Source organism: Streptomyces sp. NPDC051133 (assembly GCF_040682635.1).
In the GTDB taxonomy this organism is placed as follows: domain Bacteria; phylum Actinomycetota; class Actinomycetes; order Streptomycetales; family Streptomycetaceae; genus Streptomyces.
This window is the reverse complement of sequence record NZ_JBFBBK010000016.1, coordinates 113,291-168,998: the sequence shown is the minus strand read 5'-3', so window position 1 is coordinate 168,998 and position 55,708 is coordinate 113,291. Positions and strand designations below refer to the sequence as shown.

54 protein-coding genes and 1 riboswitch (2 of these 55 cut by a window edge) are annotated in these 55,708 nt (G+C 71.5%); of the genes, 15 read left to right on the top strand and 39 right to left on the bottom strand.

Annotated elements, in window-relative coordinates:
• On the bottom strand, window positions 1-650 hold the start of the coding sequence (locus tag AB0N17_RS18760) for an EAL domain-containing protein (RefSeq protein WP_366012453.1). Its footprint begins 2,368 nt before the window's first position; only the first 650 of its 3,018 coding nucleotides appear in the window; its start codon is at window positions 648-650; its stop codon lies off the left edge, out of view.
• A 383-nt stretch (window positions 651-1,033) separates the two neighbouring features.
• Entirely contained in the window at window positions 1,034-1,996 is a 963-nt protein-coding gene (locus AB0N17_RS18755) for a 2-hydroxyacid dehydrogenase (RefSeq protein ID WP_366012452.1), read from the bottom strand.
• 75 nt (window positions 1,997-2,071) lie between these two features.
• Here AB0N17_RS18755 and AB0N17_RS18750 point away from each other — a divergent pair, with 75 nt between their 5' ends.
• Complete coding sequence (locus AB0N17_RS18750; RefSeq protein ID WP_366012451.1) at window positions 2,072-3,070, top strand: aldo/keto reductase; 999 nt, start codon at window positions 2,072-2,074, stop codon at window positions 3,068-3,070.
• Between the two features lie 217 nt (window positions 3,071-3,287).
• Entirely contained in the window at window positions 3,288-4,457 is a 1,170-nt protein-coding gene (locus tag AB0N17_RS18745; RefSeq protein WP_366012450.1) for a PQQ-dependent sugar dehydrogenase, read from the top strand.
• Window positions 4,458-4,470: 13 nt separating this feature from the next.
• Here AB0N17_RS18745 and AB0N17_RS18740 read toward each other — a convergent pair whose 3' ends face one another.
• From AB0N17_RS18740 to AB0N17_RS18680, 13 genes are all read right to left on the bottom strand, one after another.
• Window positions 4,471-4,665, bottom strand: a complete 195-nt coding sequence (locus tag AB0N17_RS18740; protein WP_366012449.1) for a DUF6191 domain-containing protein — start codon at window positions 4,663-4,665, stop codon at window positions 4,471-4,473.
• Between the two features lie 47 nt (window positions 4,666-4,712).
• Window positions 4,713-7,754: an AAA family ATPase gene (locus AB0N17_RS18735; protein WP_366012448.1), complete on the bottom strand. Its 3,042-nt coding sequence runs from the start codon at window positions 7,752-7,754 to the stop codon at window positions 4,713-4,715.
• A gap of 209 nt (window positions 7,755-7,963) precedes the next feature.
• Window positions 7,964-8,155 carry a hypothetical protein gene (locus tag AB0N17_RS18730; RefSeq protein ID WP_366012447.1) on the bottom strand — a complete coding sequence of 64 codons (192 nt, stop codon included), beginning with the start codon at window positions 8,153-8,155 and terminating at the stop codon, window positions 7,964-7,966.
• Between the two features lie 195 nt (window positions 8,156-8,350).
• On the bottom strand, window positions 8,351-8,950 hold the full coding sequence (locus AB0N17_RS18725) for a hypothetical protein (RefSeq protein WP_366012446.1): 600 nt from the start codon (window positions 8,948-8,950) through the stop codon (window positions 8,351-8,353).
• Window positions 8,951-8,985: 35 nt separating this feature from the next.
• Window positions 8,986-9,561, bottom strand: coding sequence for a GNAT family protein (locus tag AB0N17_RS18720; RefSeq protein WP_366012445.1), 576 nt, complete (start codon window positions 9,559-9,561; stop codon window positions 8,986-8,988).
• A complete protein-coding gene (locus AB0N17_RS18715; protein WP_366012444.1) occupies window positions 9,539-11,770 on the bottom strand; it encodes an MMPL family transporter in 2,232 nt (743 codons plus the stop codon). The genes AB0N17_RS18720 and AB0N17_RS18715 overlap by 23 nt, the downstream gene beginning before the upstream one ends.
• A gap of 203 nt (window positions 11,771-11,973) precedes the next feature.
• Window positions 11,974-12,375, bottom strand: coding sequence for a hypothetical protein (locus tag AB0N17_RS18710; protein WP_366012443.1), 402 nt, complete (start codon window positions 12,373-12,375; stop codon window positions 11,974-11,976).
• 86 nt (window positions 12,376-12,461) lie between these two features.
• The gene (gene gatB, locus AB0N17_RS18705) at window positions 12,462-13,976 is read right to left on the bottom strand and encodes an Asp-tRNA(Asn)/Glu-tRNA(Gln) amidotransferase subunit GatB (RefSeq protein ID WP_366012442.1); all 1,515 of its coding nucleotides are present in this window, start codon (window positions 13,974-13,976) and stop codon (window positions 12,462-12,464) included.
• A gap of 16 nt (window positions 13,977-13,992) precedes the next feature.
• Window positions 13,993-14,232, bottom strand: a complete 240-nt coding sequence (locus tag AB0N17_RS18700) for a hypothetical protein (RefSeq protein WP_103782893.1) — start codon at window positions 14,230-14,232, stop codon at window positions 13,993-13,995.
• Window positions 14,229-15,728 (bottom strand): Asp-tRNA(Asn)/Glu-tRNA(Gln) amidotransferase subunit GatA, encoded by a 1,500-nt coding sequence (gatA, locus tag AB0N17_RS18695; protein ID WP_366012441.1) that lies wholly within the window; start codon window positions 15,726-15,728, stop codon window positions 14,229-14,231. Before gatA ends, AB0N17_RS18700 begins: the two co-directional genes overlap by 4 nt.
• Window positions 15,729-15,733: 5 nt before the next feature.
• Entirely contained in the window at window positions 15,734-16,030 is a 297-nt protein-coding gene (gatC, locus tag AB0N17_RS18690) for an Asp-tRNA(Asn)/Glu-tRNA(Gln) amidotransferase subunit GatC (protein ID WP_366012439.1), read from the bottom strand.
• 160 nt (window positions 16,031-16,190) lie between these two features.
• A complete protein-coding gene (locus tag AB0N17_RS18685) occupies window positions 16,191-16,685 on the bottom strand; it encodes a cupin domain-containing protein (RefSeq protein ID WP_366012438.1) in 495 nt (164 codons plus the stop codon).
• Window positions 16,686-16,711: 26 nt separating this feature from the next.
• A complete protein-coding gene (locus AB0N17_RS18680; protein ID WP_366012437.1) occupies window positions 16,712-17,083 on the bottom strand; it encodes a DUF4267 domain-containing protein in 372 nt (123 codons plus the stop codon).
• A gap of 88 nt (window positions 17,084-17,171) precedes the next feature.
• On the opposite strand from AB0N17_RS18680, the gene AB0N17_RS18675 reads away from it, so the two are divergent.
• A complete protein-coding gene (locus AB0N17_RS18675; protein ID WP_366012436.1) occupies window positions 17,172-17,750 on the top strand; it encodes a TetR/AcrR family transcriptional regulator in 579 nt (192 codons plus the stop codon).
• Window positions 17,751-17,809: 59 nt separating this feature from the next.
• Here AB0N17_RS18675 and AB0N17_RS18670 read toward each other — a convergent pair whose 3' ends face one another.
• The 5 genes from AB0N17_RS18670 to AB0N17_RS18650 form a co-directional block, all read right to left on the bottom strand.
• Window positions 17,810-20,050: a bifunctional diguanylate cyclase/phosphodiesterase gene (locus tag AB0N17_RS18670; protein ID WP_366012435.1), complete on the bottom strand. Its 2,241-nt coding sequence runs from the start codon at window positions 20,048-20,050 to the stop codon at window positions 17,810-17,812.
• Window positions 20,051-20,309: 259 nt separating this feature from the next.
• Window positions 20,310-22,505: an NAD-dependent DNA ligase LigA gene (gene ligA / locus AB0N17_RS18665; RefSeq protein WP_366012434.1), complete on the bottom strand. Its 2,196-nt coding sequence runs from the start codon at window positions 22,503-22,505 to the stop codon at window positions 20,310-20,312.
• A gap of 15 nt (window positions 22,506-22,520) precedes the next feature.
• Entirely contained in the window at window positions 22,521-23,522 is a 1,002-nt protein-coding gene (locus AB0N17_RS18660; protein ID WP_366012433.1) for a methionine synthase, read from the bottom strand.
• A 42-nt stretch (window positions 23,523-23,564) separates the two neighbouring features.
• Window positions 23,565-24,263: an SDR family oxidoreductase gene (locus tag AB0N17_RS18655; protein ID WP_366012432.1), complete on the bottom strand. Its 699-nt coding sequence runs from the start codon at window positions 24,261-24,263 to the stop codon at window positions 23,565-23,567.
• A 7-nt stretch (window positions 24,264-24,270) separates the two neighbouring features.
• On the bottom strand, window positions 24,271-24,810 hold the full coding sequence (locus tag AB0N17_RS18650; protein WP_366012430.1) for a TIGR00730 family Rossman fold protein: 540 nt from the start codon (window positions 24,808-24,810) through the stop codon (window positions 24,271-24,273).
• Window positions 24,811-24,875: 65 nt separating this feature from the next.
• On the opposite strand from AB0N17_RS18650, the gene AB0N17_RS18645 reads away from it, so the two are divergent.
• Entirely contained in the window at window positions 24,876-25,199 is a 324-nt protein-coding gene (locus AB0N17_RS18645; protein WP_366012429.1) for a DUF427 domain-containing protein, read from the top strand.
• A 37-nt stretch (window positions 25,200-25,236) separates the two neighbouring features.
• A complete protein-coding gene (locus AB0N17_RS18640) occupies window positions 25,237-26,022 on the top strand; it encodes an alpha/beta hydrolase (protein ID WP_366012428.1) in 786 nt (261 codons plus the stop codon).
• A 52-nt stretch (window positions 26,023-26,074) separates the two neighbouring features.
• Here the strand turns inward: AB0N17_RS18640 and mnmA are convergent, their stop codons facing one another.
• A complete protein-coding gene (gene mnmA / locus AB0N17_RS18635; RefSeq protein WP_366012427.1) occupies window positions 26,075-27,199 on the bottom strand; it encodes a tRNA 2-thiouridine(34) synthase MnmA in 1,125 nt (374 codons plus the stop codon).
• Between the two features lie 60 nt (window positions 27,200-27,259).
• Here mnmA and AB0N17_RS18630 point away from each other — a divergent pair, with 60 nt between their 5' ends.
• Window positions 27,260-27,922 (top strand): N-acetylmuramoyl-L-alanine amidase, encoded by a 663-nt coding sequence (locus AB0N17_RS18630; protein ID WP_366012426.1) that lies wholly within the window; start codon window positions 27,260-27,262, stop codon window positions 27,920-27,922.
• Between the two features lie 304 nt (window positions 27,923-28,226).
• Here AB0N17_RS18630 and AB0N17_RS18625 read toward each other — a convergent pair whose 3' ends face one another.
• The 3 genes from AB0N17_RS18625 to AB0N17_RS18615 form a co-directional block, all read right to left on the bottom strand.
• Window positions 28,227-29,396, bottom strand: coding sequence for a cysteine desulfurase family protein (locus AB0N17_RS18625; protein WP_366012425.1), 1,170 nt, complete (start codon window positions 29,394-29,396; stop codon window positions 28,227-28,229).
• Between the two features lie 105 nt (window positions 29,397-29,501).
• Entirely contained in the window at window positions 29,502-29,780 is a 279-nt protein-coding gene (locus tag AB0N17_RS18620) for a DUF4190 domain-containing protein (RefSeq protein ID WP_366012424.1), read from the bottom strand.
• A gap of 32 nt (window positions 29,781-29,812) precedes the next feature.
• Complete coding sequence (locus AB0N17_RS18615) at window positions 29,813-29,980, bottom strand: hypothetical protein (protein WP_366012423.1); 168 nt, start codon at window positions 29,978-29,980, stop codon at window positions 29,813-29,815.
• 157 nt (window positions 29,981-30,137) lie between these two features.
• Here AB0N17_RS18615 and AB0N17_RS18610 point away from each other — a divergent pair, with 157 nt between their 5' ends.
• Entirely contained in the window at window positions 30,138-30,764 is a 627-nt protein-coding gene (locus AB0N17_RS18610) for a TetR family transcriptional regulator (protein ID WP_366012422.1), read from the top strand.
• A 311-nt stretch (window positions 30,765-31,075) separates the two neighbouring features.
• Here AB0N17_RS18610 and AB0N17_RS18605 read toward each other — a convergent pair whose 3' ends face one another.
• Window positions 31,076-32,077 carry a YafY family protein gene (locus AB0N17_RS18605; protein WP_366012421.1) on the bottom strand — a complete coding sequence of 334 codons (1,002 nt, stop codon included), beginning with the start codon at window positions 32,075-32,077 and terminating at the stop codon, window positions 31,076-31,078.
• A 208-nt stretch (window positions 32,078-32,285) separates the two neighbouring features.
• Between AB0N17_RS18605 and AB0N17_RS18600 the strand changes: the two genes are divergently transcribed.
• On the top strand, window positions 32,286-32,879 hold the full coding sequence (locus AB0N17_RS18600) for a TIGR03086 family metal-binding protein (protein ID WP_366012419.1): 594 nt from the start codon (window positions 32,286-32,288) through the stop codon (window positions 32,877-32,879).
• On the opposite strand, the gene AB0N17_RS18595 is transcribed toward AB0N17_RS18600, so the two are convergent.
• The gene (locus AB0N17_RS18595) at window positions 32,866-33,726 is read right to left on the bottom strand and encodes a thioesterase family protein (RefSeq protein ID WP_366012418.1); all 861 of its coding nucleotides are present in this window, start codon (window positions 33,724-33,726) and stop codon (window positions 32,866-32,868) included. The genes AB0N17_RS18600 and AB0N17_RS18595 overlap by 14 nt on opposite strands.
• A 149-nt stretch (window positions 33,727-33,875) precedes the next feature.
• Here AB0N17_RS18595 and AB0N17_RS18590 point away from each other — a divergent pair, with 149 nt between their 5' ends.
• The gene (locus AB0N17_RS18590; RefSeq protein WP_366012417.1) at window positions 33,876-35,165 is read left to right on the top strand and encodes an alpha/beta hydrolase-fold protein; all 1,290 of its coding nucleotides are present in this window, start codon (window positions 33,876-33,878) and stop codon (window positions 35,163-35,165) included.
• Here AB0N17_RS18590 and AB0N17_RS18585 read toward each other — a convergent pair.
• The 10 genes from AB0N17_RS18585 to AB0N17_RS18540 form a co-directional block, all read right to left on the bottom strand.
• Window positions 35,074-35,733 carry a trimeric intracellular cation channel family protein gene (locus AB0N17_RS18585; RefSeq protein WP_366012416.1) on the bottom strand — a complete coding sequence of 220 codons (660 nt, stop codon included), beginning with the start codon at window positions 35,731-35,733 and terminating at the stop codon, window positions 35,074-35,076. The genes AB0N17_RS18590 and AB0N17_RS18585 overlap by 92 nt on opposite strands.
• A gap of 47 nt (window positions 35,734-35,780) precedes the next feature.
• Complete coding sequence (locus AB0N17_RS18580; RefSeq protein ID WP_366012414.1) at window positions 35,781-37,172, bottom strand: M1 family metallopeptidase; 1,392 nt, start codon at window positions 37,170-37,172, stop codon at window positions 35,781-35,783.
• Window positions 37,173-37,271: 99 nt separating this feature from the next.
• Window positions 37,272-38,720, bottom strand: a complete 1,449-nt coding sequence (locus AB0N17_RS18575; protein ID WP_366012412.1) for a dipeptide ABC transporter ATP-binding protein — start codon at window positions 38,718-38,720, stop codon at window positions 37,272-37,274.
• A 23-nt stretch (window positions 38,721-38,743) separates the two neighbouring features.
• On the bottom strand, window positions 38,744-39,841 hold the full coding sequence (locus AB0N17_RS18570; RefSeq protein ID WP_366012411.1) for an ABC transporter ATP-binding protein: 1,098 nt from the start codon (window positions 39,839-39,841) through the stop codon (window positions 38,744-38,746).
• Window positions 39,838-40,836: an ABC transporter permease gene (locus tag AB0N17_RS18565; RefSeq protein ID WP_366012410.1), complete on the bottom strand. Its 999-nt coding sequence runs from the start codon at window positions 40,834-40,836 to the stop codon at window positions 39,838-39,840. Before AB0N17_RS18565 ends, AB0N17_RS18570 begins: the two co-directional genes overlap by 4 nt.
• Window positions 40,837-40,946: 110 nt before the next feature.
• Entirely contained in the window at window positions 40,947-42,737 is a 1,791-nt protein-coding gene (locus tag AB0N17_RS18560) for an ABC transporter substrate-binding protein (protein WP_366012409.1), read from the bottom strand.
• Between the two features lie 70 nt (window positions 42,738-42,807).
• Complete coding sequence (locus AB0N17_RS18555) at window positions 42,808-43,815, bottom strand: ABC transporter permease (protein ID WP_366012408.1); 1,008 nt, start codon at window positions 43,813-43,815, stop codon at window positions 42,808-42,810.
• A gap of 264 nt (window positions 43,816-44,079) precedes the next feature.
• A complete protein-coding gene (locus AB0N17_RS18550; RefSeq protein WP_366012407.1) occupies window positions 44,080-44,892 on the bottom strand; it encodes an enhanced serine sensitivity protein SseB C-terminal domain-containing protein in 813 nt (270 codons plus the stop codon).
• A gap of 138 nt (window positions 44,893-45,030) precedes the next feature.
• Window positions 45,031-45,825: an enhanced serine sensitivity protein SseB gene (locus AB0N17_RS18545; protein WP_366012406.1), complete on the bottom strand. Its 795-nt coding sequence runs from the start codon at window positions 45,823-45,825 to the stop codon at window positions 45,031-45,033.
• Between the two features lie 76 nt (window positions 45,826-45,901).
• Window positions 45,902-46,570, bottom strand: a complete 669-nt coding sequence (locus tag AB0N17_RS18540) for an AAA family ATPase (RefSeq protein WP_366012405.1) — start codon at window positions 46,568-46,570, stop codon at window positions 45,902-45,904.
• A gap of 179 nt (window positions 46,571-46,749) precedes the next feature.
• A riboswitch (glycine riboswitch) is annotated at window positions 46,750-46,849 on the top strand.
• Between the two features lie 157 nt (window positions 46,850-47,006).
• On the opposite strand from AB0N17_RS18540, the gene gcvT reads away from it, so the two are divergent.
• From gcvT to AB0N17_RS18520, 4 genes are all read left to right on the top strand, one after another.
• Window positions 47,007-48,125 (top strand): glycine cleavage system aminomethyltransferase GcvT, encoded by a 1,119-nt coding sequence (gene gcvT / locus AB0N17_RS18535; protein WP_366012404.1) that lies wholly within the window; start codon window positions 47,007-47,009, stop codon window positions 48,123-48,125.
• A gap of 116 nt (window positions 48,126-48,241) precedes the next feature.
• Window positions 48,242-48,622 carry a glycine cleavage system protein GcvH gene (gcvH, locus tag AB0N17_RS18530; protein WP_366012403.1) on the top strand — a complete coding sequence of 127 codons (381 nt, stop codon included), beginning with the start codon at window positions 48,242-48,244 and terminating at the stop codon, window positions 48,620-48,622.
• A gap of 14 nt (window positions 48,623-48,636) precedes the next feature.
• Window positions 48,637-49,902, top strand: coding sequence for a serine hydroxymethyltransferase (gene glyA, locus AB0N17_RS18525; RefSeq protein WP_366012402.1), 1,266 nt, complete (start codon window positions 48,637-48,639; stop codon window positions 49,900-49,902).
• 100 nt (window positions 49,903-50,002) lie between these two features.
• Window positions 50,003-51,370: an L-serine ammonia-lyase gene (locus AB0N17_RS18520; RefSeq protein ID WP_366012401.1), complete on the top strand. Its 1,368-nt coding sequence runs from the start codon at window positions 50,003-50,005 to the stop codon at window positions 51,368-51,370.
• A 303-nt stretch (window positions 51,371-51,673) separates the two neighbouring features.
• On the opposite strand, the gene AB0N17_RS18515 is transcribed toward AB0N17_RS18520, so the two are convergent.
• Entirely contained in the window at window positions 51,674-51,796 is a 123-nt protein-coding gene (locus AB0N17_RS18515; RefSeq protein WP_366012400.1) for a hypothetical protein, read from the bottom strand.
• Between the two features lie 261 nt (window positions 51,797-52,057).
• Entirely contained in the window at window positions 52,058-53,482 is a 1,425-nt protein-coding gene (locus AB0N17_RS18510) for a M23 family metallopeptidase (RefSeq protein ID WP_366012399.1), read from the bottom strand.
• Between the two features lie 47 nt (window positions 53,483-53,529).
• On the opposite strand from AB0N17_RS18510, the gene AB0N17_RS18505 reads away from it, so the two are divergent.
• Entirely contained in the window at window positions 53,530-54,567 is a 1,038-nt protein-coding gene (locus AB0N17_RS18505; protein ID WP_366012398.1) for a phosphatidylinositol-specific phospholipase C domain-containing protein, read from the top strand.
• 36 nt (window positions 54,568-54,603) lie between these two features.
• Entirely contained in the window at window positions 54,604-55,158 is a 555-nt protein-coding gene (locus AB0N17_RS18500) for a glycoside hydrolase family 25 protein (RefSeq protein WP_366012397.1), read from the top strand.
• 73 nt (window positions 55,159-55,231) lie between these two features.
• On the opposite strand, the gene AB0N17_RS18495 is transcribed toward AB0N17_RS18500, so the two are convergent.
• Window positions 55,232-55,708 carry the 3' portion of an NAD(P)-binding domain-containing protein gene (locus AB0N17_RS18495; RefSeq protein WP_366012396.1) on the bottom strand. 186 nt of this gene lie beyond the right edge of the window, so the window shows 477 of its 663 coding nt (coding positions 187-663); its start codon lies beyond the right edge, outside the window; it ends in the stop codon at window positions 55,232-55,234.

Here is a 55,708-nt window from a genome sequence, read left to right as displayed (position 1 = left end):
AGCGCGAGGACCATGCTGACGAGCGCGATGTCGAGCAGCGGGTACGCCAGCGACAGCGCGGTGTGTGCCACGCTCGGCCCGTCGAACCGGGCCGCCTGTGCGAGCGCGAGGCTCCACGACAGGGTGAGCAGCGAGCCGCCGATCAGCCAGGCGTCCAGTCCGAGGCAGATCCAGCCGGCCTTGGTCACGGGCCGCTTGGCGAGGACCAGCAGGCCCACGATCGCGGGCGGCGCGAAGCACAGGAAGAACAGGTTGGCCCAGCTGACCGCGGGGACGTCGACACCGAGGACGACCTCGTACCACCCCCAGACGGCGTTGCCGAGGGCCGCCATCGCCGAGGAGAGGGCGAACAGCAGCCAGGCGGAGCGGAAGCGGACGCGCCGGCTGCGGGCGTACACGAAGCAGGAGACGGCGGCGGTGCCCGCCGCTGCGGACAGCCCGAAGTCACCCATGATCAAGGCGACTTCCTCCGTACCCCAGTCGCACGCGGCGCCGACGGCGTAGGCCGCGCAGATCAGGGCGAGGACGAGCTGCTCCGTCAGCCGCGTGCCCTCACCGGGGGCCGGCCGGCGGCGCGGCGGCGCGTCCTGCGGGTGCGGTGCGCGCACCGCTTCCTCGAGGGTGGTCGTCACGGAGGGCGGCGCGCTCACCGGGGCCTCCCGCTCCGCGTCGCTCCCGCGTCCCGGCCCCGGTGCGCTGGGTGCGCATGCCTGCGGCGGCCGCTGTGCCTGCGCGGGTGGTGGCTGTGGTGGCTGGTGTGATGGCCGCGCCTGCGCGCGGCCGTGCGCCAGGGTCGCCGTCGGCGGCTCCGCCGCGTCGGATCGTTCGTCCATAGGCCGTGCATCGCCCGTCGCCCCCCTCACAAAATCTGAAATGTCCATCCCCGGCGCCGAACGTCGGCGGCGCAGCCCCTGTCGGGGACGATACACCAGGATCGTCACTCAGGGACATAGCTTCTCTACGCTCCGTGACGACCAGCGGGGATGCGCGTACGGGCCGCGTCCGAGAGGTTGCGGAGGGTGCGGGAACCGGACTACCGGCCGTCCGCGGCCGTCGTCAGGATCACGTTGCGCAGGGGCTCCCGGTTCACGAAACGGGTCAGCTGGTCGACCAGCAGTCGCTTGGCGCGCGGCAGGAAGGCCGAGGACGGGCCGCCGACGTGCGGGCTGATGAGCACGCCGGGCGCCTGCCACAAGGGGTGTCCGGGCGGCAGCGGCTCGGGGTCGGTGACGTCCAGGGCGGCGGTGATCCGGCCGCCCTCCACCTCGGCGAGCAGCGCCTTGGTGTCCACGACGGGCCCGCGCGCGACATTGACCAGCAGCGCCCCGTCCTTCATCTGCGCGAGGAACTCGGCGTCGACCAGCCCCCGCGTGTCCTCGCTGAGGGGGATGGAGAGGATCACGACATCGGCTTCCGGAAGCAGAGAGAGCACATCGGTGATCGGGTGCACAAGCCCGCGCGCCGTGGTGCGCCGGGAGCGCGCGATGCGCGCCACCCGCGCTACTTCAAAGGGCTCGAGCCGGTCCTCGATGGCGGCGCCGATGGCGCCGTAGCCGACGATGAGGACGTTCTTGTCGGCGAGCGCGGGGTGGAACCCGCTCTCCCAGCGCCCCTGGTCCTGGGCCCGGACGAAACCGGGGATGCCGCGCAGGGAGGCGAGGGTCAGGGTGAGCGCGAGTTCGGCCGTGCTCGCCTCGTGCACCCCGCGCGCGTTGCACAGCTGCACGCCCGGCGCGATGTCCGTGAGCCGCGAGGTCATGTCGTCGACACCCGCGGTGAGCGTCTGGACGAGCCGGACACGGGTCAGCCGCGCCAGCGGCCGCACCCTGACCGAGTACCGCTTCATGTACGGCACCACGTACACGGCGCAGTCCGCGGGGTCCCCGGGGAACTCCTGCTCACCGTCCGCGCCGCCGTCCCAGAACAGGTACCGGGGCCCCTCGGGGAGTCCGTCGATCTCCTCCGGCGGGATGGGAAGCCATACGTCTGCAGTCATGGCAAGGAGGCTATGTCAGGGACCGAACCCGCAGAGGTTAGGTTGGGGGCCGGGCAGAGGGAGGTTCACGAGCAGGTGGAGCGCAGGACGATCGGCGCGGGGGCGCTTGTGGTGGGGGCCGTCGGACTCGGGTGCATGCCGATGAGCTGGGCGTACAGCGGGTCACGGCAGCGGGGCGAGGAGTCGCTCAGAACGGTGCACCGGGCGCTGGACCTGGGCTCGGGCCTCCTGGACACGGCGGACATGTACGGCCCGTTCACCAACGAGCTGCTGCTGGGCCGGGTGCTGAAGGAGCGGCGCCGGGAGGCGTTCGTGTCCACGAAGGTGGGGCTGCTGGTGGGCGAGCAGCACATCGTGGCCAACGGCCGCCCGGGCTATGTGAAGCGGGCCTGCGACGCCTCGCTGCGCCGCCTGCAGACGGATGTGATCGACCTCTACCAGCTGCACCGAGCCGACCCCGAGGTCCCCGTGGAGGAGACGTGGGGCGCCATGGCGGACCTGGTGCGCGCCGGGAAGGTGCGGGCGCTGGGTCTGTGCGCGGTGGGGGCGCGCGGCGGGCGCCGGGCGGGTTCGGGGCTGTACGACGCGACGCTGCGCCAGCTGCAGCGGGTGCAGCAGGTGTTCCCGGTGACCGCGGTGCAGGCGGAGCTGTCGGTGTGGTCGCCGGAGGCGCTGGACGCGCTGCTGCCGTGGTGCCAGGCGCGGGGCGTGGGCTTCCTGGCGGCGATGCCCCTGGGCAACGGCTTCCTGACCGGCACGCTGACCCCGGGCGAGGGGTTCGAACCGGACGACGTGCGCGCCCGCCACCCCCGTTTCACCGCCGAGATGATGGCGGCCAACCAGCCGATCGTCGCGGGCCTGCGCCGCATCGCCCGCCGGCACGGCGACGGGGTGACCCCGGCCCAGGTGGCCCTGGCCTGGGTACTGGCCCAAGGCCGGCACGTGATCGCCCTGCCGGGCACCAAGCGGGAACGCTGGGCCCGTGAGAACGCGGCGGCACCCGGCCTGCGCCTGACCGACGAGGACCTGAAAGAGGCGTCGGCACTGCCACCGGCACAGGGGTCCTGGGACTGAGGGGCGGGATCGGCAGGGGCGGGACGGCCCGGTCGGCGGAGCCGACGGTGCCGGTCCGTCCTCCCGGTCGCGGCTCGGGCCGCCCGCTGTCCCCGGGCTCGGGAGATTTCGGCGGTCGGTCCTCGCGGAGCGGGCACCCGGGCGGGGCGAGCGGTGTATGAGAGAGAGAACCGCCGCCGGACCGCGGCCCCGAAGGGGACCGCGCCTCGAAGGGACCATGATCGTGCGACGTCGAGCTGTGCCGGCCGTGTTGGCCGCGGCCGCCCTCCTGCTGACGGCCGGCTGCTCCTCCGGCGGCCAAGGCCCCCCGGGCACCGGCGGGGGTGCGACGTCGAGAGGTCCGGCAGCGGGCGGCGCCCCCTCCGCCGGGGCCGGCGAGTCGGCCCCGCCGGCCAAGGGTTCGGTGAAGGTGCTGCGCACGGTCGCCGACGGGCTGAGGACGCCGTGGGGCCTGGCGCCGCTGCCCGGCGGAGGCCTGCTGGTCTCCTCGCGCAACGACGGGACGATCACGCGGATCGACGAGAAGACGGGCCGGAAGACCGAGCTGGGCACGGTCTCGGGGGTCTCCCCGGGCGGCGAGGGCGGCCTGCTGGGCATCGCCCTCTCCCCCGACTACGCCTCGGACCACATGATCTACGCCTACTTCACCTCGGCCTCGGACAACCGCATCGTGCGCATGCTGTACGACGAGCACAAGCCGGCCGGTGAGCAACTGGGCGCCCCGGACACGGTGTTCAAGGGCATCCCCAAGGGCGTGATCCACAACGGCGGCCGGATCGCCTTCGGCCCGGACGGGATGCTCTACGCGGGCACCGGGGAGAGCGGTGCCCGAGGCCTGGCGCAGGACAAGAAGTCCCTGGGGGGCAAGATCCTGCGCCTGACCCCGGAGGGCGACCCGGCTCCGGGCAACCCGTTCCCGGACTCGCCGGTGTACTCCTACGGCCACCGGAACGTGCAGGGCCTGGCCTGGGACGGCAGACAGCGGCTGTTCGCCTCGGAGTTCGGCCAGGACACCTGGGACGAGCTGAACGCGATCAAGCCGGGCGGTGATTACGGCTGGCCGGACGCCGAGGGCAAGACCTCCGACGCCCGCTTCCAGAACCCGGTGGCCCAGTGGCACACCGACGACGCCTCCCCCAGCGGCATCGCCTACGTGAAGGGCGTGATCTGGATGGCGGGCCTGAAGGGACAGCGCCTGTGGCGGATCCCGCTGAAGGGCACCGAGGCCTCGGCGGCGCCCCAGGCCTTCCTCACCGGCACGTACGGCCGGCTGCGCACGGTCGTCGCGGCGGGCGGCGACAAGGCCTGGCTGGTGACGAGCAACACGGACGGCCGGGGGAGGCCGAAGACGGGGGACGACCGGGTGCTGGAGGTGGAGGTGAGATAGCCCCTGCGCGCGGTCAGTCCTCGTTCGGCTCCGCCTCGGCGGGTGGTGATCCGGGAAGCCGTATCACCACCTTCCCCGAGGTGAGGTCGATGGGACCGGAGCCGGGGTCGGCGTCGCCGACGTCCTCGCGGGTCAGCTCCAGTCGGTTCTGCTCGTCCCGGGTGTGTCTGCGGCCCGGCGCGAACAGGTCATCGAAGGCGTCGAACACGGCCCCTCCCCCCGTTTCCTCCCCTGCCGGCCTCTTCAGCGTAGATCTCAGCCCGCCGTTCCGGCAGGGAGCGTCTCGGCCGGGAAGAGCCCCAGCCGGTGCGCCACCGCCGCTGCCTCCCCGCGGCCCGCGACGCCCAGCTTGCTCAGGATGTTGGAGACGTGGACGCTCGCGGTCTTCGGGGAGATGAACAGCTCCTCGGCTATCTGACGGTTGGTGCGGCCCGCCGAGACCAGGCGCAGCACGTCGCGCTCCCGGCTGGTCAGGCCGAGGGCCGCGGCCGGGTCGGCGGGGGTGAGGGCCGGCTGCGGGGTGCCGGTCAGGGGGAGGCGGGCGCGCTGGGCGAGCCGGGCGACGGCCTCCGCGAGGGGGCGGGCGTCGAGGTGCGCGGCGACCGCCGCGGCCGGGCGGAGCAGTTCCACCGCGCGGTCGCGTTCCTCCTCGCCACCGGCTGCGAGGAGGGCCCCGGCGAGGCGGAGGCGGACCCGGGCGAGGTCGTAGGGGCGGTCCAGACACTCGAAGGCGGCGACCACCGGCAGCCAGGTGGCGACGGTGTCCCGGCCCTCCGCGCGCAGCAGTTCGGCCCGGGTGACCTGGCTGTAGGCGTGCCACAGGGGGGCGCCGGTGGCGAGGGTTCGGGCGGTCCGCGTGAGGCGGTCGAGGATCTCGGCGCGGCCGGGCAGGGCTGCGGGGAGGGAGCGGGCCTCGGCCTCGGCGGTGGCCGCGGCCAGCAGCAGGGGCCAGCCGTAGCGGTGGGTGCCGGGCGGGAAGCCGATCTCCAGGGCGTGGAGCAGTTCGGCGCGGGCGTCGAGGATGCGTCCCTCCCCGGCGGCGACCCCGAGGGCGATGCGGGTCAGGGGCAGGGACTGCTGGGGCATGGGGTCGTGGGTGCCGTAGTGGGCGCGGGCCGCGGCGAGACAGCGGCCGGCCTCCGCGAAGTCCCCGCGGGCCAGGGACAGATGGGCCAGCCGCAGGGCGCCGGCGCCGCGGGGCTTGGCGCTGTGTCCGCGCCGGGTGGCGTGGGCGGCGGCCTCGGCGGCCTCCTCCCACTGGCCGAGCGAGTAGAGCGCGTCGGACAGGTTGCCCCACACCCAGGCCTCCGAGTCCAGCAGGCCGTACTTGCGGGTGAAGGCGATGCCCTCGCGCAGGAGGGGGGCCGCCTCCCGGTCGCGGCCGACGCTCTGCAGCTCGGACGGCAGGTTCACATAGGCGCGGCCCGCGACATGGTGGACGCCCTCCGCGAGGGTGTCCCGCAGGACCTGCCGCAGCTCCGCGAGTCCGGGTTCGTGGGCGCCGGCGTCCACCATCAGGCAGCCCAGGGTGAGGCGGGCGTGCAGTTCGATGTCGCGGGCGCCGACCATGCGCGCGTACTCCACGGCCTGCTCGGCGGCGGCGGACGCCTCGGGTCCCGGCCGGTGCAGCATGGACCAGTTGGCGGCGAGGGCCAGGACCTCGGCGTGCACCTCCGACGGCGGCAGACCGCGCACCAGGTCCTGAGCGGTGCCCAGTTCGTGCCAGCCGTCGCCGCGGGCCAGGGCCTGGACGAGACGGGAGCGCTGCACCCAGAACCAGGCGGCGCGCAGGGGGTCCGGCTCGTCCTCCAGCAGGCGCAGGGCCCGCTTGGTGATCTTCAGGGCGCGTTCGCGTTCGCCGCCGAAGCGGCCTGCGACGGCCGCCTCGGCCATCAGGTCGAGATAGCGCAGCGGGGTGGTGGCCGGGTCGCAGCCGCAGGGAGGATAGACCTCGGTGTAGTCGACCGGGCGCAGGGCGGAGCGCACCTCCTCGGGGGCGCTGTCCCACAGCTCCATCGCCCTTTCCAGGAGCCCGAGTTGTTCGGTGTAAGCGTGCCGGCGGCGGGCGACGACGGAGGCGGCCAGGACGGCGGGCAGGGCCTTGGCCGCGTCGCGGGCGTGGTACCAGTAGCTGGCCAGGCGCATCACGCGCGCGTCGGCGTTGACGAGGGTGGGGTCGGCGTCCAGGGCTTCGGCGTAGCGGCGGTTGAGCCGGGAGCGTTCGCCGGGCAGCAGGTCGTCGGCGACGGCCTCGCGGACCAGGGAGTGCCGGAAGCGGTAGCCGTCGCCGGCCGGGGTGACGGTGAGGATGTTGGCGCCGACGGCGGCCCGCAGGGCGTCGATGAGGTCGTCCTCGGGGAGCTGGGCGACGGCCGCGATCAGCCGGTACTCCACGGTGGAGCCGCCCTCGGCGACGACCCGGGCGACCCGCTGGGCGCTCTCGGGCAGCGCCTCGACGCGGACCAGGAGCAGGTCGCGCAGGGAGTCGGTGAGGCCCGTGCAGTTGCCGTCACAGCCGGCGACGGCGAGTTCCTCGACGAAGAAGGCGTTGCCGTCGGAGCGTTCGAAGATGTCGTCGATCTGGGCCGGGTCGGGTTCGGCGGCGAGGATGCCGGCGATCTGGCGGCCGACCTCCTCGCGGGTGAAGCGGGCGAGTTCGATGCGGCGGACGGTGCGCAGCCGGTCGAGTTCGGCGAGCAGGGGGCGCAGCGGGTGGCGCCGGTGGATGTCGTCGGAGCGGTAGCTGGCGAGGACGAGGAGCCGGCCGGAGCGCAGGGTGCGGAAGAGATAGGCGAGCAGGTGGCGGGTGGAGGCGTCGGCCCAGTGCAGGTCCTCCAGCACGAGGACGACCGGGTGGTCGGCGGCGACCCGCTCCAGCAGCCGGGCGGTGAGCTCGAACAGACGGGCCATGCCCTGTTCGTCGTGGCGGCCGGCGGTGGTCTCGCCCAGGTCGGGCAGCAGCCGGGCCAGCTCCTCCTCCTGTCCCGTCGCCGCGGCGGTGAACTCCTCGGGCAGGGCGTCGCGCAGGGCGCGCAGCGCACTGGAGAAGGGGGCGAACGGCAGGCCGTCGGCGCCGATCTCCACACAGCCGCCGACGGCCACGACGGCGGGCCGGGCCATGCCGCCGGTGAACTCCTCGACGAGCCGTGTCTTGCCGACGCCCGCCTCGCCGCCGAGCAGCAGCGCCTGCGGCTCTCCCCCGGCGGCACGGGCGAGCGCCTCCTTCAAGACGGCCAACTCGTCGGTGCGGCCGACGAACACGGGACTCACGGACCTGTTCTCCACGACGCCGAGCATCGCATGAGGTCCGGGCGGTGGGGCAGCGGTTTTCCACAGGTCCGGTGCGATCGTCGTACCGGTGGTCGGGAGAGTCGTACCTCCATACGGAAGGGCCGTACGACCCCTCCGGGGAGTCGTACGGCCCCGCTGCGGCGGGCCGCCCACCCCCGTGGGGCGGCCCGCCACCGCGTCGTCACCGGCCCGGCCGGCGCCCGCGGGCACGGTGGTCATGCCGTGCGCGGCAGCCGGTTCCGGCGCGGGCGGTCGCTATGGGACTCGGCGGCCGGGACGTCGTCGCCGGCGGAGGCCGTGCGGCGGGCGGCGCGGCGGGAGCGGGCGACCTCGCGGGCCAGGCGTTCCCGCTGGGCGACGCGGCGCAGCTCGGCGGAACGCATCTCGTGGATCTCGAACTGGTACATGGCGTGTCCTTCGGAGAGTCGGTGTGGTGCTTCGCTGTTCGCGATGCCTCCACCTTCGTCCCCCAGGGGGGTGCGCCACATCGGGAGAGTTCCGCATCTTCGGACAGCCGCGGGGCCGTACGCGCGCGTAAGGGGCCTTAGGGAGCCCGTAAGGCGGGCTTGGATTCCCTAAGGCCCCTCGGGACCTGCGGTTTCTCAGCTCGCCGAGGGCAGGGCGAGCAGCGCGTCGGAGTACTTCAAAACGGCCAGGAGCAGACCGACGACGCCGAGCACGACACCCGCCCAGGCGACCGACTTGATCCAGGGGGCCTGCGGCCGTCCGGGGGTGCCGAAGGCGGGCCGGGCCAGCACCACCACGCCGGTGAGCAGCGCGGCCAGCGCGAACAGGCCGGCCCACAGGGCGGTGGTGTGCCAGGCGTTGCCGTAGACGGCCTTGATCTGGGTGGCGACGCCCGCGGTGGAGGAGGTCCGCAGCTGGCCGACGAGCTGCTCGCGGGCACCGGCGACGGTGCCGATCCAGCCGCCGCTGAGCGAGACGAAGCCGAGCGCGGCGGAGACGACGGCACCGGCGCCCTGGCCGACCCCGGAGGGGGTCTTCTCCTTCCCGGGTTCCGGCTGCCCCGCACCGGCCGCGGGTTCCTGTTCCTCCTCGGCCGCGGACTCCCGCTCCGCGCGGGTCTCCTCCTCGACGGCGTCCGCCCGCGCGGCTTCCCTCTCGGTGGTGGCGTCCACCACCGTCTCGTCACCCTGCGCCTCGGTGCCGGCCTCGGCGCCTTCCTGTGTCTTCGTTGCCATGCCTGGCACCGTACGGACGCAGTCTGAGAGGTCTCTTAATGATCGTCGCGGGCGGTACGCGCGCGTGCCGCGCGCCACTGCGGGGCGAGGACGGACCAGACCTCGGTGTCGTGGCGGACGCCCCCGTGGAGGTGGTTCTCGCGCAGCACTCCGTCCCGGGACATGCCCAGCCGCCGGGCGACGCCGATGCTCGGCAGGTTGCCGGACGCCGCGTGCCACTCCACGCGGTGGATGCCCCGCTCCTCGACGGCCCAGTCGATGAGGATCCGCATCGCGCGGGTGATCAGTCCGCGTCCGGTCGCGGCGGGCTCCAGCCAGCAGCCGACCTCGGCGTTGCCCCGCTCGGCGTCGAAGTTCAGCGTCAGCACACCGCCGACGAGCTTCCCGTCCAGCCAGATGCCGTGGTGCGAGGCGGTGTCGGCGGCCCGCAGCTCGGCGTACCGCCGGAGCGTGTCGCGCGCGGAGGCCACGTCCGTGACCTGCGAGCCGAACGGGATGAACTGCCCGATGAACTCCCTGCCCCGGTCCAGGTGGGCGAGGAACTCCTCGGCGTGCCAGGCCTCCAGGGGGCGCAGTTCGGCGCCGTCGTCACCCAGGGATGTCGCGTACATCGTTTCGCTGTTCCTTCCGCAGTTCGTCGACCGGGATCCGGCCGAGCCTCTCATGTGCGGCGCGGCGCTCGGGCGGCTCGATGCTGATGCGGGGCAGCCGGCGTTCCAGCCAGCCGGGCAGCCACCAGTTGGCGGCGCCGAGCAGGTGCATCAGGGCGGGCACGAGCAGGGTGCGCAGCACAAAAGCGTCCAGGGCGACGGCGGAGGCGAGCGCGATGCCGAACATGGCGATCACCCGGTCGCCGCTGAGCACGAAGGCGAGGAACACCGAGATCATGATGACCGCGGCCGAGTTGATCACCCGGCTGGTCTCGGCGAGGCCGATACGGACGGCGCGCCGGTTGTCGCCCGTCTCCAGCCATTCCTCGTACATCCGGCTGACCAGGAAGACCTGGTAGTCCATCGAGAGTCCGAAGAGCACCGAGACCATGATCACGGGCAGGAAGGGCTCGATGGGGCCCGCGCGGCCGAGGCCGAGCAGTTCGCTGCCCCAGCCCCACTGGAAGACCGCGACGACGACACCGAACGCGGCGGCGACCGCGGCGACGTTCATCACGGCGGCCTTCAGCGGGATGCCGAGCGAGCGGAAGGCGACCAGCAGCAGGAGACCGCCGAGCCCGATGACCACGCCGACGAACCACGGCAGTTTGCCCACGATCACGGCCGCGAAGTCGTCGTAGCCGGCGGTCACCCCGCCCACCGCGATGTCGAGGGAGGTACCGGTCTGCGCGCGCGGCAGCACCTCGGTGCGCAGCCGGTCCACGAGGTCGCTGGTGTCCTGCGACTGGGGCGCCGAGTCGGGGACGACGGTGAGGTAGGCGGTGTCGCCGCCGCTGCCGTAACGCACCGGGGTGACGGAGGCGACGCCGCGCGTGGCGCGCAGGGTGGCGTCGAGGTCGTCGAGGGCGAGCTTGTCACCGGCGCCGGCTACGCGCGTCACCAGGGTCAGCGGCCCGTTGACCCCGGGTCCGAAGCCCTCCGCGAGCAGGTCGTAGGCCTTGCGGGTGGTGGAGCCGCGCGGGTCGTTGCCCTGGTCGGAGGTGCCGAGGTGCAGGGTGAGGGCCGGCAGGGCGAGCAGCGCGACGACGGCGACGGCGAGCGCGCCGAGCAGCCTGGGGTGCCGTTCGACCAGCGCGGACCAGCGGGCGGCGAGTCCGGTGGGCAGCTCGGGCCCCGGACCGTGCTCGGCGAGCCGGCGCCGCTCACGGCGGCTGAGGGCGCGGGGGCCGATGTACGACAGCAGGGCGGGCAGCAGCGTGACCGAGGCCGCGACGGTGAGCACGACCGTCAGGGAGGCGGCCACGGCGACCCCGTTGAGGAAGCTCAGGCGCAGGATCAGCATGCCCAGCAGGGCGATGCACACCGTCGCACCCGCGAACACCACGGCGCGTCCGGTGGTGGCCACGGCGTTCACGGCGGCCTCGGTGACACTCAGGCCGCGTTTCAGACCGCGCCGGTGTCTGGTCACGATGAACAGCGCGTAGTCGATGCCGACGCCGAGGCCGATCAGCATGCCGAGCATGGGCGCGAAGGCGGCGACGGTCATGGCGTGGCCGAGCAGTCCGATGCCGGCGTAGGCGGTGCCGACGCCGACGAGGGCGGTGGCGATGGGCAGGGCCGAGGCGGCGAGCGACCCGAAGGCGAGGAACAGCACGACGGCGGCGACGAGCACGCCGACCACCTCGGCGGTGTGTTCGCGCGGGGGTTCGGTGAGCCCGATCGCGCTGCCGCCCAGCTCGACGCGGAGCCCGTGGCCCTCGGCGGACTTCGCTGTGTCCACCACCGCCTGCGCCTCGCTCTTGCCGATGTCCTCGGCCTGCTTCGCGAAGGTGATGTCGGCGTAGGCCGTACGGCCGTCCTCGCTGATCCGGTGGGCGCCCCGGCTGCCGTACGGGCCGGACACCGAGGCCACGCCGGGCGTCGCCGCGATCCGGCCGAGGGTGCGGGTCATGGTCTGCTCGACGGCGGCGGCGCGGACGGTGCCCGTGGTGGTGTGCCAGACGACCGTGTCGCCGTCCCCGCCCAGGCCCGGGAAACCCTCCTGGAGCAGCTCGGCCGCGCGGCCGGACTCGGTGCCGGGGACCTCGTAGTCGTCGGAGTAGGCGGAACCGGCCACGGCGGCGGCCGCGGTGGCCCCGCCGAAGGCAAGGAGCCACAGCAGGACGGCGATCAGCCGATGCCGGACACACCAACGCGCGAGGTCTGCCACGGACGTGCTCCCGGAGGACGATGTGTGGATCTTTGACCGGGAAGGATCGTCCACGAACGGAACAGCCCGCAAAGAATGTATGAGCAATCGGAAGACACTCTCGCAGGCGAAAGTGATCGTTTGCCGCGTTCATGGGCTTATTCACGGGAGTGGGAGGGACGTCACAGGACAGTCCGGGGAACTCTGTCGCCTCCCGCGGCACTTCAGTCGGACTGGTCTCCGAACGCCATGACCATCGTCCCGGCGACCAGGAGCCACAGGGCCCGGCGCGTACGGCCCCTGGCGCCGAGGACCGCGGCGAGGGCGCAGACGGCGGCGCCGAGTCCGTAGGCGGCCGGCACGAGCGCCGGCTCGGAGCCGGTGAGCCGGAGCAGTGCGGCGGCCAGCCCGGCGAGGGTCAGCAGTCCCCCGGTGCCGGCGGCGGCCCAACGGGCTTTGCGGGCGTCCCCGATGTGCTCCTCCCCGTCCTCCGCGTCCTCTGCCGCCTCCGCCTCCTCGGCCTCGGTCGCCGTGACGTCGGACACCGCGGGCCCCGCCGTCGGGGCCTCGTCGGTCGCGGCCTCGGTTATCGCGGGTCCGGTGTCGGAATCGGTGCGTCCACTCATGGCGGGCGAGCGTAGCGCCTCCGGCCGGCGGGCAGACGTACGGCCCCGGAAGGCAGCCTTCCGGGGCCGTACGGCGGAGTGCGCAATCAGCCCTCGCTGACGCCCAGCTTCTCCAGGATCAGCTCCTTCACGCGGGCCGCGTCGGCCTGGCCACGGGTGGCCTTCATGACCGCGCCGACCAGGGCACCGGCCGCGGCCACCTTGCCGCCGCGGATCTTGTCCGCGATGCCCGGGTTGCCGGCGATGGCCTCCTCGACGGCGGTGGTCAGCGCACCCTCGTCGGAGACGACCTTCAGGCCGCGCTTGTCGACGACCTCGTCCGGGGTGCCCTCGCCCGCGAGGACGCCCTCGATGACCTGGCGGGCCAGCTTGTCGTTCAGGTCGCCCTTCGCGACGAGCTCGGCGACCCTGGCCACCTGCGCCGGGGTGATCGCCAGCTCGTCCAGCGCCTTGCCGGACTCGTTGGCGCTGCGCGCCAGTTCACCCATCCACCACTTGCGGGCGGAGGCCGCGTCGGCACCGGCGTCGATCGTGGCGACGATCGGGTCCAGCGCACCGGCGTTGAGGATCGCCTGCATGTCGGTGGCGGAGATGCCCCACTCGGCCAGGAGCCGGGTGCGGCGGGCCAGCGGCATCTCGGGGAGCGCCGCGCGGATCTCCTCGACCCATTCGCGCGAGGGCGCGACCGGGACCAGGTCGGGCTCCGGGAAGTACCGGTAGTCCTCGGCCTCCTCCTTCACGCGGCCCGAGGTCGTCGACCCCGTGTCCTCGTGGAAGTGGCGGGTCTCCTGGATGATCGTGCCGCCGGAGGACAGCACGGCCGCGTGCCGCATGATCTCGAAGCGGGCCGCGCGCTCCACCGAACGCAAGGAGTTGACGTTCTTCGTCTCGGAGCGTGTGCCGAACTTGTCGGCGTCCTTGGGCATCAGCGACAGGTTCACGTCGCAGCGCATCTGGCCCATCTCCATGCGGGCCTCGGACACGCCGAGGGCACGGATGAGTTCGCGCAGCTCACGGACGTACGCCTTCGCCACCTCGGGGGCGCGCTCGCCGGCGCCGACGATCGGCTTGGTGACGATCTCGATGAGCGGGATGCCCGCGCGGTTGTAGTCCAGCAGGGAGTGGGACGCGCCGTGGATACGGCCCGTGGCGCCGCCGACGTGCGTCGACTTGCCGGTGTCCTCCTCCATGTGGGCGCGCTCGATCTCCACGCGGAAGGTCTCGCCGTCCTCCAGCTGTACGTCGAGGAAGCCGTTGAAGGCGATCGGCTCGTCGTACTGGGAGGTCTGGAAGTTCTTCGGCATGTCCGGATAGAAGTAGTTCTTCCGGGCGAAGCGGCACCACTCGGCGATCTCGCAGTTGAGCGCGAGACCGATCTTGATCGCGGACTCGACGCCGGTCGCGTTGACGACCGGGAGCGCGCCGGGCAGGCCGAGGCAGACGGGGCAGGTCTGGGTGTTCGGGTCGGCGCCGAGCGCCGTCGAGCAGCCGCAGAACATCTTGGTCTTGGTGCCGAGTTCGACATGGACCTCGAGGCCCATGACGGGGTCGTACGACGCCAGCGCGTCCTCGTACGACACCAGGTCGGTCGTGGTGGTCACGGTGAAAACTTCCCTCTCAGCCCAGCAGGACGTCGTCGTCGCCCAGCCGCTTCAGCTCGCGGTAGAGGATGGCGAGGCCGGTGACGATCGCGACGGCGGAGACCGTGGCGTCGATCAGCCGCAGCGTGTCCTGCTCGGCGCGGGCCTTCTTGATCTGCTTGGCGACACCCAGCGCGCCGAACGCGGTGGTGGCCATCGACAGGTACGTACCGGACTTGGACTTCTTGAAGTCCTTGGCCTTGGACAGCTTGCTCACAGCGACGGAGCCTCCTCCAGCAGCGGGTGCCCCCACTTTTCCACGAAGGCGGCCTCTACGGCGGCGCCGACCTTGTACAGCCTGTCGTCCTGCATCGCCGGGGCGATGATCTGCAGGCCCACCGGGAGGTTGTCCTCCGGGGCGAGACCGCAGGGCAGGGACATGGCCGCGTTGCCCGCCAGGTTGGTCGGGATGGTGCACAGGTCCGCGAGGTACATCGCCATCGGGTCGTCGGCGCGCTCGCCGATCGCGAAGGCGGTGGTCGGGGTCGTCGGGGAGACGATCACGTCGACCTGCTCGAAGGCCTTCTCGAAGTCGCGCGTGATGAGCGTGCGGACCTTCTGCGCGGAGCCGTAGTAGGCGTCGTAGTAGCCGCTCGACAGGGCGTAGGTGCCGAGCATGATGCGGCGCTTCACCTCGGGGCCGAAGCCGGCCTCGCGGGTGAGGGAGGTGACCTCCTCGGCCGAGTGGCTGCCGTCGTCACCGGTCCGCAGGCCGTAGCGCAGGCCGTCGAAGCGGGCGAGGTTGGAGGAGCACTCGGACGGCGCGATCAGGTAGTACGCCGACAGGGCGAGGTCGAAGGACGGGCAGTCCAGCTCGACGATCTCGGCGCCCAGCTCCCTCAGCAGCTCGACCGACTCGTCGAAGCGCTGGATGACACCGGCCTGGTAGCCCTCGCCGCGGAACTGCTTGACCACGCCGACGCGCATGCCCTGGACGCTGCCGTTGCGGGCGGCCTCGACGACCGGCGGGACCGGGGCGTCGATGGAGGTGGAGTCCATCGGGTCGTGCCCGGCGATGACCTCGTGCAGCAGCGCCGCGTCCAGGACCGTGCGGGCGCAGGGGCCGCCCTGGTCGAGGGACGAGGAGAAGGCGACCATGCCGAAGCGGGAGACCGCGCCGTACGTCGGCTTCACGCCGACCGTGCCGGTGACGGCGGCCGGCTGGCGGATGGAGCCGCCGGTGTCGGTGCCGATGGCGAGCGGGGCCTGGAAGGAGGCGAGCGCCGCGGAGGAACCGCCGCCGGAGCCGCCGGGGATCTTGGTGAGGTCCCAGGGGTTGCCGGTCGGGCCGTAGGCGCTGTTCTCGGTCGACGAGCCCATGGCGAACTCGTCCATGTTCGTCTTGCCGAGGATGACGACGTCGGCGGCCTTCAGCCGCTTGGTGAGCGTCGCGTCGTACGGCGGGATCCAGCCCTCGAGGATCTTCGAGCCGACGGTCGTGGGCACGCCCTCGGTGGTGAAGATGTCCTTGAGCGCGAGCGGGACGCCGGCCAGCGGGCCGAGCTTCTCGCCGCGGGCCCGCTTCTCGTCCACGGCGCGGGCCTGGGCGAGGGCGCCCTCGCGGTCGACGTGCAGGAAGGCGTGCACCTTCTCGTCGACGGCCTCGATACGGGCGAGGTGGGCCTCGGTGACCTCGACGGCCGTGAGCTCGCCGGAGGCGATCTTCGCGGCGGTCTCGGCCGCGGTGAGCTTGATGATGGGACTGTCCGTCATGGTCGTCACTCCTCCCCCAGGATCTGCGGCACCTTGAAACGCTGCTGCTCCTGGGCCGGGGCGCCGGAGAGCGCCTGCTCGGGGGTGAGCGAGGGACGGACCTCGTCCGACCGCATGACGTTCGTCAGCGGGAGCGGGTGGGAGGTCGGCGGTACGTCTCGGTCGGCGACCTCGCTGACGCGGGCGACCGCGCCGATGATGTCGTCCAGCTGTCCCGCGAAGTGCTCGAGCTCTTCGGGCTTCAGCTCCAGACGCGCCAGCCGGGCGAGGTGGGCGACCTCCTCGCGCGTGATGCCAGGCATGCAGCGTTCCTCTGGGGTGAGTGTGTGTGGTTTGGGGCGGGGGGCTTGCGTCACATTTCCGCCGTCCGCCCGAAGCGCGGCAGGTGGAAATGTGACGCCAGTCCCCAATCCTATGGGGCGGGGCGCCGTACCCGTGAAACGGTTTGCCGGGCCGCCGCGCTCAGCGGTGCCGGCCGTCCCAGGCGTCACTCTTCAGGAAGTGGTTGTCGTACCGCTCCTGCACCTCCAGCAGGCTCTCCACCGTGGCCTCACCGAGCCGGATGCGCTGGAGGTGGCGGAAGTACTCGAAGCGCTCGACGCCCGGCGTGATGACGATGAGCAGGTCGGCGGTGGCGCCGGGGACGGCGGCGAAGGCGTGCGGCCGGTCCGGCGGGACGATGATCAGGTCGCCGCGCCCGGCGGTGACGACGTCGTCACCCGAGAGGACCTCGGCGGCGCCGTCGAGCAGGTAGAACATCTCGGCCGAGTGGTGGTGCACATGCGGGCGGGCCCCGTCGGCGCCCTCGGCGAGGGTCACACGGACGGTGGACAGCGCGCCGCCGCCGGCGCTGCTGTCGGCGAGCAGCCTGACGGCGACCGGGTCACCGCCGACGACCTCGGCCTCCGCGTCGCGGACCAGCACGGTCTCGTCGAACTTCGGTACGAACAGCGACATGATGCGTTTCCCCCTGTCGGACGCGGTCAGACCGCGAAGAGCAGTCCGGCACTGATCAGTACAACGGTCGCGGTGGCGAAGTGGATCCCGAAGGCGACGGCCTTCGCTCCACCGTGGCGCAGGACTGTCACCGTGTCGAGGAACGGGATGAGTGCCACGCAGACCATGAACCAGGCCTCGGCGCGGGCGCCGGCGAAGGCCAGCAGGGCGAGGCCGATCAGTCCGAGGGTGCCGTCCCTGAGGCCCTTGACGGTCAGGTAGGCGCCGGCGTCGCCGCGCGGGTCCGCCGGGACGCCGTAGCCGGCGGCCGCGGGGCCGGGCTGGAACCAGAAGCGGTAGCCGAGGAACACACAGAACAGGTCGAGCAGCACAGCCAGGGTGTACGCGGTGACGGTCATGACCCCTCCGAATTTCTAGCAACGCTAGGAACACGAGCGAAGTTAGCAGAGCGTCGACAAAAAGGCTAGCGACGCTAGAATCCAGGGCGTGACGATCCAGACGCGCCGGGAGCGCGAACGAGCGGAGCGCGAGCGGCTCATCGTGACGGCCGCCCGGGAACTGGCCGAGGCCGAAGGCTGGGACGCGGTGACCACCCGCCGGCTCGCGGCCGAGATCGAATACAGCCAGCCCGTGCTCTACAGCCACTTCAAGGGCAAGGGCGCGATCATGGCGGCGGTCGCCGTTCAGGGCTGCGCCGACCTGGCGACGGAGCTACGGGCGGCGCGGTCGGCCGTGCGGGGCACGCGGGAGGCGCTGGCGGCGGTGGCGGAGACGTACACGTCCTTCGCGCGACGCCGGCCCGCCCTCTACGACGCGATGTTCACCCACCTGGTGGATCTGCCGTTCGCGACGGAGGAGGCCCCGGCGCCGCTCAAGGAGGCGTTCGGTGAGCTGTTCGTCGTCGTGGAACCGATCACGGCCGACGGGGAGGACCCGGGCCTGCTGACGGAGACCTTCTGGGCGGGACTGCACGGGCTGGCGACGCTGACGAGGAGCGGACGGCTGCCGGAGGACGGGCACGGGCGACGGCTCGCGCTGCTGGTCGCGCACTTCGCGGGCGGTTGAGGACGGGCGGCCGCCTGTGGCGCGGTGCCCCCGTGGGGGACCCCTCCGGCCGGGCGGACCTACTCGGCGGCCGGCAGGGCCGCACGCGGCCGCTGCCACCCACGCGACCCCCGCGCCAGGAGCCACGCCGTCGTCTCCTCGGGAGGCATGGCCGCGGCGACGAGCCAGCCCTGGACCGCGTCACAGCCCAGGTCGCGCAGCCGCTCCCACGTCTCGTCGTCCTCCACGCCCTCGGCGACGACGAGCAGCCCCAGCGAATGCGCCAGGTCGACCGTGCAGCGCACGATCTCCGCGTCCTCGGTGTCCACCGCGAGCCGGGCCACGAAGGACCGGTCGATCTTCAGCTCGCTCACCGGCAGCCGCCGCAGGTGCACCAGGGACGAGTACCCGGTGCCGAAGTCGTCCAGGGACATCTTCACGCCGTGCCCGGTGAGCCCGGCCAGGGTGTCGGCGGCCCGCTGCGGGTCCTCCAGCAGGACGTGCTCGGTGATCTCCAGCTGCAGCGCCCCCGCGGGGACCCCGTGCCGCGCCAGCCGGGCGGCGACCGAACCCGCGAAGCCGGGCGTGTGCACATCGCGCGGGGAGACGTTCACGGCGACCGGGACCCGCAGGCCCTGCGCCCGCCACCGGGCGACCTGCCCGAGCGCGGTCTCGAGGACGTACTCCGTCAGATGGGGCATCAGGCCCGAGGACTCGGCGATCGCTATGAACTCGTCCGGCGGCACCTTCCCGCGCTCCGGGTGCACCCAGCGGACCAGCGCCTCGAGCCCGGCGACCTGGCCGTCGAAGCGGACCTTGGGCTGGTAGTGCAGCTGCACCTCCTGCGCGTCCAGCGCGCGGCGCAGGTCGCCCAGCAGCCCGAGCCGGTCGGGGGTGTTGGAGTCCCGCTTGGACTCGTACACCTCGACGCCCGTACGGTCCCGCTTCGCCTGGTACATCGCCACGTCCGCGCGCCGCAGCAGCCCTTCGGCGTCCAGCGCGTGGTCGGGGAAGACGGCGACGCCGGCGCTTGCCTCCAGCACGAGGGTGAGCCCGTCGAGGTCGAGCGGGGAGCCGAGCGCGGAGACGAGACCGCGGGCGATCCGGGTGGCCGACGTGGTGGAGTCGGCGACGGGCAGTAACACGGCGAACTCGTCGCCGCCGAGCCGGGCGGCCTCCGCGCCGCGCGGCAGCGCCAGCCGCAGCCGGTCGGCGATCTGCAGCAGCAGCCGGTCACCGGCGAGATGACCGAGGGTGTCGTTCACCGACCGGAACCGGTCGAGGTCGATCAGCATGAGGGCGGAGCGGGCGCCGATGCGCTCGGCGTCGTCGAGAGCGGTCCAGATCCGCTCCAGCAGCCACTGCCGGTTGGGCAGTCCGGTCAGCGGATCGCGCAGCTGCTCCTCGGCGCGGGCCCGGGCCATCCACAGGGTGGAGTCGAGCGCGATGAGCGGGATGGCGAACAGCGGGAGCAGGACCGGCTGGGCGTCCGCGACCACGCACACCAGGGGCGCGATGCCGAGCAGGGCGACGGCGACCAGGCCCTGCCGGACCAGGGCGGTGCGGGCGACGGTGGGCACCCCGCCGCCGCGCGGGGCGTGCAGGTACCACAGCAGGCCGCGGCTGACCGCGAGATAGGCGACCGCGACCAGGACGACCTCGGGTGCGGTGGCGATGCTCCAGCTGCCGGGCCGCCAGGGCTCCTCGACGCTCGGGACCCGGCCGAACGCGCCGAGCAGCAGGGCGCCGGCGGCGATGCCGAGGATGTCCACCGCGCCGTGCAGCACGCCCTGCCGCCAGCGGTGGCGCCGGGCGATGCCGACCAGGACGACGACGGTGAGGCTGACCATGCCGGCGGGCACCCAGCCGTAGAGCAGCAGCACGGCGAGCGTGAGGGCGGCGCCGGAGCCGGTGCCGCCCCACCAGCGGGCGCGGCCCAGCATGACGAGGTGGCCGACGATGACACCGGTGAGCAGGGCCAGCGCCCAGCCGACCGTGCCGCACGGGAAGAGGGCGTGGTGACCGGTGAAGGCGCGGTAGAAGCCGGCGCCGAGGACGAAGCCGGCGGCGGCCACGACGGCCGCGGGCAGTGCGGGCCAGGACAGGTGCCGTTCGGCGTCGGTGTCGGCACCGGCCAGGCCGGGGGCGGGCTCGACGGCCAGGGGTATGTGGGCGGGGACATCGGCGCCCGGTCCGGCCGGGCGGGGCGACATGCCCGTGCGTCCGCCGCCCCGTGCCGTCCACCGGGTTCCCCGCCAGGCGCCCGCGCGGCGGCGCAGGCGCAGCCGTGAGTCCGGGGCGACGCTCTCGGTCGGTTCCATTCCCGTCCCTCTCACAGCCGGCGGTGCCCACGCCACGCGGCCCGATGTCCGACAACCATCAGCAGCTCCGCGTCGAAGAAACCCTCCCCGCGCCCCTGGAGGGCACGGGGATGCCCCGACCGCAGCTGGGCACGGCAGGCGCACACCTCAACAGTAGGCCGCGGAAGGCTTTCACGGGCAGCGGTCGTCGACGGTTGCCCGAATACGCCCGGGCCACCCGTATGCATCTGATATGCGCCGATCGGGTGGCCTTCAACCGCTACTCCCCGGTCGGAAGCGCGACTTCGGCCGCGGCTTCGGGGCCCTGCTCCAAAAGGACGCCGAAACCGTCCTCGTTCAGCACCGGAACCTTCAGCTGCATCGCCTTGTCGTACTTCGATCCGGGGTTGTCGCCCACCACGACGAACGAGGTCTTCTTCGAGACGGAACCGGTCACCTTCGCACCCCGGCTCTGCAGCGCCTCCTTGGCGCCGTCGCGGGTGTGACGCTCCAGCGTCCCGGTGACGACCACCGTCAGCCCCTCCAGCGGGCGCGGCCCCTCGTCCTCGCCGGACGACTCGTCCTCCAGCGGGACTCCGGCGGCCTTCCACTTGCGGACGATCTCGCGGTGCCAGTCCTCGGCGAACCACTCCTTGAGCGCGGCGGCGATGATCGGGCCGACGCCGTCGGCGGCCGCCAGCTCCTGCTCGGTCGCCTGTTCGATCCGGTCGAGGGACCGGAACTCGCGGGCGAGGGCCTGCGCGGCCACCGGGCCGACGTGCCGGATGGAGAGACCGTTGAGGAAGCGGGCCAGCGGACGGGACTTGGCCGCCTCGATGTTCTCCAGCAGGGCGAGGGTGTTCTTCTTCGGCTCGCCCTTCTGGTTGGCGAAGACCGTGACGACCTTCTCCTCGCCCGTCCTGGGGTCGCGCTTGGGCAGCCCGCTGTCCGGGTCGAGGACGTAGGCCTTGATGGGCAGCAGCTTCTCCACCGTCAGGTCGAACAGGTCGCCCTCGTCCACCAGCGGCGGGTCGGCCGGCTCCAGCGGTCGGGTCAGCGCGGCGGCGGCCACCTGGCCGAAGTGCTCGATGTCCAGGCAGTCGCGGCCGGCGAGGTAGGAGACGCGCTCCCGCAACTGGGCCGGGCAGGTACGGGCGTTCGGGCAGCGGAGGTCGATGTCGCCCTCCTTCATGGGCCGCAGCGGGGTGCCGCACTCGGGGCACTCGCCCGGCATCACGAACTCCCGCTCGCCGCCGTCGCGCAGGTCGACGACCGGGCCCAGGATCTCCGGGATGACGTCACCGGCCTTGCGGATGACCACGGTGTCACCGATGAGCACGCCCTTGGCCTTGACGACCTCCTGATTGTGCAGGGTGGCGAACTCGACCTCGCTGCCCGCGACCGTGACCGGCTCGACCTGGGCGTACGGCGTGACACGGCCGGTGCGGCCGACACCCACCTTGATGTCGATGAGCTTGGTGTTGACCTCTTCCGGCGCGTACTTGTAGGCGATCGCCCAGCGGGGTGCCCGCGCGGTGGAGCCGAGGCGGCCCTGGAGGCGGATCTCGTCCAGCTTGACGACCACTCCGTCGATCTCGTGCTTCACGGAGTGGCGGTGCTCGCCGTAGTGCGCGATGAACTCCCGTACGCCGTCGAGGTCGTCGACCACGCGGTTGTGCCGGGAGGTGGGCAGGCCCCAGGTCTTCAGCAGGTCGTAGGCCTGGGAGAGGCGGGTCATGCCCGTGAAGCCCTCCAGGGCGCCGATGCCGTGGACGACCATGTGCAGCGGGCGGGTGGCGGTGACGCGCGGGTCCTTCTGGCGCAGCGAACCGGCCGCCGCGTTACGCGGGTTGGCGAACGGCTTGTCGCCGGCCGCGACCAGGCGCTCGTTGAGCTCGAGGAACTTCTCCATCGGGAAGTAGACCTCGCCGCGGATCTCCACCAGGTCCGGGACGTCGTCGCCGTGCAGCCGGTCCGGGATGTCCGTGATCGTACGGACGTTGGGCGAGATGTCCTCGCCGGTGCGGCCGTCGCCGCGGGTGGCCGCGCGCGTGAGGCGGCCGTTCTCGTACGTCAGGTTGACCGCGAGGCCGTCGACCTTCAGCTCGCACAGGAAGTGGTACTCCTGCTCGCCCAGCTCCTTGGCGATGCGGTCGGCCCAGGCGGCCAGCTCGTCGTCGTTGAAGGTGTTGTCGAGCGAGAGCATCCGCTGGCGGTGCTCCACCGCGGTGAAGTCCGTCTCGTACGACCCCGCGACCTTCTGGGTCGGCGAGTCCGGGGTGCGCAGCTCCGGGTACTCCTCCTCCAGGGCCTCCAGAGTCTTCAGGAGCGTGTCGAACTCCGCGTCGCTGATGACGGGAGCGTCCTTCACGTAGTACCGGAAGCGGTGCTCCTCGATCTGCTCAGCGAGCTGCGCGTGCTTCTCACGTGCCTCGGCGGGCACTGCCGTCTCCGCCTGCTGCTTGTCGCCGGCCACCGTGTTGTCCTCCCGTTACTCTGGGTTGTCCGCGAGGGATCTCGCCGCCCGGACGCAGTGGGCGAGCACCTGGCGTGCGTAGGCGGGGGAAGCGCCCGCCAGACCGCACGCCGGGGTGACCGTGACCGCCTCGGCGAGCAGCCCCGGACGCAGGCCCAGCCTGCGCCACAGCGTCCTGACACCCATGACGCTACCGGCAGGGTCTGACAATGGGCCGTCCGTGCCCGGCACGACACCGGCGAACAGCCCGGTGCCGGCCTCGACGGCCTCGCCGATCGCGTCGTCGTCACGTTCGGTGAGGAGCGCGAGGTCGAAGGAGACGGCGGCCGCGCCGGTCCGCCGCAGCAGGGCGAACGGCACGTCCGGGGCGCAGGAGTGGACCACGACGGGGCCGTCGCCGTGTACGCCGACGACGTCCCGGAGCGTGGCCTCGGCGATCTGCCGGTCCACGGCCCGGTGGGTGCGGTAGCCGCTGGCGCTGCGGACCTGGCCGCGCAGGACGGCGGTGAGGGAGGGCTCGTCGAGCTGGAGCACGATCCGGGCGCCGGGAACGCGGCGGCGGACCTCGGCGAGGTGCAGCCGCAGGCCCTCGGCGAGGGAGGCGGCGAGGTCGCGGCAGGCGCCGGGGTCGGAGAGGGCGGCCTCGCCGTTCCTCAGCTCCAGGGCGGCGGCCAGGGTCCAGGGGCCGACCGCCTGCACCTTCAGATCGCCCGCGTAGTCCTGCGTGAACTCCTCCAGGGCGTCCAGGTCCTCGCCCAGCCAGGACCGGGCCCGCTTGGTGTCCCGGCCCGGCCGGTCCCCGATCCGCCAGCCGCTGGGCTCCACGCGCGCGTAGAGCTCGACGAGCATCCCGGCGGTCCGTCCGATCATGTCGGCACCGGGTCCGCGGGCGGGCAGCTCCGGCAGGAACGGAAAGTCCTCGAAGCTGCCGGTGACCGTCTTGGCGGCTTCCCGGGCATCGGTTCCCGGCATGGACCCGACCCCGGTGGCGGCGCCGAAGCGCGTGTTGTCGTTCACGGGTGAAGCCTACGTAGGTGCGGCCGGCCGGTGCCGCGGCGGTCAGCGCCCCGGCCGCACCGTCAGGTCGTTGATCTCCGCGTCCCGCGGGAGGTCCAGGGCCGTCAGGATCGTCGTCGCGACCGACTCGGGGTCGATCCACCGCCCGGCGTCGTACTCCTTGCCCTCCTGCTGGTGGACCTTGGCCTGCATGGGGCTCGCCGTGCGGCCGGGGTAGACCGAGGTGACCCGGACGCCCGCCGCGTGCTCCTCGTGGCGCAGGGAGTCGGCGAGGGCCTTCAGGCCGTGCTTGGAGGCGGCGTAGGCGGACCACCCGGCGTGGGCGGCGAGACCGGCGCCGGAGTTGACGAAGATCACATGGCCGCGGGCGGCCCGCAGCTGGGGCAGGAAGTGCCGGGTGAGTTCGGCGGGGGCGATCAGGTTGACGTTCAGCTGGTGGTGCCAGGACTTGGGGGTCAGCTCGCCGACCTGGCCCAGGTCCACGACCCCGGCGATGTGGAGGAGGGAGTCCACGCGGTCCGGGAGGCTCTGGTGGGAGAAGGCCCAGGAGAGCCGGTCCGGGTCCGCCAGGTCGCCCACCAGGGTGCGGGCGCTGGGGAACCCGGCCGCCAGTTCCTTCGCGCGGCCCGCGTCGCGCGCGTGCAGCACGAGTTCGTCCCCGCGCGCGTGCAGACGGCGGGCGACGGCCGCGCCGATGCCGGAACCGGCCCCGGTGATCACATGAGTAGCCATGCCCGCCATGCTCGCATCAGCGGGCGGGGAGCGACTCCTCGAGGTAGGCCAGCGCGGCCGCCGGCTCCGTGGCGAAGAACATCAGCTCGGACAGCGGGCGCGGCAGGAAGCCCTCCTCGTCCATGCGGCGGAACTGCTGCTGGAGGCCGTCGTAGAAGCCCGCGGTGTTCAGCAGGACGACCGGCTTCTCGGTGCGGCCGTGCTTCTTCAGCTCCAGGATCTCGGTGGCCTCGTCGAGCGTGCCGGTGCCGCCCACCATGATCACCACGGCGTCGGCCTTCGCCAGCAGCAGCCGCTTGCGCTCGGCGAGGTCCGCGGCGACGACCATCTCGTCGGCGCCGGGCCGCGCCTTGTTCGCCAGGAACTCCACCGAGACGCCCAGCAGCCGGCCGCCCGCCTCCTGCACACCGTCGGCGACGACCTTCATCAGACCGGAGTCGGAGCCGCCCCAGACGAGGGTGTGACCGGCCTTGCCGATCAGTTCCGCGAACTCGCGCGCGGGGCGGGTGTAACGGTCGTCGAGGTCGGCGGCGGACAGGAAGACGCAGATGTTCATGGCCTCTACCGTACGGGTCCCGGCGTGGGCGGGAAGAAGCACGGGCCCGCGGGTGCTGTTCCGGTATGACCCGAGGACACACGATCACCATCGAACAGGGCGAGCGGCACGTGCGCGTGGTGCACGGCGACCAGGTGCTCGCGGAGACCGACCGGCCGCTGGTGCTGCGCGAGACGGGCTGTCCGCCGCGGTACTACATCCCCGCCGAGGACGTGCGCGTCGACCTGCTGACGCCGTCCGACACGCACACGGAGTGCCCCTTCAAGGGCACGGCGTCCTACTGGTCGCTGCCGGACGCGCCCGATCTGGTCTGGGCGTACCCGGATCCGAAGCCGGACGTCGCCGGGATCAAGGATCACTTCTGCTTCTACGAAACCGACGTGTCGTGACCGATGAGTCCCTGCCGGTGCGGCAGTCTGCACGGGCATGGACAAGAAGACGACTTCCCGCGACGGTACCTCCCTCGCGTACGGAGTGACCGGCCAGGGGCCCACGGTGATCCTCGTGAGCGGCGCGATGTCCACCGGGGGCACCCTGGCACCTCTGGCCCAGCGGCTCGCGGACCAGTGCACGGCCGTCGTCTACGACCGGCGGGGGCGCGGGGAGAGCGGTGACACGAAGCCTTACGCGGTCGAGCGTGAGGTCGAGGACCTGGCCGCGCTGATCGACGCCGTGGGCGGCGATGCGGCGCTGTTCGGGGTCTCCTCGGGCGGCGCGCTGGTGCTCGAGGCGGTGGCGAGCGGGGTGTCGGCCGGCCGGGCCTCCGTCTACGAGGTGCCGTACGCGGACTTCCTGCGGGGCGGCGCCGAGCGGGAGGCCACCTACAAGGAGCAGCTGAACAAGGCGCTCTCCGAGGGCCGCCGCGGGGACGCGGTGGAGTTGTTCCTGCGGCTGACGGGCCTCGGCGAGGAGGTGATCCGGGGCGCCCGCCAGTCGCCGATGTGGGCCGGCATGGAGGCCGTGGCGCCGAGTCTCGCGTACGACGACGCGGTGATGGGCGACGGCCTGCTGCCCCGGGACCGGCTCGCCGGCATCTCCGTGCCCGTGCTGGTGGTCGCGGGCGGGGCGAGTCCCGACTGGATGCGCGAGGCGAACCGGGAGATCTCCAGGGCGGTGCCCGAGGCCGCCTACCGGGTGCTGGAGGGGCAGACCCACATGGTGGAGCCGGACGTGCTGGGACCGGTGCTGGCCGCGTTCCTGACGGAGGCGTGACGGGACCGGCTTCCCGGCGCGGGGTGCCGGCGGGCTCCCGGAAGGGTGCCGGCTACACCGTCGCCGCCGTCGCGCGCTTGGTCGTCGCGATCGTCGCCGAGCCGACCACGCGCGTGCCGTCGTACAGGACGATCGCCTGGCCGGGGGCGACCCCGCGGACCGGCTCGGTGAAGGTGACGCGCAGTCCGCCGTCGGCCGGCACCGCGGTGACCTCGGTCTCGCCGCCGTGGGCGCGCAGCTGGGCGGTGTAGGTGCCGGGGCCGGTGGGGGCGGTGCCGCACCAGCGGGGCTTGATCGCGGTCAGGGCGGTGACGTCCAGGGCGGCGGCGGGGCCGACGGTGACGGTGTTGTCGACCGGGGAGATGTCGAGGACGTAGCGCGGCTTGCCGTCGGGGGCCGGGGTGCCGATGCGCAGGCCCTTGCGCTGGCCGATGGTGAAGCCGTACGCGCCCTCGTGCGTGCCCAGCTTGGCGCCGGACTCGTCGACGATGTCGCCCTCCGCCCTGCCGAGCCGCTGGGCGAGGAAGCCCTGGGTGTCGCCGTCGGCGATGAAGCAGATGTCGTGCGAGTCGGGCTTCTTGGCGACCGCGAGGCCCCGCCGCTCGGCCTCCGCGCGGATCTCCTCCTTGGTGGTGACCGTGTCGCCGAGCGGGAACATCGCGTGGGCGAGCTGCTTCTCGTCCAGCACACCGAGCACGTAGGACTGATCCTTGGCCATGTCGGAGGCGCGGTGCAGCTCGCGGGAGCCGTCCTCGCGGACGATCACCTGGGCGTAGTGACCGGTGCAGACCGCGTCGAAGCCGAGGGCCAGCGCCTTGTCCAGCAGCGCGGCGAACTTGATCTTCTCGTTGCAGCGCAGGCACGGGTTCGGGGTGCGGCCGGCCTCGTACTCGGCGACGAAGTCCTCGACGACGTCCTCACGGAAGCGGTCGGCGAGGTCCCAGACGTAGAACGGGATGCCGATGACGTCGGCCGCGCGGCGGGCGTCACGGGAGTCCTCGATGGTGCAACAGCCACGGGCGCCGGTCCGGAAGGACTGCGGGTTCGCGGAGAGCGCGAGGTGGACGCCGGTGACGTCGTGGCCCGCTTCCGCGGCGCGCGCGGCGGCGACGGCGGAGTCGACTCCACCGGACATGGCGGCGAGGACACGGAGGGGGCGCTGCGGGGTCTCAGTCATAGCCCTTCCAGGGTACGGGGCCGCGGGAACCGGCTCCGCCGGATATCCGTTGGAGACCACATGGGGGCGACTCGGGAGCGCGCGGGAGCCGCGCGGGGCGACGGGGACCGGCGGCTGGGGCGGCGGGCGCTGCTGGTGGGCGGGGCGGCGGCGGCCGTGGGCACCGCCGTGCTGGCCCGGGAGGAGCTGGCGCACCTGTGGTGGCGGCTGCCGGGCGTGGACAGGCCCCGGGTGGCGGGCGCGGTGGACTTCAGGGGCGCGCGCTGGGTGGCGGCCTCCCCGGCCAACTACCGCCGGGCGGACCGGCCGGACGACTATCCGGTCGACCGGGTCGTCGTCCATGTCACGCAGGGCGGCTACGCGAGCGCGGTGAAGGTGTTCCAGGACCCGGCGCACGGGGCGGCGGCGCACTACATCGTGCGCAAGGACGGCCGGGTCACCCAGCTGGTCCGGGAGCTGGACGTGGCCTTCCACGCGGGCAACCGCGCGTACAACGAGCGGAGCGTCGGCATCGAGCACGAGGGTTTCGTGGCGGACGCCTCCTCCTTCACGGACGCGATGTACGCGGCCTCGGCGCGGCTGACGGCGGCGATATGCGGGCGGTACGGCATCCCCGTGGACCGCGAGCACATCGTGGGGCACGTGGAGGTGCCAGGCACGGATCACACGGATCCGGGGCCGCACTGGGACTGGGAGAGATACCTGAAAAAAATCAAGGCGTAACCCCTTTATTGTCCGGTTGGGACGGTTTTATCCTGAAGGCCAGACCTACGAGACGAGTGAGGGAGTCCAAGCGGAGTAGCCGACTTCAGCGAGAGGGAAAGATCTCCCAAGAGAGGTACACGATCTCCGCTGGTGCCGACGTCGACGCTCGGGCTGAGAGGCCGGAAGGTCGCAAGGACTGGACCGGAAGGCGACCCCCATTACCTGATCCGGACAATACCGGCGAAGGGAACCCGCCTCGTAGGTCGCTTTCGTGTGCCAGGTCGCTTTCGCGTGCAGGTCGCTTTTGTGTGCGGCCGGGGCCTCAGCTGAGTCCCGCCGCGCGGGCCCGTTCCACCGCCGGGCCGATGGCCTTGGCGACCGCCTCGACGTCCGCCTCCGTGGAGGTGTGACCGAGGGAGAACCGCAGGGTGCCGCGGGCCAGGTCCGGATCGGCGCCGGCGGCGAGCAGCACATGGCTGGGCTGGGCGACGCCCGCGGTGCAGGCCGAGCCGGTGGAGCACTCGATGCCCTGGGCGTCCAGCAGCAGGAGCAGCGAGTCGCCCTCGCAGCCGGGGAAGGTGAAGTGGGCGTTGGCCGGGAGACGGCCCCCGGGCGCCGGGTCGCCGCCGAGGATCGCGTCCGGTACGGCGCCGCGCACGGCGTCGACCAGCCGGTCGCGCAGGGCGCCGATCTCACGGGCGAACCACTCGCGCTGCTCGGCGGCGAGGCGGCCGGCCACCGCGAAGGAGGCGATGGCCGGGACGTCCAGGGTGCCGGAGCGGACGTGGCGTTCCTGGCCGCCGCCGTGCAGCACGGGTACGGGGCTGTACTCGCGGCCGAGGAGGAGCGCACCGATGCCGTAGGGACCGCCGACCTTGTGCCCGGAGACGGTCATCGCGGCGAGGCCGGAGGCGGCGAAGTCAACCGGGACCTGCCCGAAGGCCTGGACCGCGTCGGCGTGCAGCGGGATGCCGAACTCTGCGGTGACGTCGGCGAGTTCACGGACCGGCATGACGGTGCCGATCTCGTTGTTGGCCCACATCACGGTGGCCAGGGCGACGTCGCCGGGGTTGCGGGTGACGGCCTCGCGCAGGACCTCGGGGTGGACCCGCCCGTGGGAGTCGACGGGCAGGTACTCGACCGTGGCGCCCTCGTGCTCGCCAAGCCAGTGCACGGCGTCGAGGACGGCGTGGTGCTCGACGGGGCTGGCCAGGATGCGGGTACGGGCCGGGTCGGCGTCGCGGCGGGACCAGTACAGGCCCTTGACGGCGAGGTTGTCGGCCTCGGTGCCGCCCGAGGTGAAGACGACCTCGCTGGGGCGGGCGCCCAGCGCTTCCGCGAGGGTCTCGCGGGACTCCTCGACCGTGCGGCGGGCCTGGCGGCCGGACGCGTGCAGGGAGGAGGCGTTGCCCGTGATGCTCAACTGGGCGGCGAGCGCCTCTGCCGCCTCCGGGAGCATGGGGGTGGTCGCGGCGTGGTCGAGGTAAGCCATGGTGTGCCCGATTCTACGGGCCCGTTGCGGCCGGCTTCGGCCCGCCCACGGCGGCCGGGCACGGTTCCCCGTCGTCCTCGGGGACCTGTGCGGCCTCGCTCCGTCTCACAGGCTCCAGGACAGGGTGTGGGACACCTCCATCGCCACCGCCAGGATCGCCAGGTCGGCGATGCCCAGGGCGAGACCCAGGTACGCACGGCCCCGGCGGGCCGTGCCGCGCCAGAGGGACACCCCGGCCAGGGCGATGGCGATCGGGCCGAGGAAGAGGTTGAGGACGAGCAGGCCGAGGAGGCCGAGGATGAAGGACGCCACGGCCATGCCGTCGGCGTCGCGACCGGGGGAACGGGTGTCGGTGCGGGGTGTGGCCGGTGCGGTGAGTTGCATGGTGCTCAGCTCCTGAAGGTGCGTGCGGACGGTCAGTTGGCCGGGGTGCGGCGCCGGCGGCCGTAGCGCTCGCGGATCGCGAAGACGCCGAGCCAGACGGCGATGACGGCGGCCAGGGCGACGGTGACCGTCAGCGGTGCGTGGGCGACGGTGCCCAGCACGACGCCGAGCAGCATGAGTGCGGCGACCAGGAACAGCATGGGATGGGATCCCCCCTCCGGGATGCCTCGTGTGAAGGCCCTGTCGGGCCTCGTGTGAAGACTGAGTGAACAGTTGTAGTAACAGTTGTTCACTGACTTCTACTCTAGCGCGTCCCGCGGCTTTTCAATTCCAGAGAACAGTTGTTAACTGGATGACATGAGTCACACGCTCGGCATCCGGCAGGCCCAGAAGCAGAAGACCCGGCAGGCGTTCCTCGACGCGGCGCTCGCGCTGCTGGAGGAGCAGAGCCTGAGCAGCCTGGGCCTGCGCGAGGTCACCCGGGCCGTCGGGGTCGCCCCCACCGCCTTCTACCGGCACTTCCGCTCGACCGCCGATCTCGGTGTGGCGCTGGTCGACGAGGCGCTGGGCAGCCTGCACCCGATGGTGCGGACGACGGTGTCCACAGCGGGCGACAGCGGGGAACGCATCGCCCGGGCCATCGAGCTGATCGCCGGCCACGTGGACACCTATCCCGCGCACGTCCGGTTCATCGCCCGCGAGCGGCACGGCGGGGTGCAGCCGGTGCGCGAGGCCATCCGGTCCCAACTCGTGCGGTTCGCCGAGGAGGTGAAGGACGAGCTGGCCAAGGACCCGGAGGCGGAGGGGTGGGACGACGACGACCTGCTGATGCTCGCGCACCTCTACGTCGACCAGATGCTGATCACCGCCTCACTGTTCCTGGAGGCGCTGGAGGCCCCCGCGCAGGAGCGGGACCGGGTCACCCAGCTCGCCACCCGCCAGCTGCGGCTCATCAGCATCGGCCGCAGCCACTGGCGCGACTGAGGACCCCGGGCCCCGCAGTCGTACGCCCCCGCCTCTCACCCCTGCCGAGCCTGCCCCTCCCCCGGCCCCCCGCAGCCGCCCCCCTGCCCGCCACCGGGACCACCCTGTCCGCCGGGCGCGCCGCTGGGCATGCCCGAAGGCGCACCCGACGCCATGCCCGACGGCCGGCCCGAGGCCATGCCCGACGGCACACCCGTGGGTGCCCCTGTGGGCAGCGGGGACACCGCCAGCAGGGCGACGGCGGGCAGCAGGCGGGCACGCTTCATGGGAGTCAGCTCCGGGAACGATGAGGAAGTCCTGAGGAGCCGCACTCAACCAACCGCGCCTGGGCGGTGCTTGGGCTCACCCTGTCCGTGAGCTGTCGATCCGTACAGGGCCGTGACGGAACGGGCCGCCGCGAGCAGTTCCGCGCGGGCCTCCGGCGGATGCAGGACCTCCACCTGGTCGGAGAAGGCGAGGAGCTGGCGCACCGCGGGCAGCACCGGGTACGTCAGCCGGGCGGTGACCCAGTCACCCGCGTCCTCGGGCGGGGCGGGCAGCTGCGGGGCGAACATCCGCTGGAACATGTCGAGCCGGTCGCGTCGCACCCGTACCGTCACCTCGATCCCCTCCTCGCGCTCCTCCACCCGGCGGCGCAGCACCTCCCAGACGCCGGCGAGTTCCACGCCCGGCCTGCGCCGTACGGGATCGTCCAGCAGCCGGGCCGAGCGCACCCGGTCGGCGCGGAACAGCCGCGGGGCGCCGCGCCGGTCGGCGACCAGGTACCAGACCCCCGCCTTGGCGACGAGGCCGTACGGATCGACGGTGTACGTGCGCGGCTCCCGCTCTCCGCTGTGCCGGTAGCGCAGCCTGAGGCGCCGGTCGGAGAAGACCGCCTCCTGCAGCGCCTCCAGGTCGACGGCCTGCTGCGGGCCGCTCTTCCAGCGGGTGGCGTCCACCAGGATCCGGCGGCTGGTCACCTCGGCGGCGGGCCGGTGCGGCGCCGGCAGCGCGGCCATCACCTTGCGCAGGGCCGAGCCGAGGGCCGTGTCGAGACCGAGCGCGGCATGGGCGCCCTGCGCGGCCAGGATGAACAGGGCGCGGGACTCGTCCGCGGTGAGACCGGTGACGTCGGTGCGGAAACCGGCGAGGAGTTCGATGCCGCCGTGCCGCCCCCGCTCGGCGTAGACCGGGACACCGGACGCCGACAGCGCCTCGATGTCCCGGTAGATGGTGCGGACCGACACCTCCAGCCGGTCGGCGAGTTCGTGCGCGGGGACGCGGCCCCGGGTCTGCAGGAGCAGCAGGATCGACAGCAGCCGGTCGGACTTCACGCGCCCAAGAATCCCGTCGCCACGAGAGCCAGCGCAAATGCTGACGGGAACTGTCAGGTTATCCGGCCACTCTCGTCCCATCGGCGCACGGACCCGGCGCGCGGACCCGGCACACCCGACGCACCGGTCCGAGGCACCCGTCCGAGGCACCCGTCCGAGGCACCCGTCCGACGCACGACCGTCGTACCGACCGACCGAGAGGCACGCCATGAGCAGCACCGCTTTCACCGACCCCCGCCCCGTGTACACCCGCGCCACCGAGCAGGCGGCGGCCCTGATCAAGACGGTGCGCCCGGAGCACCTCGGCGGCCCGACACCGTGTGCCGAGTACGACGTACGGACCCTGCTGAGCCACATCGTCGGCGGCACCCTGCGCAACGCGGTCATCGGGGAGGGCGGCGACGGGCTCGCCGTGCACCCGTTCGCCGAGGGCGTCGGGGACGACGGCTGGGCCGCGGCCTACGACGAGGTGCGCGTCCGGGTCCTCAGGGCCTGGGAGAGCGACGAGCGGATGACCACCCTGGTACGGGTTCCGTGGGGGGAGGTCACGGGCCACGCGGCGCTCTCCGGCTATGTGATGGAGATCGTCACCCACACCTGGGACCTCGCCGAGGCCCTCGGCCGGGCGGGCGAACTCGACCCGGAACTCGCCGAGTTCGCGCTCGCCACCGCCCGCCGGGTGCTGCCCGGCGGCCGTCCGGGCGACCACCACTTCGCGGCCTGCCGTGCGGCCGGCGACGGAGCCGGCGTGTACGAGCGGTTGGCGGCCTGGCTGGGGCGCGCCCCGTTCAGCCGAGCCTGACGCGGGCCAGCTGGCGGGACTGGGCGACCAGGCGGTCGTCGCAGTCCCAGACCTCGGCGTCCTCCTCCAGGAAGCCGCCGGCCAGGTTGCGGGTGGTGATCGACACCCGCAGCGGGCCGGGGGCCGGGCGGTGCCGGACGTGGACGGTGAGCTCCACCGTGGGGACCCAGCCCTTCAGGCCGATCTCGAAGGCCGTGGGCGGGAGGGCGTCCACCGCGAGGAGGAGGGAGAGCGGGTCGGCGTCGCGCCCGTCGGCGAGGCCGAACCAGGCCCGCATCTCGCCCTTGCCCGAGGGCGCGCCGAGGGCCCAGCCCAGGGTCGCCGGGTCCAGCTTGATCATCAGGCGGTCGGCGATCTGCGAGCCGCTGTCCAGCGGGGCGGGGCCGTCCTCGGGGCCGAAGCACTGCTCGAGCGGCGGGATCGCGGGCGGCGTCGCCGTCGTACGGACGTCGTCGGGGAGGGCGGAGAGATCCCCGTAGGAGGCGAGGACGCGGATGCGCTCGACCTCGTTGCCCTCGTCGTCGTACTGGAGGAGCGAGGCCTGACCGGTGGACAGGGTGCGGCCGGTGCGGACCGTCTGCGTGCGGATGACCGCCGGGCCGGGCCGGGAGGCGGTCAGGTAGTGCGCGGTGAGGGTGAAGGGGTCCGGGTGCGGGAGCGTGTCCGCGAGGGCCCGGCCGAGCACGGCCAGCAGGTAGCCGCCGTTGACGGCGTTGAAGATGGTCCAGCCGGCCGACAGGTCGACGGTGTGGACGCCGGGCTCGCGCCGGCTGACCGCGGTGTCGCGGTCGAACTCGCTGTCGCCGATCACCGCCGCGGCGGCGGGTGCGGAAGCTGCTTCTGGCATGGATGAACGGTACAACAGGTAACTACTAAGCGGTAGCTTTGTCTGCGCGCGGTAATGGACTGGCCCCGCCGGGTGAGGTTCCGGCAATTTCTCGGTAAGTGTCCGGACACGTCCACAACCCCGGGGCTCCGATTCCCCTCTATGGGGACATGAGCCTCACCGGGACTCCGTTCCTCTACGCCACCGCCGTGCTGGCCGTGGTCGCACTGATACTGCCGCTCGTCCTGTGGTCGCGCGTGCGCGGGCCCAAGCCCCTGCGCGCCGCGGCCCGGCTGCTGATGCTGCTGTTCGCCCAGGGTACCGCCGTCACGCTGATCTTCGTCCTGGTCAACAACCAGAACAACCTGTACGACAACTGGGCCGACCTGCTCGGCACCGGCAACCACGTCCAGCAGGCGCAGGACCTCGGCCGGGACGGCACCGGTGGCATAGCGGTGAAACGGTTGCCCAAGGTCAAGCAGACCTTCACGGCGGCCTCCGGGCCGGCCATGGGGTCGGCCGGCGGCGTGCGCGTCACCCAGCTCAAGGGCCGGGTCTCCGGCGTGAACGCCGAGGTCTACGTCTGGCTGCCGCCGCAGTACGACGACCCGGCCTACCGCAACAAGAAGTTCCCGGTGGTGGAGCTGTTGCCGGGCTACCCCGGTTCGGCGAAGGCCTGGTACGGGTCGCTGAAGGTGCACGAGCAGCTGCTGCCGCTGATGCGGAGCGGGCAGGTGGCGCCCTTCATCCTGGTCGCGCCGCGCACCAACCTGCTGGCCGGTGTGGACACCGGCTGCGCCAACATCCCCGGCCAGGTCAACGCCGACACCTGGCTGAGCATCGACGTGCCGAAGATGGTCATGGACAACTTCCGCGCCGAGCCCGCCCCGCGGGGCTGGGCCGTCGCCGGCTACTCCGCGGGCGCGCACTGCGCGGTCAAGCTGGCCGTGGCGCACCCGGACCGCTACCGGGCCGCGGTGAGCCTGTCCGGCTACAACGACCCGATCGGCGAGCGCAACTCGCTCGCCGCGCAGAACCCCGCCCTGCGCGCCGAGAACAACCCGTACCTGATCCTCAAGAAGTCGGCCGTCCCGCCGCGCATCGCGCTGTACATCTCCGGCGAGTCCGGCGACGGCTACCAGGCGGGTGTGGCGATGGAGTCCATCGCCAAGGCACCGACGACCGTGCACGTGGTGTTCCTGCCGCGCAGCGCGGGCGGCCACAACATGGCGCTGTGGCGCCCCCAGGTGGACACGGTGTTCCGCTGGCTGACCCTGCAGATGGGCCAGAACCACGCCCGGGGCCACGACGGCTCTCTCACCGGCGGCACGGCTTCTCTCACCGGGAGCGCCGCCGGAGCCACCGGGACTACTCCTCGGTCACCGTCGACCGGCGGTTCCACGCGCGCGGAGCTCGCCAGTGGAACCGCATCGCGAGCAGGCGCAGCACAAAAGCGGTGACGACCGCGAGCCCACTGGTGAGGGGGGTCAGCGCGTCGTAGTGGATGCACAGCACCACCATCGTGGCGCCGACGATCGCCGGGACCGCGTACAGGTCGCGGTCCCAGCGCAGCAGCGAGGGGACCTCGTTGGCGAGCACGTCGCGCAGCACACCGCCGCCGACGGCGGTGGCGAGCCCGAGCGTCGCCGACGCGGTCAGGTTGAGGCCGTAGCTGTACGCCTTCGTCGTGCCGCTGACGCAGAACAGGCCGAGGCCGGCCGCGTCGAAGACCAGCACGCCCGTCTGGATGCGCTCCACGTGGGGGTGCAGGAAGAACACGACGAGCGCGGCGAGCAGCGGGGTGAGGAAGTAGCCGAGGTCGGTGAAGGCGGCCGGCGGTACGGCCCCGATGACCAGGTCACGGAACAGTCCCCCGCCCAGCGCGGTGACCTCGGCGAGGACGGCGATGCCGAAGACGTCGAAGTTCTTCCGGACGGCCAGCAGCGCGCCGGAGATGGCGAACACGAAGATGCCGACGACATCGAGCGTGTGCTGGACGGAGGGACTGAAGAGTTGCTGGAGCTGCACCCCTACATTCTCACCCGCCGAGAGGCGTGAACCTTACAAAGCCAGGCTCACAGGGCGGGCTTCCCTGTGGTGAAGAGCCAGGTGTCGAAGAGGTCGTCCAGCTGCCGCCCGCTGACGCGCTCGGCGAGGCGGATGAAGTCCGCGGTGTCCGCGTTGCCGTACCGGTGGAGCTTCGTCCAGGCCGGCAGCAGCCTGAAGAACGCCTTGTCGCCGATGCGCTCCCGGAGCATCTGGAGCGTCATCGCGCCCCGGTCGTACACGGCGGAGGAGAACATCGTGTCCCGCTGGGGGTCGGCCACCCGCACCTGCCAGAAGGAGGAGGCGGCGGGGCGGGCGCCGTAATCGGCGAGGAAGGAGTCGTGGGCCGAGCGGGTGCCCTGGTGCTCCGCCCACAGCCACTGGGCGTAGGTGGCGAAGCCCTCGTTGAGCCAGATGTCCTTCCACCGCGCGACGCTCACCGAGTCGCCGAACCACTGGTGGGCCAGCTCGTGCACGATGGTCGTCTCGCTGCGCACGGCCGAGTACGCCGGCTTGCTCTGCACCTCCAGCGAGAACCCGGCCTCGGGCATGTCGTCCACGATCGCGCCGGTCTCCTCGAACGGGTACGGCCCGAAGACCTTCGACCAGTAGTCGGTCGCCGCGGCGGTGACGGCGTACACGTCGACCTTGTTGCTGTCCTTCAGCACGGGGTCGACGGCGACGTAGATCGGGGTGCCGCCGGGCGTGCGGCCTGTGCGCACGTCGAACCTGCCGATGGTGGCGGTGGCGAGGTAGGTCGCCATCGGCCTCGACTCCCGCCAGTGGGTGTACGTCGAGCCGTGCCTGTCGTACGTCGAGATCAGCCGGCCGTTGGAGACCCCGGTCAGGCCCTCGGGCGCCTTGATCCGGATGTCGTAGGTGGCCTTGTCGGACGGGTGGTCGCTGGACGGGAACCAGGTGGAGGCGGCGTTGGGCTCGCAGGCGACGAAGACGCCGTCGGCGGTCTTCATCCAGCCGTACTTGGAGCCGAACACGATGGGACCGCCGAGGGGCTCGGGGACGCCGCCGTAGGTGACGGAGACGGTGAAGGTCCGGCCGCGCGGCAGGCTGCTGCGCGGGGTGACGGTGACCTCGTCGCCGTCGCGGCTGAACTCGGCGTGTCCGCCGTTCACTTCGACCTTCGTGATCTGCAGCTGCTGGAGGTCGAGGTCGAAGGAGGACAGGGCTTGCGTGGCACGGGCGGTGAGGGTCGTACGGCCGTCCAGGCGGCCGGTGTCCGGGGCGTAGGCGACGTCGAGGTCGTAGTGCAGGGCGTCGAAGCCGCCGTTGCCGAGCTCCGGGAAGTAGGGGTCACCGATGCCGGGGGCGCCCGGGGTGGGGGCGGAGGCGGCGCCGATGACGAGGAAGGAGGCCGCCGCGGTCGCGACAGCCCCCAGACGTGCCGAACGGGAGAGTGCCATGGTCGTCCCTTTCGAGCGTGTACCGATCAGTGGTCGGACACGGACGACTGTGCGCTCTCCCGTTCAGGCATGTACATGACTTTGCCCAGTTGTCATGCGCTACTTGTCGGTTGACTCCTGCGCGCCGGACTTGGACCCGGACTCGGACGCCTCGGAGGCCTCGGAAGCCTCAGCGGCCTCGGCGGGCTCAGCGGCCTCGGACTCGGCCGCTTCGGACGACTCGGCCGCTTCGGCCGCTTCGGACGACTCGGCGGAGGCTTCCGCGGCGGACTCCTCGGCAGCCTCCTCGGAAGACGCCTCGGCAGTCACCTCGGAGGTCTCCTCGGCGGTCACCTCGGAGGACTCCTCCGCAGCCTCCGCAGCCTCCTCGGCGAGTTCCGCCGCCACCGCCGCCGACGTCTCCGCCGACTCCGCGAGGACCTCGTCGGCGACCAGCTCGGCCGCCTCCTTCGCCGCGGTCAGCAGCACGGTGTCCTGCGGGGCCTGGTCCTCGAAGTTCTCCGGGTGGTGGCAGGCCACCCGCTGACCGGGCCTCAGCTCCACCAGCACCGGCTCGGTGGTGCGGCAGATCTCCGTCGCCTTCCAGCACCGGGTGTGGAAGCGGCAGCCCGACGGCGGCGAGATCGGCGAGGGCACGTCGCCCTTGAGCAGGATGCGCTCGCTCTTCGCGTTCTTCCGCCGCGGGTCCGGGATCGGCACCGCCGACATCAGCGCCTTGGTGTACGGGTGCATCGGCGACTTGTACAGCAGGTCCCGGTCGGCGAGTTCGACGATCTTCCCCAGGTACATCACCGCGATCCGGTCCGAGACGTGCCGGACGACCGAGAGGTCGTGCGCGATGATCACGTAGGTCAGGCCGAGTTCCTCCTGGAGGTCGTCCATGAGGTTCACGACCTGCGCCTGCACGGACACGTCCAGGGCGGAGACGGGCTCGTCCGCCACGACCATCCTCGGCTTCAGCGCGAGCGCGCGGGCGATGCCGATGCGCTGGCGCTGACCGCCGGAGAACTCGTGCGGATAGCGGTTGTAGTGCTCGGGGTTGAGGCCGACCACCGACAGCAGCCGCTGCACCTCCTTCTTGATGCCGCCCTCGGGCTCGACGCCCTGCAGCCGGAAGGGGGCACCGACGATGGTGCCGATGGTGTGCCGCGGGTTCAGCGACGAGTACGGGTCCTGGAAGATCATCTGCACGTCACGGCGCAGCGGACGCATGCCGCTCACGCCGAGGTGCGTGATGTCCTTGCCCTCGAACTCCACCGTGCCGGCGGTCGGTTCGAGCAGCCGGGTGATGAGCCGGCCCATCGTCGACTTGCCGCAGCCGGACTCGCCCACGACACCCAGGGTCTCGCCGGACCGCACCTCGAAGTCGATGCCGTCGACCGCGCGCACGGCCCCGACCTGGCGCTGGAAGAGGCCCTTCTTGATCGGGAAGTGCTTCTGCAGCCCGGTCACCTTCAGCAGGACCTCGCCCGGAGCGGCGTCCTTGGAGAGCGTGGCCGTACCGGCGGACCTGTCTTCCGTGCCGTCGCTCTGTGCAGGGATGCTCACTGCCTTGTCCTCTGCGTTCTCACTCACAGCTTCGGCGCAATCTCTTCGGTCCAGATCCGCTCCCGCTGCTCCTGCGACATGTGGCAGGCGGCCCAGTGCGTGCTGCCGACCTCGGTCAGCTCGGGGCGGACCGTGCGGGTGACGTTGTCCTTCGGAATGTCCGCGTACGGGCAGCGCGGGTTGAAGGCGCACCCGGACGGGATGTTGATCAGCGACGGCGGGGAGCCCTTGACCGGGGTCAGGCGCTCCTGCTGGTCACGGTCCAGGCGCGGCATCGAGCCGAGCAGACCCCAGGTGTAGGGGTGGCGGGGCTCGTAGAACACCTTCTCCGCGGGGCCGCGCTCGACGCAGCGGCCGCCGTACATCACCAGGATGTCGTCGGCGAGTTCGGCGACGACGCCCAGGTCGTGGGTGATGATGATGACCGCGGAGCCGAACTCCTTCTGCAGATCCCGGATCAGGTCGAGGATCTGCGCCTGCACGGTCACGTCCAGGGCCGTGGTCGGCTCGTCCGCGATGAGCAGCTCGGGGTTGTTGACCAGCGACATCGCGATCATCGCGCGCTGGCGCATACCGCCGGAGAACTCGTGCGGGTAGCTGTCCACCCGCTTGTCCGGCTGCGGGATGCCCACGCGGTCGAGCATCTCGACCGCACGGCGCTTGGCGGTCTTCTTGTCGACGTCGTGGTGGATCCGGTAGGCCTCCACGATCTGCGCGCCGATCGTGTAGTACGGGTGCAGCGCCGACAGCGGGTCCTGGAAGATCATCGCCATCTCCCGGCCGCGCAGCTTGCGCACGTGGTCGGGGTCGGCGGACAGCAGCTCGGTGCCGTTCAGCCAGATCTCGCCGGATATCTGCGCCTTGCGTTTGCCGTACTGGCCGGCGGTGTGCAGGCCCATGATGCCGAGCGAGGTCACCGACTTGCCGGAACCCGACTCGCCCACGATGCCGAGGGTCTTGCCCTTCTCCAGCGTGAAGCTGAGCCCGTCGACGGACTTCACCAGGCCGTCGTCGGTCGGGAAGTGCACCTTCAGGTCGCGCACTTCCAGGAAGGACGACGGCGCGGGAGAGGAGCCGGTGGGCTCGCCCACGGCCGCTCCGGTCTTGCTGAGGTCGGTCATGCGAGCCTCACTCGGGGGTCGATCACGGCGTACAGCACGTCCACCGCGAGGTTGGCGAGGAGCACCGCGAGGGAGGTGATCAGGGTGACGCCCAGGATGATGGGGAGGTCCTGGTTCTTGATGGCGGTCAGCACGGCCTGGCCGAGGCCGGGGATGCTGAACGTGGTCTCGGTGAGGATCGCGCCGCCGATCAGGGCGCCGAGGTCCATGCCGAGCATGGTCAGGATCGGGGTCATCGTCGAGCGCATGGCGTGCTTGCCGATGACGACCTGCTCCGTGAGGCCCTTGGCACGGGCGGTGCGGATGTAGTCCTCGCCGAGGATCTCCAGCATCGTGGCCCGGGTGATACGGGCGTACATCGCCGCGTAGAGGAAGGCGAGCGTGATCCAGGGAAGGATCATGCCGCTGAACCACCCGCCGAAGCTGTCACCGAGGGAGACGTACTTGCCGTCGATCCAGTGCAGTCCGTAGCTGAAGATCGCCAGCGAGAGCAGGCCGGTGAAGTAGATCGGCAGCGAGACGCCGCTCAGGGCGACGACCATCGCGCCACGGTCCCAGACGCTGCCCCGCTTGAGGGCGGAGAGCACACCCGCCGCGACACCGAAGATGAGCCACAGCACGGCGGCACCGAGCGCGAGCCCCAGGGTCACCGGGAAGCGGTCGGTCAGCACCGGCCAGACGGCCTGCTCACTGCGGAAGGAGTAGCCGAAGCACGGGGCGGCACAGTGGGTGACGTCGCCGCCGCCCGAGTAGGTGCGGCCCACGAAGATGCCCTTGAAGAACTCCCAGACCTGCTGGTAGATCGGGTCGCTCAGGCCCAGCTTCTCCCGCACGGCCTCGACGGCGTGGGGGTCTGCCTGCTTGCCCACGAAGCTCGTGGCGATGTCCACGCCCGCCCACTTGGGGACGAGGAAGAAGATGCTGAAGACCACCAGGATGATGACGACCAGCATCACTGCGGCGGCGAACAGCCGCCTGATGAGGTAAGCGAGCACAGCGATCGGCCCGCTGCGGACCACGGGCCGCCGGAGGTCTTCCGGCGGCCCACGGTCGCGCCGCGCCGGCCTTCACCTGCCTTTCGTGCCGTACGGCGGGTGTGCCGGGTTTACTTCGTGGACTTCAGGCCGAGGTTGACGAAGTCGTAGTAACCGCTGTACGCGTTCGTCGTGTACACGTTGGCCAGACGCGAGGAGCGGATGTTGAGCAGCCGCTCGAAGGTGAAGGGCAGGTAGTACGCACCCTCCATGACCGCGTGGTTGATGTCCGTGGCGATCTGGGTCTTCTTCGACTGGTCCATCGTGCCGGTGTACTGGTCGAAGAGACCGTCGATCTTCTTGTCCTTGATCAGAGCGAAGTTGTTGTTACCGCTCTGCAGGATGTAGTGGCTGCTCCACAGCGGGATGCCGTAGCCCTGGACGGTCGGGAAGTCCGGACCCCAGCCCATGATGATGATGCCGAGCTTCTTCTTCGCCACGTTCGAGGGCGAGCCGATGATGCCCGGGGACTGCGAGCCGTCGTACTGGTAGATGTCGGCGGTGATGCCGACCTTCTTCAGCGCGGCCTGCAGGGACTCGGCCGTGGCCACTTCCTGCTGCTTGTTGTTGCGGACCGCGATGGTGGTCTTGAAGCCGTTGGGCTGACCGCAGGCCTTCAGCTCCTGCTTGGCCAGGTCCACGTTGCCGTTCTTGTTCTTCGTGGCGATCTGGTACGGGTCGTACTTCTGACCCTCACCACCGGAGACCGACGGCGGGAGCATGTTGGTGCCGATGTCGCCACCGGCGACCGGGCCACCGCGGGCCGTCTGCAGCGACACGTGGTCGGCCGCGTAGATCACGGCCTTGCGACAGTGCAGGTTGTCGAACGGCTTGACGCTCTGCGGGAAGACCGCGTAGCGGATGAAGCCGGAGACCGGGTTGTCCAGGTTCGCCTTGTGCTGCTTCAGGGCGATCTGGCGGCCCTGGGCGCCGAGACCGGTCTGGGAGGCGTCGACGTCGTAGTCGCCGTTGATGAGGCGCTGGTCGGAGTCGGCCTGGTTGGTGGAGATGTCCAGCGTGATCTTGTCCGGGTACGCCTTGCGGACCGGGTCCGAGGACGCCTTCCAGTTGGAGTTGCGGACGAGGACGAGGCCCTTGCCCGGGTTGTACGACTGGAACTTGTACGGACCCGACGCGAACGGGTGCAGGCCGTACTTGGACTTGGTGTCCTTGTCCTGGCGGACCGGGGAGGCCGTGACCATCGCCAGCACCTGCAGGAAGTCCGAGTTGGGCGTCGGCAGGTGGAAGACGATCGTCTTCGCGTCCGGCGTGGAGATGGCCTTCAGACCCAGGTGGTCCTTGGCGGAGTCCTTGTACGGGCCCTTGTAGGTGTTCTTGGGGTCCAGCATCTGCTGGAGGTAGATCGGACCGCCGGACAGGACGTCCTGCGCCCAGACGCGCTCGATGCCGTACTTGATGTCCTGGGAGGTGATCGGCTTGCCGTCCTCCCAGGTGGCCCCGTCACGCAGGGTGAAGGTGTACGTCTTGCCGCCGTCCGAGACCTTGCCCGTGTCCGTGGCCAGGTCCGGGGTGAGCTCGGCGCCCGCGGCACCCGGCTCGGTCTTGTACGTGACCAGCTGGCGGCTGTAGTAGCGCGAGAAGTCCCACATGAACCCGTAGTAGCCGCGCGTGGTGTCCCACGAGTCGGCGTCCTGCGTGCTCACGAACTTCAGCGTGCCGCCCTTCTTGACCTGGTCGGCCTGGGCGACCTTGTTGACCGCCGCGTTGAAGCCGGCCGCGCCGTTCTTCGAGCCGCCGTCGCCATTGCCACCGCCGCACGCCGCCGTGGTCAGCAGCCCGGCGACCACTGCGGCAGCGGCAAGGGCCTGCTTGCGCCGCCCTGAGGTGCGTTGGGTAGTCACGATCTCGGATCCTCCGGATTTGATGAGAGACCCCGTGGATGAGCTCACGGGACGCTTGGGGTACGGCACTTCAGCGGGAAGCCTTCGGGTCGAGCGCGTCCCGCACGCCGTCGCCGAAGAGGTTGAAGGCCAGAACCGTGATGAAGATCGCCACGCCCGGGATCACCATGTACATGGGGTCCGAGTCGTAGTAGTCGATCGCGCTCGAAAGCATCTGTCCCCAGGAGGACGTGGGCGGCTTGACGCCCACACCCAGGAAGCTGAGTGCCGCTTCGGTGAGGATGTTCGTGGGGATCATCATCGTCGAGTACACGATGATGGGCGCGACGAGGTTGGGCAGCAGCTCCTTGAAGAGGATGTAGAACTGCCCGGCACCGAGCGAGCGGGCCGCCTCGACGTACTCGCGCTCACGCAGCGAGAGCGTCTGGCCGCGCACCACACGGCCGATGTACGGCCAGCCGAAGAAGCCGATGACCAGGATCATCACGAAGACGCGCACGCCCGTACCGGTGAGGCCCAGCATCTGGTTGGGCATGACCGAGACCAGCGCGATGATGAACAGCAGCTGCGGGAAGGCCAGGAGGCCGTCCATGACGCGGCTGATGAGCGAGTCCACCCAGCCGCCGAAGAAGCCGGCCAGGATGCCGAGGATGGTGCCGAGGATGACGGCGACCACGGCCGACAGGAAGCCGACCAGCAGCGAGATCCGGGCGCCGTAGAGGATGCGGGCGAAGATGTCGCGGCCGTTGACCGGCTCGACACCGAGCAGGTGGTCGCCGCTCAGGCCGCCCAGGGAGCCCTTGGGGGTGCTGAACAGCGGGTCGATCAGGCCCTGGTGGTAGACGTCCGGGTCCTGTCCGACCAGATTCGTGATCACCGGCGCGAGCAGGGCGATCGCGATGAGGAGGACCACGACTACGCCGCCGGTGAGGGCGAGTTTGTCCCGCTTGAGGCGCTCCCAGGCGATCCGCCCCAGCGACCGGCCCTGAACGGCCTTCGCGCCGGTGGCGGCGACCGCCGCTTCCTCGGCCGCGCCCGGGGCCGCTTCCGCGGTCGGCTCGTGCAATGGTGCCGTCATTAGGCTGGGACCCCTCTCAACCGGCGGTAGCCGGCCCGCACTTGCCGCTGGTAGCGGCATCAAACAGTCCGTCGTACACAGGGGCGAACCCCTTGAAGGGGGAGTCTTCAACGCTTGCGCGATCAGCCGCCAGCCTTGACGGTGAAAGGATGCGCAACCGTGATGCAAGCTGGCGTTTCCTGTTATACGGACAGCGAGTTGCGGTGACCGGACGCAATTGCCCCGGCCAGGGGCCCCGGGGACGGCGGATCCCGGGGTCGCGGCTCAGTAGCCGCCGTGCACCGGCGGATAGCCGTATCCGGCGGCCGGGGCCTGCGTCCGGGGCGGCGCCTGGGGCTGGGGCGGGGCAGCGTGGGCCTCGCGGTCGTAGAACGGGCGGGCGTGGGTCCGCATCCACATCACGACCGGGTCGTATTCGTCCGTCATGGCCACCGTGGACACCGGCAGCCCTTCCGGGACGGCGCCGACGGACTGCTGCATCATCGCGCGCACCGAGTCGACCGCGGCGGGCGAGGTGTCGTACACGTCCAGGCCGATGGCGAGGTACGGCGCCCCGAGCGCCGGCTGGACCCAGGCGCGGCGCAGGGAGCGCAGCGCGGGGGTGCGGTGGGCGTTCTGCGCGAGCAGGGCGTAGAACTGGGGGACCTCGATGCCGGGTTCGGTCAGGCTGAGGGGTCCGGCGGGCTGGCGCTCCAGGCCGGTGGCGATGCGCCGCAGGTCCAGCCAGGTGATGCCGACGCCGCCGCCCGGGGCGTGCGGGTTGAGCCAGAGGCCGTAGTGGTCCGGGAAGAGGGTGCGGGCCACGTCGAGGCCGTCGACGACCTCGTAGGAACGGTTCCAGCCACTGGCCGACAGCTCCTGGGCGGAGGTGACGCAGGGGGCGTAGTGGAAGCCGTCCACGTCCATGTCGCCGTACTGGGCGTCCGGGGCGCCGGCCTGGCCGTGCCACAGGAGCATCCAGATCTGGCCGGAGGAGGGGGTGGCGAGGGCGCGCAGCAGGGCCTCGTAGGCGTCGTAGCGTCCGGGGGTGACCTGGCGCAGCATGTGCTCGACGCTGCCGCTGTGGCTCGCGCTCACCTGTTGTACCGGCCCTTCTGGGAGTTGCCCCGCGTTTGTGAACAGCTTAAGCGCCCAGCAGCTCGGGGCCGCCGGCTTCGTGCGCGGGTGCGGGTCGCCTGTGGCTGGTCGCGCAGTTCCCCGCGCCCCTGGGTGGGCTCAGTGGCCGTACTGGTAGAAGGGACGGACGTTCGTCTTCAGCCAGTCGGCCACCGGATCGTCGGTCACGTCCAGCAGGACCAGGTTGACCGGCCACGGCACCGGGATCTTGCCCAGGGCTTTACCGAGGGCCTCCAGCGGCAGGGCCCGCAGGTCGCCCTCCCACCGGGAGAGTTCGACGCCGACGAACATCACCGGGTCGGCCGTCTCGATCGCGGCGAGGCAGCGGCGGGCGGTGAGGACCACCCCGGTGCCGGCGAACTCCGCGGAGGCGGCCGCGAGGAAGTCGACCGGGTCGTCCTGCCAGTCGGGCTCGAAGAGGCGGACCCTGCCGCCGCTGCCGGGGCCGTCGAGCGGGGTGCGGCCGGCGCGGCACAGCTCGGCCACCGCCTGCGGCGGGACCGGGACGCCGACCACTCCGTCGGGGTTCACCGCGATGCCGACCTGCGGGGGTAGCCCGCGGGCGAACTCCACGGCCGGGGCGACGGTGTACGCCATGTGGGACCCGGCGACCTGGCGGAGCTGCTCCTCGGAGCTGAACACGGGGACGTACGCCTGGCCCTCGATGTCCAGCGTGGGCAGGTCCAGCGCGCCGCTGTCGGGGCCGCCGCCGCCCGGCAGGGGGATCCACAGGAAGCTGCGGCCGAGGACCTCGACGATCCGGCCGGCCGCGGCGGGTATGCCGAGGGAGGCCGAGAGCACCTCCTCCAGCTCGTTGCCGGGCCAACCGCCGTGCGGGTGGGGGTGTGCCTGTGCCGGGATGTCCGCCGGGAATTCCGCCGCCGAGAAGTCCATGTGCCTGCCGCCTGCCGGGAACCACTGCTGTGACCCAGAAGGCTAGCGGGTGGCGGTGACAGTCGTCCCGCCCCGCTCAGCCGGTGAATTCCACGCGGCTCAGGGTGTCCGCCGCCGCCCGGTCGAGCAGCACCACCGAGCCGCAGCCGACGGGCGTCTCGCCGCGGCTGACCGCATCCAGCAGCCGGGCGGTCGTACGGCGGTGGCGGCGGAAGGCGTGGCGGGAGACGCCCCGGCCCCGCTCGCGCTGGCCCTCCCGGGCGGTCTCGGCCGGGACGTCGAGCAGCAGCAGGTGCAGGGTGCCGCCGCGGCGCCGGGCCTCGCGGGCGAGCCAGGCGCGCACCCAGCGCTGCGTGCCGCAGTCGTGCACGACGACGCCCCCGCCGGCGCGCAGGGCGCGGCGCAGGGCGGCGTAGTGGGCCACGCGGACCGCCGGGCGGTAGAGCGCGTACGGCACGAAGCGGGGCAGGCGGGCCGCGAAGCGGTCGCGGGTGTCCTGGGAGTCGATGCGGCGCCCGGCGGCCGCACGGTGCATGAGGGTGGACTTGCCGCTGCCGGGCAGGCCGGTGATCACCGCGATGTCCCGAGGCCCGAAGACCAGCGTGCGCGGGCTGTGGCCGGCGCGGTCGCGCAGGTCGCGGACGGCCGGGGCGGGCCGCCCGGCGCGGCGCTCGCGCGCCGGGGCGGAGGGCTGCTTCGGCACCGCGACGGCGGTGGCGGTGGCGTACGCCGTGGTCCTCTTCACCGTGGTCCGTCCTTCCCTGGAGGCCTGGTAATACCCATGCCCGTGTAGCGTAAAGAGAAGGTAATGCGCGAAGTCCCGCGGTTCGGTGCGCGTCCTGCCGCAGCCCGGTTACAGATGCGGCCCTGACGAGGGACGGCCCGGCGTGCAATGATGTGCCCGCCAACTGCATACCGGCCGTTTGAATCCGCGCGGGAGAGTCCCTGGCAGCACTGGTGCCGGGGCGCCGAAGGAGCAAGTCCCTCCCTTGAATCTCTCAGGCCCCGTTACCGCGCGGGCGAGGCACATCTGAAAAGCGGGCCGCTGCGTCAGTGGCTCCACCCAAGGTGCAAGCCGTGGTCGTCCCTGTGGCGGTCATGGCGAACCTCTCAGGTTCCGATGACAGATGGGGAGGAACGTTCCTCGCCCCATCCCTGTTGCCCTGGGAGACGACCGACCGATGAGCAGTACCGCACTCCGTCACACCGCGCTGGATGCCGTGCACCGCGCCCTCGGTGCGACGATGACCGACTTCGCCGGCTGGGACATGCCCCTGCGCTACGGCTCCGAGCGCGACGAGCACGTGGCCGTGCGCACCAAGGCGGGTCTGTTCGACCTCTCCCACATGGGCGAGATCACCGTGACCGGCCCGCAGGCCGCCGCCCTGCTGAACTTCGCCCTGGTCGGCAACATCGCCTCCGTGGGCGTCGGCCGCGCCCGCTACACCATGATCTGCCAGGCCGACGGCGGCATCCTGGACGACCTGATCGTCTACCGGCTCGCCGAGACCGAGTACATGGTCGTGGCCAACGCCTCCAACGCCCAGGTGGTGCTGGACGCGCTCACCGAGCGTGCCGCCGGCTTCGACGCCGAGGTCCGTGACGACCGGGACGCGTACGCGCTGATCGCCGTCCAGGGCCCTCAGTCCCCCGGCATCCTGAAGTCCCTCACGGACGCCGACCTGGACGGCCTGAAGTACTACGCCGGCCTGCCCGGCACCGTCGCGGGCGTCCCGGCCCTCATCGCCCGCACCGGCTACACCGGCGAGGACGGCTTCGAGCTGTTCGTGAAGCCGGAGCACGCCGTCGAGCTGTGGCAGGCGCTGACCAAGGCCGGCGAGGGCGTCGGCCTGGTGCCGTGCGGCCTGTCCTGCCGGGACACCCTGCGCCTGGAGGCGGGCATGCCGCTGTACGGGCACGAGCTGACCACCTCCCTCACCCCCTTCGACGCCGGGCTCGGCCGGGTGGTGAAGTTCGAGAAGGAGGGCGACTTCGTCGGGCGCGAGGCGCTCACCGGGGCCGCCGCCCGCGCCGAGCAGAACCCGCCGCGCGTCCTGGTCGGTCTGGTCGCCGAGGGCCGCCGGGTGCCGCGCGCCGGGTTCGCCGTCGTCGCCGGCGGCGAGGTGATCGGCGAGGTCACCTCCGGCGCCCCCTCCCCCACGCTGGGCAAGCCGATCGCCATGGCCTACGTCGACGCGGCGCACGCCGCGCCCGGCGCCGAGGGCGTGGGCGTGGACATCCGCGGCAGCCACGAGCCGTACCAGGTCGTGGCGCTGCCGTTCTACAAGCGCCAGAAGTAGACACTGGGCGCGGAACGTCCCCCTGACGTGACCCTGCGCACATTTTCCCTGCTCACGGGCAGGTCCAGCAGTCCCCCCTTCATCAGCACTCCCGCGCGTACAGGAGAATTCAGGCCATGAGCAACCCCCAGCAGCTGCGCTACAGCAAGGAGCACGAGTGGCTGTCGGCCGCCGACGAGAACGGCGTCGCGACGGTCGGCATCACCGAGTTCGCGGCCAACGCGCTCGGCGATGTGGTCTACGCCCAGCTCCCCGCGGTCGGCGACACGGTGGCCGCGGGCGAGTCCTGCGGCGAACTGGAGTCGACCAAGTCGGTCTCCGACCTGTACTCCCCGGTCACCGGTGAGGTCGTCGAGGCCAACCAGGACGTCGTCGACGACCCGTCGCTGGTGAACTCGGCCCCCTTCGAGGGCGGCTGGCTGTTCAAGGTCAAGATCACCGGCGAGCCGGGCGACCTGCTCTCCGCCGACGAGTACGTCGCGTTCACCGCGGGCTGAGGAGTCGTAACCGTATGTCCGTCCTGAACACGTCCCTGCACGAACTGGACCCGGAGATCGCCGCCGCGGTCGACGCCGAGCTGAACCGCCAGCAGTCCACGCTGGAGATGATCGCCTCCGAGAACTTCGCGCCGCTCGCGGTGATGGAGGCGCAGGGGTCGGTCCTCACCAACAAGTACGCCGAGGGCTACCCGGGCCGCCGCTACTACGGCGGCTGCGAGCACGTCGACGTCGCCGAGCAGATCGCCATCGACCGGCTCAAGGAGCTGTTCGGCGCCGAGTACGCCAACGTGCAGCCCCACTCCGGCGCCTCCGCCAACCAGGCGGCCCTGTTCGCGCTGGCCCAGCCCGGGGACACCATCCTCGGCCTGGACCTCGCCCACGGCGGTCACCTGACCCACGGCATGCGCCTGAACTTCTCCGGCAAGCAGTTCAACGTGGTCGCGTACCACGTGGACGTCGAGACCGGTCTGGTCGACATGGCCGAGGTCGAGCGCCTGGCCAAGGAGCACCGCCCGAAGGTGATCATCGCGGGCTGGTCGGCGTACCCGCGCCGGCTGGACTTCGCCGAGTTCCGCCGGATCGCCGACGAGGTCGAGGCCTACCTCTGGGTCGACATGGCGCACTTCGCGGGCCTGGTCGCGGCCGGCCTGCACCCCAACCCGGTCGAGCACGCGGACGTGGTGACCTCCACCACCCACAAGACCCTGGGCGGCCCGCGCGGCGGCATCATCCTCGCGAAGAAGGACTTCGCGAAGAAGCTGAACTCGTCCGTCTTCCCGGGCTTCCAGGGCGGCCCCCTGGAGCACGTGATCGCGGCCAAGGCGGTCTCCTTCAAGGTCGCGGCCTCGGAGGAGTTCAAGGAGCGCCAGCGTCGTACGGTGGACGGCGCGCGCATCCTCGCCGAGCGCCTGACGGCGGCCGACGCCCGTGCGGCCGGCGTGAACGTGCTGTCCGGCGGCACGGACGTGCACCTGATCCTGGTCGACCTGCGCGAGTCCGAGCTGGACGGCCAGCAGGCCGAGGACCGCCTCCACGAGGTCGGCATCACGGTCAACCGCAACGCCGTCCCGAACGACCCGCGCCCGCCGATGGTCACCTCCGGTCTGCGGATCGGTACGCCGGCCCTCGCCACCCGCGGCTTCACGGCCGAGGACTTCGCCGAGGTCGCGGACGTGATCGCCGAGGCGCTGAAGCCGTCCTACGACGCCGAGGCCCTCAAGGCGCGCGTGCAGGCGCTCGCCGCCAAGCACCCGCTCTACCCGGGTCTGAACAAGTAAGTCACCTTCCGCGGAGCACCGCGCACACTGGACGTACGGCGTGCGCGGTGCCCGCCCCCTGTACCACCTTTTGCACCACCCCCGCATTGAGGAGTCATCCGTGGCCATCTCGGTCTTCGACCTGTTCTCGATCGGCATCGGCCCGTCCAGCTCCCACACGGTCGGCCCGATGCGCGCGGCGCGCATGTTCGCACGCCGGCTGCGCAACGAGGACGTGCTGTCCTCGGTGGCGTCCCTGCGCTGCGAGCTGTACGGCTCCCTCGGCGCGACCGGCCACGGCCACGGCACGCCCAAGGCGGTGCTGCTCGGTCTGGAGGGCGCCTCCCCGCGCACCGTGGACGTGGAGACGGCCGACGAGCGGGTGGAGGAGATCAAGGCGGCCGGCCGTATCTCGCTCCTCGGCGAGCACGAGATCCCGTTCTCCTTCGAAGACGACCTGGTCCTGCACCGCCGCAAGACCCTGCCGTACCACGCCAACGGCATGACCATATGGGCGTACGACGCCTCCGGCACGGAGCTTTTGTCGAAGACGTACTACTCGGTCGGCGGCGGCTTCGTCGTGGACGAGGACGCGGTGGGCGCCGACCGCATCAAGCTGGACGACACGGTCCTGAAGTACCCCTTCCGCACCGGCGACGAGCTGCTGCGCCTCACGAAGGAGACCGGCCTGTCGATCTCCTCCCTGATGCTGGAGAACGAGCGGGCCTGGCGCACGGAGGAGGAGATCCGCACCGGCCTGCTGGAGATCTGGCGGGTGATGCGCGAGTGCGTGCAGCGCGGCATGTCCCGCGAGGGCATCCTGCCGGGCGGCCTGAAGGTGCGCCGCCGCGCGGCCGTCTCCGCCCGCCAGCTGCGCGCCGAGGGCGACGCGCCGGCGCACGCGATGGAGTGGATCACGCTCTACGCGATGGCGGTGAACGAGGAGAACGCGGCCGGCGGCCGGGTGGTGACCGCCCCCACGAACGGCGCGGCGGGCATCATCCCCGCCGTCCTGCACTACTACATCAACTTCGTCCCCGGCGCCGACGAGGACGGCGTGGTCCGCTTCCTGCTGGCCGCCGGCGCCATCGGCATGCTCTTCAAGGAGAACGCCTCCATCTCCGGCGCCGAGGTCGGCTGCCAGGGCGAGGTCGGCTCCGCCTGCTCGATGGCCGCGGGCGCCCTCGCCGAGGTGCTCGGCGGCTCCCCCGAGCAGGTGGAGAACGCGGCCGAGATCGGCATGGAGCACAACCTGGGCCTGACCTGCGACCCGGTCGGCGGCCTGGTCCAGATCCCGTGCATCGAGCGCAACGGCATGGCCTCGGTGAAGGCGGTCACGGCCGCGAAGATGGCGATGCGCGGCGACGGCTCGCACAAGGTGTCCCTGGACAAGGTCATCAAGACCATGAAGGACACCGGGGCGGACATGTCCGTGAAGTACAAGGAGACCGCCCGGGGCGGGCTCGCGGTGAACATCATCGAGTGCTAGGGAAACGAGCCCTGCCCAGCACGTTCGCTTCTTTCGACGCTGTCAGGGCCTTCCTTGCTTGCCCGGCGGAAAGTCCCCGGAGAGTCCGCCCTTCACGGGCGTTGGGCACGTGTCGCCTCAGGACCGATCGGGACGGTCCTGAGATCATCTCGGGTTGTGGAGCGGATCAGCCCGCGCGTCCGTCTCCCGAGCGCGTGGTCATCGAGATCACGATCGACCGAGCCATGGGCCAGGTGGCCACCTCCCGGCCGAAGACCGCGAGCCCTGCGGCCTGACCGCGAACTCACGCACGGCCTCTGCCGCTCAGCCCAGGAGCCGTCGTCGCCAGGGGTGGTCCGGCGCGATCACCTTGATTGCCTCCGACAGCCAGACCCGTTGTTCTCCCTCCAGCAGCGGCAGCGCCGCCTCGAAGTCGGTCTCGTCCATGTCCCGCGTCGCCTTCGCCTTGTAGAAGAGCTGAACCTCGGGCGCAAGGTGAGGAATGCCGGTCGCGCTCGTCCGTCCCACCCGCGCGATCGGAAGCCGGACCTACGGGGTGCGTCGCGAGACCCACTCGGTGCCCAGCGCCCCAATTCGTCAGCATCCAGCTTGCGCATCGCCGGGTACCGGATTCTGGTCGCCGGCAGGCGCGGCGTAGGCGGCATGTGATCCGGCCAGTACGTGACGGCGGAATGGTGAACGGCGCGACTAGTGGGCGGGGATGGTTCGACCTCGGTACAGCCCACCGATCACGCCGATGAACTGGAGATCCAGGCCCGTTCCGTCGCGTTCGGCATGAATGTGAAGATGCGGTTCCGTGCTGCGCCCCGAGTTGCCGACCTCACCGAGGAGTTGGCCGACGCGCACCACATCTCCCGCGGTGACGCTGACGGTGCCCGGCCGCAGGTGCGCCAGCACCACGTGCTCATGGCCGGTGTCGATGACCACATGATTGCCGTAGAGCGGCCCGTAATGGACGCGGCGGGCAGGTTGGTCGGCTACGCCATCGACAGCAGTGACGACGCTCCCGCCGCACGGGGCCAGGACCGGCTGCCCGTAGGCGAGGTAGGAGTTCAGGTCACGGGAGGGGACGAGGAACCGGAACATGCCGGTATTCGTTCCGTTAGGTCCTGTCTTGACGAGATCCAGCGCGCCGCGCTGGGCGGCAACCGTCCGGTGGTGGTTCAGGAACCTGCCGCCGCCCTGTGCGATGTACCAACCGGGTCCCGTCAGGGGAAAGTGCAAGGGCGTGGAGACCGGCCGCCCCCACCGGTGACTGCGCCCCCGTGCAAGGAACACCAAGGCGGCGACGAGGAGCGCGATGTGGCTGTAGCCAACCTGATCGAGTCCGCCGTGCCCCACGGGGATGCCCCGGAACACCGGTAGCCACACGAAAGTGGCCGCAACGATGCCCAAGACGACGTACGGGAACAAGCGGACCCACCGCGGAAAGCATTTCGGAGCGGAGAAGCCGATCAGCAGCAGGCAGCCCAGTAGTGCGCTCACGGCGTAGGACAACCAGCTGAGCATCGTCGGCGCCGTGGCATCACCGATGGACAGGTCCACCATCGAGTACACCCACATGCCGAACGCGGCGGCGGCCCACACCAAGCGAATCGGAATCCCACTCGGCCACCATCGCGGAACACTTGAGGCGTCGATGAGGAGACCAGCCAACCGCCCCTCACCGTCGAGGCTGCCCCAGGCCGCGACACGGCCTTTCGGACCGTTGATCGTCATCCCTCGCCGGTGGGTGTAAGTCACCTCGGCCCGTTCGGTTCCGATCCTCGTGCGGGTTGCGGCGATGATCCTCTCAAGGCGTGCGGTGCCCACTTCACTGATCAGGCTGGGTGCCTGGCGAGCCCGTTGATCGGCCGGCGCATTGAGGAGTTGCTCCACCGCCCGCGCGACCGCGCGGGTGTTGTGGTCTGCGTTCAGATCGTGCACGCGTGCTCCCATGGGCGGGAAACGGCCGATGAGGCGGGCTGTGCGGTTGCCCGTGGCGAACCGGGCCGCGAAGGCCATCGGACCGCTTTCACGGCGACTGGTGGACACGTACCACATGCTCTGGCGCGTGTCGAACGTGCCGAGGTGGATGATGTTCCCCCTGAGGCTACCGTGAAGTAACCGCATACCCCTACGCTACCGCCAACCAGGCGTCGGATAAGGGGAGTTCACGCATGCGGTTGGTGAGACGGCTCGCGGCGGTCGCAGGGGCCGCCGCGCTGTTACTGGCGGTTCCCGGCAACGCCCACGCGGCGTCGCCGAAGCTCTCCGAGACGACGGCGATCGGCACGCACAACGCGTACGACAAGGCCAAGTACACCTACTTCGCACAGGCGTTGGACTCGGGCGCCTCGCTGCTGGAGCTGGACGTGTACGTCGACAGCCTCAGCCACCGCTGGCGGGTCAGCCACAGCAACCCGCTGGGCAACGACAACAACTGCGAGGCCGCCAAGACCCCGGCCGAGCTGTACAGCAAGAGCCGCAACCAGGATCTCGGCAGCTGCCTGGACAACATGGCCGCCTGGAACCAGCTCCACCCCGACCACCCGCCGATCGTCGTCAAGGTCGAGATGAAGGTCGGCTTCAACAACAACGCGGGCATGGGGCCGGACGAGTTCGACACGCTCGTGCGGCAGAAGCTCGGCGGCAGTGTCTACAAGCCGGCCGATCTGCTGGGCGGCACGTACGGCTCGCTCGACGCGGCCGCGAAGGCGAACGCCTGGCCCGCACGCGACTCCCTGCGGGGCAAGTTCCTCTTCGAGCTGATCCCCGGGACGGTGGAGCAGGCCAACCCGTTCGACCACTACTGGACGGACCAGGAGTACGGCGACCACCTGCGCGACCTGTACGCGGCCGGGAACGTCGCGCAGGCCCAGGCCTTCCCTGCAGTGCTCGGCGCGGCGAACGGCGATCCGCGGGCGAGCCGCTGGAGTTCGGACACCTCGATCCGGCCCTGGTTCGTGTTCTTCGACGGTGACGCGGCGACGTACGTGAACAACGGCTACGACACCTCGTTCTACTCCACGAACCACTACTTCTCGATCATGACGGGCGCCGACGGGGTGTTCCCGGCGATCTCCTCCACCGACCCGACGGACGCCGAAGTCGCCGCCCGGCTGGCCCTGCTGGCCAAGGACCACGCCAGTCTCATCACGTCCGACTGGTCGGCGAAGCCCGCGTCGGTACTCGGCTCCGTGACCACCCGAGGCTGAGGTTCCGGATTCGGCGCCGCGGGGCACAACTCCTACATGCTGCACGGCATCGACGTAAGCGCCTTCCAGTCCTCCGCGTTCGACACGGATGGCCTCTCCTTCGCCTTCATCAAGGCGACGGAGGGGCATTCGTACGTCAATCCCCGGCTCACCGCCCAGACCAAGCGGGCCCGTGACGCCGGACTGGTCGTCGGTTTCTACCACTTCCTGTGGCCCGGCAGCCTCACCGCCCAGGCCGAGTACTTCGTCCAGCACGCCCCCGAGCGCGCCGGTGACATCCTCGCGGTCGACTGGGAGACCACGGGCGACGGCACCCACGCGAGCAACGCGGAGAAGGACGCGTTCATCCGGAAGGTGAAGCAGCTACGGCCGCACAACCGGGTCGTGCTCTACTGCAACCGCGACTTCTGGCTGAACCTCGACTCCACCTCCTACGCGGGCGACGGCCTCTGGATCGCCGACTACGTCAGCGCGGGCCACCCTCGCATCAAGGCGCACTGGCGCTTCCACCAGTACAGCAGCACCCCCCACGACAAGGACGTGGCCGCCTTCGCCAGCAAGGCCGCCCTGAGGGAGTGGGCGACGCCCTGAGCAGACCGGCGGCCCCGTTCGTCCCCCTGTCACCGTGGGGGGACGGACGGGCCGTGTCGTGGCCGTGCAGGGCTCAGTACCGGAAGGACTCCGGGCGTTCCGGGGAGGCCTGCGCGAGGGCGCGCTCGATTCCCTTCGTGTCCGCCCGGAGGCCGTAGACGGGGGTGTCCGGCTGCTGGCGCCAGGAGTCGTCGATGCCACCGGCGTCGACCGTGTCGAAGCCGAGTTCACCGATCAGGGCCAGGACCTTCGCCTTGGCCGCCCGGTCGTCACCGGCGACCGGGAGGGCGATGCGCCCGGGATCGCCGGCGGGGCGGGGGCGGTCCAGGATGTCCTGGGCGTAGGTGCCGTTGAACGCCTTGATCACGGGGTGGCCGAGGTGCCGCTCGGTCCAGCGGCTCTCGGTGAGACCGTCGTCCTCGATCCCGGCGATGCGGCCGTCGCGCTGCTTCGGGTAGTAGTTGCCTGTGTCGATCACCGCGACGCCCTCGGCCGCGCCGTCCAGCAGGCCGGCCGGCAGGTGCGGGACCGCCTTCAGCGGGACGGTGAC

What these genes read in the sequence shown, in the direction of transcription:
- AB0N17_RS18755 (WP_366012452.1), bottom strand. Translation starts at nt 1,996, where the DNA reads ATGACTGCAGACGTATGGCTTCCCATCCCGCCGGAGGAGATCGACGGA.
- AB0N17_RS18745 (WP_366012450.1), top strand. Translation starts at nt 3,288, where the DNA reads ATGATCGTGCGACGTCGAGCTGTGCCGGCCGTGTTGGCCGCGGCCGCC.
- AB0N17_RS18735 (WP_366012448.1), bottom strand. Translation starts at nt 7,754, where the DNA reads ATGCTCGGCGTCGTGGAGAACAGGTCCGTGAGTCCCGTGTTCGTCGGC.
- AB0N17_RS18730 (WP_366012447.1), bottom strand. Translation starts at nt 8,155, where the DNA reads ATGTACCAGTTCGAGATCCACGAGATGCGTTCCGCCGAGCTGCGCCGC.
- AB0N17_RS18725 (WP_366012446.1), bottom strand. Translation starts at nt 8,950, where the DNA reads ATGGCAACGAAGACACAGGAAGGCGCCGAGGCCGGCACCGAGGCGCAG.
- AB0N17_RS18720 (WP_366012445.1), bottom strand. Translation starts at nt 9,561, where the DNA reads ATGTACGCGACATCCCTGGGTGACGACGGCGCCGAACTGCGCCCCCTG.
- AB0N17_RS18710 (WP_366012443.1), bottom strand. Translation starts at nt 12,375, where the DNA reads ATGAGTGGACGCACCGATTCCGACACCGGACCCGCGATAACCGAGGCC.
- gatA (WP_366012441.1), bottom strand. Translation starts at nt 15,728, where the DNA reads ATGACGGACAGTCCCATCATCAAGCTCACCGCGGCCGAGACCGCCGCG.
- gatC (WP_366012439.1), bottom strand. Translation starts at nt 16,030, where the DNA reads ATGCCTGGCATCACGCGCGAGGAGGTCGCCCACCTCGCCCGGCTGGCG.
- AB0N17_RS18685 (WP_366012438.1), bottom strand. Translation starts at nt 16,685, where the DNA reads ATGTCGCTGTTCGTACCGAAGTTCGACGAGACCGTGCTGGTCCGCGAC.
- AB0N17_RS18680 (WP_366012437.1), bottom strand. Translation starts at nt 17,083, where the DNA reads ATGACCGTCACCGCGTACACCCTGGCTGTGCTGCTCGACCTGTTCTGT.
- AB0N17_RS18670 (WP_366012435.1), bottom strand. Translation starts at nt 20,050, where the DNA reads ATGGAACCGACCGAGAGCGTCGCCCCGGACTCACGGCTGCGCCTGCGC.
- AB0N17_RS18655 (WP_366012432.1), bottom strand. Translation starts at nt 24,263, where the DNA reads ATGGCGGGCATGGCTACTCATGTGATCACCGGGGCCGGTTCCGGCATC.
- AB0N17_RS18650 (WP_366012430.1), bottom strand. Translation starts at nt 24,810, where the DNA reads ATGAACATCTGCGTCTTCCTGTCCGCCGCCGACCTCGACGACCGTTAC.
- AB0N17_RS18645 (WP_366012429.1), top strand. Translation starts at nt 24,876, where the DNA reads ATGACCCGAGGACACACGATCACCATCGAACAGGGCGAGCGGCACGTG.
- AB0N17_RS18640 (WP_366012428.1), top strand. Translation starts at nt 25,237, where the DNA reads ATGGACAAGAAGACGACTTCCCGCGACGGTACCTCCCTCGCGTACGGA.
- mnmA (WP_366012427.1), bottom strand. Translation starts at nt 27,199, where the DNA reads ATGACTGAGACCCCGCAGCGCCCCCTCCGTGTCCTCGCCGCCATGTCC.
- AB0N17_RS18630 (WP_366012426.1), top strand. Translation starts at nt 27,260, where the DNA reads ATGGGGGCGACTCGGGAGCGCGCGGGAGCCGCGCGGGGCGACGGGGAC.
- AB0N17_RS18625 (WP_366012425.1), bottom strand. Translation starts at nt 29,396, where the DNA reads ATGGCTTACCTCGACCACGCCGCGACCACCCCCATGCTCCCGGAGGCG.
- AB0N17_RS18620 (WP_366012424.1), bottom strand. Translation starts at nt 29,780, where the DNA reads ATGCAACTCACCGCACCGGCCACACCCCGCACCGACACCCGTTCCCCC.
- AB0N17_RS18615 (WP_366012423.1), bottom strand. Translation starts at nt 29,980, where the DNA reads ATGCTGTTCCTGGTCGCCGCACTCATGCTGCTCGGCGTCGTGCTGGGC.
- AB0N17_RS18610 (WP_366012422.1), top strand. Translation starts at nt 30,138, where the DNA reads ATGAGTCACACGCTCGGCATCCGGCAGGCCCAGAAGCAGAAGACCCGG.
- AB0N17_RS18600 (WP_366012419.1), top strand. Translation starts at nt 32,286, where the DNA reads ATGAGCAGCACCGCTTTCACCGACCCCCGCCCCGTGTACACCCGCGCC.
- AB0N17_RS18595 (WP_366012418.1), bottom strand. Translation starts at nt 33,726, where the DNA reads ATGCCAGAAGCAGCTTCCGCACCCGCCGCCGCGGCGGTGATCGGCGAC.
- AB0N17_RS18590 (WP_366012417.1), top strand. Translation starts at nt 33,876, where the DNA reads ATGAGCCTCACCGGGACTCCGTTCCTCTACGCCACCGCCGTGCTGGCC.
- AB0N17_RS18580 (WP_366012414.1), bottom strand. Translation starts at nt 37,172, where the DNA reads ATGGCACTCTCCCGTTCGGCACGTCTGGGGGCTGTCGCGACCGCGGCG.
- AB0N17_RS18570 (WP_366012411.1), bottom strand. Translation starts at nt 39,841, where the DNA reads ATGACCGACCTCAGCAAGACCGGAGCGGCCGTGGGCGAGCCCACCGGC.
- AB0N17_RS18555 (WP_366012408.1), bottom strand. Translation starts at nt 43,815, where the DNA reads ATGACGGCACCATTGCACGAGCCGACCGCGGAAGCGGCCCCGGGCGCG.
- AB0N17_RS18545 (WP_366012406.1), bottom strand. Translation starts at nt 45,825, where the DNA reads ATGGACTTCTCGGCGGCGGAATTCCCGGCGGACATCCCGGCACAGGCA.
- gcvT (WP_366012404.1), top strand. Translation starts at nt 47,007, where the DNA reads ATGAGCAGTACCGCACTCCGTCACACCGCGCTGGATGCCGTGCACCGC.
- gcvH (WP_366012403.1), top strand. Translation starts at nt 48,242, where the DNA reads ATGAGCAACCCCCAGCAGCTGCGCTACAGCAAGGAGCACGAGTGGCTG.
- glyA (WP_366012402.1), top strand. Translation starts at nt 48,637, where the DNA reads ATGTCCGTCCTGAACACGTCCCTGCACGAACTGGACCCGGAGATCGCC.
- AB0N17_RS18515 (WP_366012400.1), bottom strand. Translation starts at nt 51,796, where the DNA reads ATGGACGAGACCGACTTCGAGGCGGCGCTGCCGCTGCTGGAGGGAGAA.
- AB0N17_RS18510 (WP_366012399.1), bottom strand. Translation starts at nt 53,482, where the DNA reads ATGCGGTTACTTCACGGTAGCCTCAGGGGGAACATCATCCACCTCGGC.
- AB0N17_RS18505 (WP_366012398.1), top strand. Translation starts at nt 53,530, where the DNA reads ATGCGGTTGGTGAGACGGCTCGCGGCGGTCGCAGGGGCCGCCGCGCTG.
- AB0N17_RS18500 (WP_366012397.1), top strand. Translation starts at nt 54,604, where the DNA reads ATGCTGCACGGCATCGACGTAAGCGCCTTCCAGTCCTCCGCGTTCGAC.